The organism is Fulvimarina thalattae, assembly GCF_040239565.1.
Lineage (GTDB): Bacteria > Pseudomonadota > Alphaproteobacteria > Rhizobiales > Rhizobiaceae > Fulvimarina.
In genome coordinates, this window is sequence record NZ_JBEHWS010000008.1 from 111,220 (window position 1) to 167,215 (window position 55,996).

43 protein-coding genes, 1 tRNA gene and 1 riboswitch are annotated in these 55,996 nt (G+C 61.0%); of the genes, 18 read left to right on the forward strand and 26 right to left on the reverse strand.

Annotated features, from left to right (window positions below; all coding sequences use genetic code 11):
* Positions 1 to 135: 135 nt before the first annotated feature.
* The 4 genes from ABRA89_RS12340 to ABRA89_RS12355 form a co-directional block, all read right to left on the reverse strand.
* Complete coding sequence (locus ABRA89_RS12340) at positions 136 to 753, reverse strand: response regulator transcription factor (protein ID WP_349941782.1); 618 nt, start codon at positions 751 to 753, stop codon at positions 136 to 138.
* Between the two features lie 122 nt (positions 754 to 875).
* Positions 876 to 3,668: a phosphoenolpyruvate carboxylase gene (locus ABRA89_RS12345; protein WP_349941783.1), complete on the reverse strand. Its 2,793-nt coding sequence runs from the start codon at positions 3,666 to 3,668 to the stop codon at positions 876 to 878.
* A 243-nt stretch (positions 3,669 to 3,911) separates the two neighbouring features.
* Positions 3,912 to 5,027, reverse strand: a complete 1,116-nt coding sequence (ald, locus tag ABRA89_RS12350) for an alanine dehydrogenase (RefSeq protein WP_349941784.1) — start codon at positions 5,025 to 5,027, stop codon at positions 3,912 to 3,914.
* Positions 5,028 to 5,132: 105 nt separating this feature from the next.
* Positions 5,133 to 6,530, reverse strand: a complete 1,398-nt coding sequence (locus tag ABRA89_RS12355; RefSeq protein ID WP_349941785.1) for a phospholipase D-like domain-containing protein — start codon at positions 6,528 to 6,530, stop codon at positions 5,133 to 5,135.
* Between the two features lie 550 nt (positions 6,531 to 7,080).
* Between ABRA89_RS12355 and ABRA89_RS12360 the strand changes: the two genes are divergently transcribed.
* Positions 7,081 to 7,986: an extracellular catalytic domain type 1 short-chain-length polyhydroxyalkanoate depolymerase gene (locus tag ABRA89_RS12360; protein ID WP_349941786.1), complete on the forward strand. Its 906-nt coding sequence runs from the start codon at positions 7,081 to 7,083 to the stop codon at positions 7,984 to 7,986.
* Between the two features lie 87 nt (positions 7,987 to 8,073).
* Here ABRA89_RS12360 and ABRA89_RS12365 read toward each other — a convergent pair whose 3' ends face one another.
* Together ABRA89_RS12365 and ABRA89_RS12370 are read right to left on the reverse strand one after the other, a co-directional pair.
* Positions 8,074 to 8,310, reverse strand: coding sequence for a DUF6894 family protein (locus ABRA89_RS12365; RefSeq protein WP_349941787.1), 237 nt, complete (start codon positions 8,308 to 8,310; stop codon positions 8,074 to 8,076).
* 84 nt (positions 8,311 to 8,394) lie between these two features.
* The gene (locus tag ABRA89_RS12370) at positions 8,395 to 9,147 is read right to left on the reverse strand and encodes a Crp/Fnr family transcriptional regulator (protein WP_349941788.1); all 753 of its coding nucleotides are present in this window, start codon (positions 9,145 to 9,147) and stop codon (positions 8,395 to 8,397) included.
* Between the two features lie 153 nt (positions 9,148 to 9,300).
* Here ABRA89_RS12370 and ABRA89_RS12375 point away from each other — a divergent pair, with 153 nt between their 5' ends.
* Positions 9,301 to 9,540, forward strand: coding sequence for a hypothetical protein (locus tag ABRA89_RS12375; protein ID WP_349941789.1), 240 nt, complete (start codon positions 9,301 to 9,303; stop codon positions 9,538 to 9,540).
* A gap of 548 nt (positions 9,541 to 10,088) precedes the next feature.
* Here ABRA89_RS12375 and ABRA89_RS12380 read toward each other — a convergent pair.
* The 8 genes from ABRA89_RS12380 to ABRA89_RS12415 form a co-directional block, all read right to left on the reverse strand.
* A complete protein-coding gene (locus ABRA89_RS12380) occupies positions 10,089 to 11,120 on the reverse strand; it encodes an AI-2E family transporter (protein WP_349941790.1) in 1,032 nt (343 codons plus the stop codon).
* Positions 11,121 to 11,352: 232 nt separating this feature from the next.
* Positions 11,353 to 13,041, reverse strand: a complete 1,689-nt coding sequence (lhpI, locus tag ABRA89_RS12385) for a cis-3-hydroxy-L-proline dehydratase (RefSeq protein ID WP_349941791.1) — start codon at positions 13,039 to 13,041, stop codon at positions 11,353 to 11,355.
* A complete protein-coding gene (locus tag ABRA89_RS12390) occupies positions 13,038 to 14,039 on the reverse strand; it encodes a 4-hydroxyproline epimerase (protein WP_349941792.1) in 1,002 nt (333 codons plus the stop codon). The genes lhpI and ABRA89_RS12390 overlap by 4 nt, the downstream gene beginning before the upstream one ends.
* A 2-nt stretch (positions 14,040 to 14,041) precedes the next feature.
* A complete protein-coding gene (locus ABRA89_RS12395; protein WP_349941793.1) occupies positions 14,042 to 15,289 on the reverse strand; it encodes an NAD(P)/FAD-dependent oxidoreductase in 1,248 nt (415 codons plus the stop codon).
* A 28-nt stretch (positions 15,290 to 15,317) separates the two neighbouring features.
* The gene (locus ABRA89_RS12400; RefSeq protein ID WP_349941794.1) at positions 15,318 to 16,283 is read right to left on the reverse strand and encodes a dihydrodipicolinate synthase family protein; all 966 of its coding nucleotides are present in this window, start codon (positions 16,281 to 16,283) and stop codon (positions 15,318 to 15,320) included.
* Positions 16,284 to 16,394: 111 nt separating this feature from the next.
* Positions 16,395 to 17,072 (reverse strand): GntR family transcriptional regulator, encoded by a 678-nt coding sequence (locus ABRA89_RS12405; protein WP_349941795.1) that lies wholly within the window; start codon positions 17,070 to 17,072, stop codon positions 16,395 to 16,397.
* Positions 17,073 to 17,214: 142 nt separating this feature from the next.
* Complete coding sequence (hglS, locus tag ABRA89_RS12410; RefSeq protein ID WP_349941796.1) at positions 17,215 to 18,621, reverse strand: 2-oxoadipate dioxygenase/decarboxylase HglS; 1,407 nt, start codon at positions 18,619 to 18,621, stop codon at positions 17,215 to 17,217.
* A 104-nt stretch (positions 18,622 to 18,725) separates the two neighbouring features.
* The gene (locus ABRA89_RS12415; protein WP_349941797.1) at positions 18,726 to 18,935 is read right to left on the reverse strand and encodes a hypothetical protein; all 210 of its coding nucleotides are present in this window, start codon (positions 18,933 to 18,935) and stop codon (positions 18,726 to 18,728) included.
* Positions 18,936 to 19,105: 170 nt separating this feature from the next.
* Between ABRA89_RS12415 and ruvB the strand changes: the two genes are divergently transcribed.
* Positions 19,106 to 20,152: a Holliday junction branch migration DNA helicase RuvB gene (gene ruvB / locus ABRA89_RS12420; protein WP_349941798.1), complete on the forward strand. Its 1,047-nt coding sequence runs from the start codon at positions 19,106 to 19,108 to the stop codon at positions 20,150 to 20,152.
* 13 nt (positions 20,153 to 20,165) lie between these two features.
* Here ruvB and ABRA89_RS12425 read toward each other — a convergent pair whose 3' ends face one another.
* The 4 genes from ABRA89_RS12425 to thiB all read right to left on the reverse strand — a co-directional run bounded on the left by ABRA89_RS12425 (position 20,166) and on the right by thiB (position 25,344).
* Positions 20,166 to 21,683 (reverse strand): M48 family metalloprotease, encoded by a 1,518-nt coding sequence (locus tag ABRA89_RS12425; protein WP_349941799.1) that lies wholly within the window; start codon positions 21,681 to 21,683, stop codon positions 20,166 to 20,168.
* 256 nt (positions 21,684 to 21,939) lie between these two features.
* Complete coding sequence (locus tag ABRA89_RS12430) at positions 21,940 to 22,695, reverse strand: thiamine ABC transporter ATP-binding protein (protein ID WP_349941800.1); 756 nt, start codon at positions 22,693 to 22,695, stop codon at positions 21,940 to 21,942.
* Positions 22,692 to 24,311, reverse strand: coding sequence for a thiamine/thiamine pyrophosphate ABC transporter permease (gene thiP / locus ABRA89_RS12435; protein WP_349941801.1), 1,620 nt, complete (start codon positions 24,309 to 24,311; stop codon positions 22,692 to 22,694). Before thiP ends, ABRA89_RS12430 begins: the two co-directional genes overlap by 4 nt.
* 28 nt (positions 24,312 to 24,339) lie before the next feature.
* Positions 24,340 to 25,344 (reverse strand): thiamine ABC transporter substrate binding subunit, encoded by a 1,005-nt coding sequence (gene thiB / locus ABRA89_RS12440; RefSeq protein ID WP_349941832.1) that lies wholly within the window; start codon positions 25,342 to 25,344, stop codon positions 24,340 to 24,342.
* Positions 25,345 to 25,426: 82 nt separating this feature from the next.
* Positions 25,427 to 25,535: riboswitch (TPP riboswitch) on the reverse strand.
* A gap of 136 nt (positions 25,536 to 25,671) precedes the next feature.
* Between thiB and ABRA89_RS12445 the strand changes: the two genes are divergently transcribed.
* The 4 genes from ABRA89_RS12445 (at position 25,672) to ABRA89_RS12460 (ending at position 29,090) form a co-directional block, all read left to right on the forward strand.
* Complete coding sequence (locus ABRA89_RS12445; protein WP_349941802.1) at positions 25,672 to 26,313, forward strand: thiamine diphosphokinase; 642 nt, start codon at positions 25,672 to 25,674, stop codon at positions 26,311 to 26,313.
* 158 nt (positions 26,314 to 26,471) lie between these two features.
* Positions 26,472 to 26,548: transfer RNA gene (locus tag ABRA89_RS12450), tRNA-Arg, on the forward strand.
* A 435-nt stretch (positions 26,549 to 26,983) separates the two neighbouring features.
* Positions 26,984 to 27,949 carry a hypothetical protein gene (locus ABRA89_RS12455; protein ID WP_349941803.1) on the forward strand — a complete coding sequence of 322 codons (966 nt, stop codon included), beginning with the start codon at positions 26,984 to 26,986 and terminating at the stop codon, positions 27,947 to 27,949.
* A gap of 19 nt (positions 27,950 to 27,968) precedes the next feature.
* Entirely contained in the window at positions 27,969 to 29,090 is a 1,122-nt protein-coding gene (locus tag ABRA89_RS12460) for a hypothetical protein (protein ID WP_349941804.1), read from the forward strand.
* Positions 29,091 to 29,412: 322 nt separating this feature from the next.
* Here ABRA89_RS12460 and ABRA89_RS12465 read toward each other — a convergent pair whose 3' ends face one another.
* Positions 29,413 to 29,757 carry a hypothetical protein gene (locus ABRA89_RS12465; RefSeq protein WP_349941805.1) on the reverse strand — a complete coding sequence of 115 codons (345 nt, stop codon included), beginning with the start codon at positions 29,755 to 29,757 and terminating at the stop codon, positions 29,413 to 29,415.
* Between the two features lie 170 nt (positions 29,758 to 29,927).
* On the opposite strand from ABRA89_RS12465, the gene ABRA89_RS12470 reads away from it, so the two are divergent.
* From ABRA89_RS12470 to ABRA89_RS12490, 5 genes are read left to right on the forward strand one after another with little or no spacing between them, the layout of a single operon-like run.
* Positions 29,928 to 31,778 carry a DNA cytosine methyltransferase gene (locus tag ABRA89_RS12470; RefSeq protein WP_349941806.1) on the forward strand — a complete coding sequence of 617 codons (1,851 nt, stop codon included), beginning with the start codon at positions 29,928 to 29,930 and terminating at the stop codon, positions 31,776 to 31,778.
* Positions 31,771 to 32,175, forward strand: coding sequence for a very short patch repair endonuclease (locus ABRA89_RS12475; RefSeq protein ID WP_349941807.1), 405 nt, complete (start codon positions 31,771 to 31,773; stop codon positions 32,173 to 32,175). Before ABRA89_RS12470 ends, ABRA89_RS12475 begins: the two co-directional genes overlap by 8 nt.
* 31 nt (positions 32,176 to 32,206) lie before the next feature.
* Positions 32,207 to 34,720 (forward strand): hypothetical protein, encoded by a 2,514-nt coding sequence (locus tag ABRA89_RS12480; protein WP_349941808.1) that lies wholly within the window; start codon positions 32,207 to 32,209, stop codon positions 34,718 to 34,720.
* Complete coding sequence (locus tag ABRA89_RS12485) at positions 34,720 to 36,891, forward strand: hypothetical protein (RefSeq protein WP_349941809.1); 2,172 nt, start codon at positions 34,720 to 34,722, stop codon at positions 36,889 to 36,891. Before ABRA89_RS12480 ends, ABRA89_RS12485 begins: the two co-directional genes overlap by 1 nt.
* Before the next feature lie 3 nt (positions 36,892 to 36,894).
* Positions 36,895 to 42,921, forward strand: a complete 6,027-nt coding sequence (locus ABRA89_RS12490; protein ID WP_349941810.1) for a DEAD/DEAH box helicase — start codon at positions 36,895 to 36,897, stop codon at positions 42,919 to 42,921.
* Between the two features lie 129 nt (positions 42,922 to 43,050).
* Here ABRA89_RS12490 and ABRA89_RS12495 read toward each other — a convergent pair whose 3' ends face one another.
* A complete protein-coding gene (locus ABRA89_RS12495; RefSeq protein ID WP_349941811.1) occupies positions 43,051 to 43,191 on the reverse strand; it encodes a hypothetical protein in 141 nt (46 codons plus the stop codon).
* On the opposite strand from ABRA89_RS12495, the gene ABRA89_RS12500 reads away from it, so the two are divergent.
* Positions 43,190 to 43,990 carry a metallophosphoesterase gene (locus ABRA89_RS12500; protein WP_349941812.1) on the forward strand — a complete coding sequence of 267 codons (801 nt, stop codon included), beginning with the start codon at positions 43,190 to 43,192 and terminating at the stop codon, positions 43,988 to 43,990. The genes ABRA89_RS12495 and ABRA89_RS12500 overlap by 2 nt on opposite strands.
* A 39-nt stretch (positions 43,991 to 44,029) precedes the next feature.
* Here ABRA89_RS12500 and ABRA89_RS12505 read toward each other — a convergent pair whose 3' ends face one another.
* Positions 44,030 to 44,392 (reverse strand): hypothetical protein, encoded by a 363-nt coding sequence (locus tag ABRA89_RS12505; protein ID WP_349941814.1) that lies wholly within the window; start codon positions 44,390 to 44,392, stop codon positions 44,030 to 44,032.
* 143 nt (positions 44,393 to 44,535) lie between these two features.
* On the opposite strand from ABRA89_RS12505, the gene ABRA89_RS12510 reads away from it, so the two are divergent.
* On the forward strand, positions 44,536 to 46,353 hold the full coding sequence (locus ABRA89_RS12510) for a DUF262 domain-containing protein (protein ID WP_349941815.1): 1,818 nt from the start codon (positions 44,536 to 44,538) through the stop codon (positions 46,351 to 46,353).
* A 517-nt stretch (positions 46,354 to 46,870) separates the two neighbouring features.
* Here the strand turns inward: ABRA89_RS12510 and ABRA89_RS12515 are convergent.
* The gene (locus tag ABRA89_RS12515) at positions 46,871 to 47,707 is read right to left on the reverse strand and encodes a helix-turn-helix transcriptional regulator (protein WP_349941816.1); all 837 of its coding nucleotides are present in this window, start codon (positions 47,705 to 47,707) and stop codon (positions 46,871 to 46,873) included.
* A gap of 97 nt (positions 47,708 to 47,804) precedes the next feature.
* Here ABRA89_RS12515 and ABRA89_RS12520 point away from each other — a divergent pair, with 97 nt between their 5' ends.
* Positions 47,805 to 48,704: an SDR family oxidoreductase gene (locus ABRA89_RS12520; protein WP_349941817.1), complete on the forward strand. Its 900-nt coding sequence runs from the start codon at positions 47,805 to 47,807 to the stop codon at positions 48,702 to 48,704.
* A 266-nt stretch (positions 48,705 to 48,970) separates the two neighbouring features.
* Here ABRA89_RS12520 and ABRA89_RS12525 read toward each other — a convergent pair whose 3' ends face one another.
* A complete protein-coding gene (locus ABRA89_RS12525) occupies positions 48,971 to 49,543 on the reverse strand; it encodes a flavodoxin family protein (protein WP_349941818.1) in 573 nt (190 codons plus the stop codon).
* A 138-nt stretch (positions 49,544 to 49,681) separates the two neighbouring features.
* Between ABRA89_RS12525 and ABRA89_RS12530 the strand changes: the two genes are divergently transcribed.
* Positions 49,682 to 50,605: a LysR family transcriptional regulator gene (locus tag ABRA89_RS12530; RefSeq protein ID WP_349941819.1), complete on the forward strand. Its 924-nt coding sequence runs from the start codon at positions 49,682 to 49,684 to the stop codon at positions 50,603 to 50,605.
* A 97-nt stretch (positions 50,606 to 50,702) separates the two neighbouring features.
* Here the strand turns inward: ABRA89_RS12530 and ABRA89_RS12535 are convergent, their stop codons facing one another.
* On the reverse strand, positions 50,703 to 50,885 hold the full coding sequence (locus ABRA89_RS12535; protein WP_349941820.1) for a CsbD family protein: 183 nt from the start codon (positions 50,883 to 50,885) through the stop codon (positions 50,703 to 50,705).
* A 466-nt stretch (positions 50,886 to 51,351) separates the two neighbouring features.
* Positions 51,352 to 51,765 (reverse strand): metallophosphoesterase, encoded by a 414-nt coding sequence (locus ABRA89_RS12540; protein WP_349941821.1) that lies wholly within the window; start codon positions 51,763 to 51,765, stop codon positions 51,352 to 51,354.
* Positions 51,766 to 52,029: 264 nt separating this feature from the next.
* Between ABRA89_RS12540 and ABRA89_RS12545 the strand changes: the two genes are divergently transcribed.
* Together ABRA89_RS12545 and ABRA89_RS12550 are read left to right on the forward strand one after the other, a co-directional pair.
* The gene (locus ABRA89_RS12545) at positions 52,030 to 52,563 is read left to right on the forward strand and encodes a hypothetical protein (RefSeq protein ID WP_349941822.1); all 534 of its coding nucleotides are present in this window, start codon (positions 52,030 to 52,032) and stop codon (positions 52,561 to 52,563) included.
* A 67-nt stretch (positions 52,564 to 52,630) separates the two neighbouring features.
* Positions 52,631 to 54,352: a GmrSD restriction endonuclease domain-containing protein gene (locus tag ABRA89_RS12550; RefSeq protein ID WP_349941833.1), complete on the forward strand. Its 1,722-nt coding sequence runs from the start codon at positions 52,631 to 52,633 to the stop codon at positions 54,350 to 54,352.
* 300 nt (positions 54,353 to 54,652) lie between these two features.
* Here the strand turns inward: ABRA89_RS12550 and ABRA89_RS12555 are convergent, their stop codons facing one another.
* A complete protein-coding gene (locus ABRA89_RS12555) occupies positions 54,653 to 55,672 on the reverse strand; it encodes an endonuclease/exonuclease/phosphatase family protein (RefSeq protein WP_349941823.1) in 1,020 nt (339 codons plus the stop codon).
* Positions 55,673 to 55,996: the final 324 nt, after the last annotated feature.

Below are 55,996 nucleotides of genomic sequence, written 5' to 3' on the forward strand. Positions count from 1 at the left end.
CCGGGTAGGAAAACCTACCCGAATGAGATGGCTCTTTTCTCTGTTCGACTTCCCGAGCGATCTCCGTGAAACCGTCGACAGGGCATAGGGTCGAGTCGATTTCTTTCGCGCCGCAGCAAACAGGCTCGCGCTCTATCAGCGTTGTTCGTTCAGCCAGACCGCGACGGCCATAGCCCGGTTCTGGACATCCAGCTTCTCGTAGAGATTCTTCAGGTAATATTTGACCGTGTTCTGCGAGATGCCTGTTCGGGCCGCGATCTGAACATTCGTCCAGCCAAGGGCGAGCATCGAAAGGAGCTCGCGCTCGCGTACGGTGAGCTTGGAGATAGCCGTGTCGTTGACGGAGGTCAGATCGAGGAACGGGATGCAGATACGCCCGTTCGCGACGGCAAGCAGCGTGTCGAACAGCACTTCCGGATCGTCGAACTGGTAGCAGAAGCCGTAGGTGCCGAGGCGGACGGCCTGGCGCAGAATCACCATGTCCTCTTCCGCCGAGAAGATGACGACGCGCGGCGGCTTTTCCTTCTCCTTCAGCTTGATGAGAAGCGAAGCGCCGTCCATGTCGGCAAGGGTCCAGCCGACGACGACGATGTCGAAATCGGGATCATCGGAGCGTCGGAGGATTTCCGCGCCACTTTCGGCGGTTCCGGTGAACGCAAATCGATCGTCCTTGCCGATCAGATGCTTGAGCGCTGATACGACGAGCGGATTGCGCTCCGCCAGCAGGACCCGGATCGGTTTTTCGGCAGCCATGTTCCTCCCATGCCGACTCTCCGGAGGTGCCAATCCGGAGCGTCGTATTTCGTTGGCAGTCTAGTGAAATTCCAAGCTGCAGGTAAAGCCCCGCGCGACCTGAAATCGATCGTTTCGGCACCTTATCCCGTCCAGCCGAGGCCGGCGGACGTGCAGTGGATCGAGAGGAGCAGCGCGTCGAGCGTGCGCGGATCGCTGTCCTTGACCTTGTCCGTCTTGCGCACGCGCGACAGGAGTTTGACCTGAAGATCGTGGACGCCGGTCAGCTGCGGGGCGACGCGATCGATCTGGCGCTTGTGGACGGGGAAGCGCTCGGACAGATCGTTGGCGCCCGTCACTGCGATCAGCATCTTCTTCGTCAGCTCATATTCGGCCTCGATCTTCTCGAAGATCGCATTGCGCACAGTCTCGTCCTCGACAAGGGCCACGTAGTCGCGGGCGATGTCGAGATTGCACTGGTAGTGCTGCTTCTCGACCTCGTCGACGATGAGGCGGAAGAGGCGCGAATTGCGGAACATGGACCTCAAGAGATTCATGCCGTTTTCGCCGCGAACCCGCACGAAGCTGTCGAAGGCCGTGCCGATGCCGTACCAGCCGGTCATCAGGTGGCGGTTCTGGCTCCAGGCGAAGACCCAGGGGATCGCGCGCAATTCCGAAAGATCCTTCGGACTGCCGCCGAAGCGGCGGGCCGGACGCGAGCCGATATTGAGGAGACCGAGTTCCTCCACGGGGCTTGCCTGATTGAAGTAATCGATGAAGCCCTCGGTGCCGATGAGATCGGCATAAGCCGTCTGGGAAAGGCCGGAGAGCGCCTCCATCGCCTCGTTGAACTCGGCGTTGGCCTTCAGTTCTCGTTCGTGCGGGCTCTTCAGCGTGTGGGCGAGAACGCTCGCGGTCAGGATTTCGAGGTTGTGGAGTGCCGTGCCCTTGTTGGCGAACTTCGAGGAGACGACCTCGCCCTGCTCGGTGAGGCGCAGGGCCCCGTCTACGGTCTCGGGTGGTTGGGCGGCGATCGCGCGGCCCGTCGGCGCGCCGCCGCGGCTGACCGAACCGCCGCGGCCGTGGAAGAAGGAGACCTTGACCCGGCGCTTGACGCCGATCTCGTGCAGCGTGCGCTGGGCCTTTGACAGCTCCCAGTTGGAGGTGAAGAAGCCGCCATCCTTGTTGGAGTCCGAATAGCCGAGCATCACCTCCTGACGGTCGCCGCATTCGCGCAAGGAGCGACGGATCGCAGGGATGGAGATCATCTCGTCGAGGATGTCCGGCGCGGCTCGCAGGTCGTCGATGGTTTCGAAGAGCGGAACGATGGCAAGTGTCGTCGCGGCGCTCGGATCGTCGCCGGCGGTGATGCCGCCCCAGCGCGCGAGCAGATGGCAGGCGATCATGTCCTCGGCCGATTCCGTCATCGACAGGATGAAGGCGCCGATCGAGCGGTTGTCCTTCGCCTTGGCCTCGCGCATCACCCGGAAAAGATTGACGGTTTCCTGTGCGTCGTCGGAGAGTTCGTGGCCCTTTATATCGGGCTTGGCGTCGCTTCTCAGCGCTTCGCGGAGGCGATCTCCCCAGCCTTCGCTGCCCTTTTCGATCTTCTTTTCATTTTCGACGCCGAGATTGAGGAGTTCGGCCACCACCTTGTTCACGATCGTCGCGTTCTGGCGAATATCGAGCGCGGCGGTGTGGAAGCCGAACGCTTCGAGCTGCCAGATGAGCGGGCGCACCAGCCGTTCGGCGACAGCGATGGCGCCGATCTCCACGAGGCCCTGATTGAGCGCCAGGAGCTCGCCGCGCATTTCGGCCGGGCTTCGATAGGATGTCGCGGCGCTTTCGCGCTTCTCGCCGTTCTCGTCGGCGAGGGTCGCCTTGAGGCGGGCCCGGATCGCGCAAACGAACTGGCGGAACGGCTCATTCGGGTTTCGATTGGCGATGCAGTCGCGTTCGCCGCTCAAGTCCATCGCGCTGTCGAGGGCCTCGCGGAAAGTCTCCGGGATGGTACAGACATTGGTCGAGACGCTGAGTTCGACGGCGAGGCGCTGGAGCGGCGCGATGTAGGATTCGAGTGCGGCGCGGCGGTATTCCTTGAGGGATGCATGCGTGAGATCGGCCGTGACGAAAGGGTTGCCGTCACGGTCACCGCCGATCCAGGTCGAAAAGCGCAAATTGGGCGAGACAGGAGCGGCGTTTTCCGGCGCATGGCGCCTGAGCGCGGCCGAGAGGACGTCGCCCAGCTTCGGCACGGTGTCGAACAGGATTTCGCGGAAGAAATGGAGGCCCCAGGCGACCTCCTGATCGACGGTGGGCTTCTCGAGGCGCAGTTCGCCGGTGAGCCAGAGAAGCTCGATCTCCCCGCGCAACCGGTCGATCAGCTCGTCGCGCTCGCGCGGCGACCAGCGCTGCTGCTCGGCCTCCGTCAGTGTGCGGTAGATGCGGCGGTGGATTTCGAGGACGGTGACTCGCTTGGTCTCGGTCGGGTGGGCCGTCATGGTGGGGCCGACGCGAAGTCCGCCGAGGATGCGTCGGATTTCTTCGCCGCTCTGGCCGTCTGCCATGCACTCGCCGACGACATTGGAGAAGGAACCGAGGATCGCGTCCGCGCTTCCCTTGCGCTCCACAGCGCGGCGGCGGCTGGTTGCGGTGTATTCCTCGGCGATCGCAAGGAGCTGGAACCAGGCGGCAATGGCCTGCAACCCGTCGAGCCAGAGGCTTTCGTCGAGGTCGCGCACAGACATCGAGCCGTTGACGACGCGGGCGAGGTCGGGATGGCGGCGCCGGACGACAGTGCTCAGCTGAGCGAGCAGAAGCCCGCGAATGCCCTGGCCGTTCGGCTCGAAGCCGGCGTCGGCCATGGCGCTCTCACGGGTTCTTGCGCGCTCGGCCGGAGCATCGTCGTGCTGGCTTTTCAGTTGAGCATTGCTCATGGCGGCTTCCTCCCGAATGGTCGAACCCGGCTGCCCTCCCGGCAATCGGATGCGGACGTTTTCCACATCGATAAATCGATTGAAAAAGCGCGTGGTGTTCAGTTTTGGAAGAAAGTGGCGTTTCCGCAAGGGAGGGCCGGGGTATCAACCACATGGCGGCTGGGTAGAAAATGTTCTCCGACCGGTTGATGGTGCCCAGCCGGCGCGATCACCCCTCAAGGACCGCGCCGAACGGGGTATTGCCTAGCCGGCAAGCGCTTTCGGCCCCTCTACGAAATCTGTCTTGAGGGAGTCGGCGACTGCCCGGTTGGTGATCTTGCCGCGATGGACGTTGAGGCCGGCCATCAGGTGCGGATCGGTCTTGAGCGCTTCGAGGCCATTATCGGCAAGCGCAAGGCCGAAGGGCAGTGTCGCGTTGTTGAGGGCGTAGGCCGAGGTGATCGGCACGGCGCCCGGCATGTTCGCGACGCAGTAGTGAACGACGCCCTCGATCTCGAAGGTCGGCTCGGCGTGGGTGGTGGCCTTCGAGGTCTCGAAGCAGCCGCCCTGATCGATCGCGACATCGACGAGAACCGAGCCGGTTTTCATGGAGGAAAGCATGTCCCGGGTGACGAGCTTGGGTGCAGCCGCGCCGGGGATGAGAACCGCGCCGATGACCAGATCGGCCTCGAACACGCATTCGTCGATCGCGGTCGGGGTCGAGAAGCGAGTCATGACCCTGCCTTCGAAGAGATCGTCGAGTTCTCTGAGGCGCGGGATCGAGCGGTCGAGGATGGTGACTTCGGCGCCAAGGCCGATCGCCATCTTGGCCGCCTCCTTGCCGACGACACCCCCGCCGATAATCGCGACCTTGCCCGGCGCGACGCCCGGAACGCCGCCGAGCAGGATACCGCGCCCGCCATGGGCCTTTTCGAGCGCCCGCGCGCCGGCCTGCACCGAAAGACGCCCAGCGACCTCGGACATCGGTGCGAGGAGGGGCAGCCCGCCGCGCGGATCGGTGACCGTCTCGTAGGCGACGGCGGTGACGCCGGACCCGATGAGACCCTTGGTCTGTTCCGGATCGGGTGCCAGATGGAGATAGGTGTAGAGGATCTGGTTCTCGCGCAGCTGCGCCCATTCCTGCGGCTGCGGTTCCTTGACCTTCACCACCATGTCGGCGCCGGAGAAGACATCGGAAGCGCTGCCGACGATCTTTGCGCCGGCGGCTTCATAGTGCGCGTCAGGTGCATCGATGCCGCTGCCGGCTCCGGTCTCGATGATCACCTCGTGGCCGTGAGCGACATATTCGCGGACGGCGGCGGGCGTGAGGCCTACGCGATATTCGTGGTTCTTGATTTCCTTTGGGCAGCCGACGCGCATGCGAGGTTCTCCTGGCAAAACGAAAGGATAGGCCGGAATTGCGGCACCGTCGAATTGTCGCGCGGGTTCGCGGCGTCCAGAGGCGCGAGGAAACCGGTGTGTTCGTCAGAGGAGGGGGCCGACGAGCCGCGCCATGTTTTCCAGGAGACGCTCCCGCCGCCGCCGCGAACGCCATTCCTGAAGACCGAGACGATCGCTCTGGGCCATATAGCCCGCCTGAATGCGCTCGAGCATCGCATTCGCTTCCTCGCCGTGCAGGATCAGGCTGATTTCGGCATTGAGGGTGAAGGAGCGCACATCGGCATTGCTCGATCCGATGACGCCGACGCGCCCGTCGATCGAGACGTTCTTGGCGTGAAGCAGGCGATCGCGATAACGGTATATCGTGATGCCGGCGGACATCAGCTCGTCGTAATAGGAACGCTGGGCAAAACTGACGAGGCGCTGGTCGGCGATCCGCGAGACGATGAGGTCCACCGTCACGCCGCGCGCGACGGCGTTCTTGAGTGCGATCAACAGGGCCTCGTCCGGGATGAGATAGGGTGAGACGATGACCAGCCGCTCGCTGGCGCCATGGACCAGCTCCACCAGCAGGCGTTCGAATCCCGGGACGTCGAAGTCCGGGCCGCTGGGCATCGCCTGAAGCGCTGCATCGCCTGCGGCTTCGGGGATTTCGATGGGCTCGAGTTCCTGCCGGGTTTCCAGATACCAGTCGCTTGCGAAGACCGCTTCGAGCGCCGCGACGACCGGACCTTCGACGCGGGCCACCAGTTCGTCGTTGACGATGCCTGGCCGAAAATCGCGGTCGACGATATTCTGGGAGCCGATGAAGCCGACCGTTCCGTCGATGATGCAGAGCTTGCGGTGGTTGCGCAGATCGCCGCGCGCGCGGCGGAGGGCCGCGAGGCGCACGGGTAGGACGAGCCTCGCCTCGATCGAGCGAAATTCCAGCATCGCGATGGTACGCTCCGCCCAGGTGCGCGAGCCGAGTGCGTCCAGCATCACGCGGACTTTGACGCCGCGCTTTCTCGCGCGAGCAAGGGCTTCCGCGACGCTTTGGCCGGTGCGATCGTCGGCGAAGATATAGGTGAGGAGATGGACCGTTCGTTCGGCGCCGTCGATCTCGCGAATGAGGGCTTCGATCGTCCCGTCGTAATGGGTGTGGAAGTCGATGCGGTTTCCGCCGCTGACAGGAAATCCGCCGAGCTTTTCGGCAAGGCGTGAGATCGGCGTTCGGGTCGCGCCGCTTTTCCCCAACTCTGCGCCGATCGTGTTCCGCATGACCTCGGTCGCCGCAAAACGCTTGCGCCGCCAGGTCGGGAAACGGGCCCTGCCCAACAGGCGATAGGCGACGAGCGCCGGAATGGGCAGAAAGAGGACGAGCAGCAGCCAGGTTCGCGCGGCTTCCGGCGGGCGGCTCATGGGGATGACGACGATCATCACCAGCCGAACCGCCCATTCGCAGAGCAGATAGTAGAGGGCGAGGCTGGAGGCGTCGAACATCAGGCTGGTGCAGGCTTACGGTTGGAGACGGGCGGCCCCTACGAAATCGCGATCACGGGTGTAGCGCGCCACTGGGTTTGGCGAATTTGTCATTCGTTTTGGCAGTAAACTGAAATCCGAATTTAAACCTCATTCGGCATCACCTTGTCTTACCCATCAAACACCCTCGGCTATCTCGAAGAGCTTGGGACGAACATGACGGCTCACTGCAATACCGAGGAATGTCGGCACTGCCGAAAGAGTGTCCTTCAGTCGCTCATCTCGCACTTCGGGCGCGATCAGGTCTACGTCAATGAACCTCTGCTGGAGCGGTCGATGCGCTGCTCGAAATGCGGCGGGCGGAGGGTGAAGCTCTTTCTAGAGGCCAACACGGGCGGTGACGCCGCAGATTCGGCACCGAAAGAGCCCAAGCCGTTTGCCCACCTCCAGCCGAAGACAGACCGAACTTAAAAGGCCGTATTTGCGGTCCTTATTCGCTCGACGGGAACATTTGTCGAACCGGTGGGTTTTTGCAGAAGTCCAACACCGGGCTCACGCTAAAGGAGCCCGCATGCCGACATTTCCAAAAGCCAACGATCGTCTAACCATCCTAAGCGAGTTTGGAACTGACCCAGGATCTCTGCGGGCGGGCACCTATATTCCCAAGAATTTCCCGAACAACGGTCCGCTTGTCGTCGTGCTACACGGCAGCAGTCAGTCGGCGGAAAGCTATGACATTGGATCAGGCTGGTCTACACTTGCCGACGAATGCGGTATAGCGCTCCTTTTTCCGGAGCAAAGAAAGATCAACAATCCTCTCCGCAGCTTCAATTGGTACAAACTTGGCGATAGCTACCGCGACGGCGGCGAACCACTTTCTATTCGTCAAATGATCAGTCAGGTCGTGGATAATCACGCCATTGACCCCTCGCGCGTCTTTATCACGGGGATGTCCTCAGGCGGTGCCATGACGTCTGTAATGCTGGCGACGTATCCGGAAGTTTTCGCGGGAGGCGCAATTATCGGCGGGCTGCCCTACCGCACCGCGAACACTGTGGCGCAGGCGATCTTTCGCATGAGGGGTTATCAAGGTCCGTCGGACCGCAGCCTCGACGCGGCTGTGCGTAAAGCCTCGAAATTCAACGGTGTCTGGCCAACAATTTCGGTTTGGCATGGCAGAAGCGATACGACCGTCGACATTTCCAACGCTGATTCGATCGTCCGACAGTGGCAGAAAATTCACAAGGTCGAAGGGGCACCGTCTCGGGTGGAGGAGGTCGATGGTTGCCCTCGACAGATCTGGTGTGACGCGGGCGGGCGGGTGTTAATTGAGGAGTACATCATCCCAGGAATGGGTCACGGCACGCCGTTAAAAGCCATGGGAGACGATGGCCTCGGGCAAGAAGGCAAGTATATGCTAGAAGTTGGTATTTCCTCGACTCGCCGCATCGCAGATTTCTGGGGCCTCACACATTAGGTGACTATTTCCGGCTGTTTTCCATTAGCATTACACAAGAGAATAACGCTTAATTCTGCTTCAGGGTGGCAGCGGATCAATGCGCTTTTAGCGAATCCAATGCGAAATTAAAAGCAAGGTGGCTATGAACACATACGTTCCGCCTTTTTCCCGCACAAGCACCGATATCTCGTGTTGGTCGCCATCGGGAAGCACGTCGCCAGCCAATCCCGGCAATGTCTCGATTGCTTTTTTGCGGATGTCGGCATCTGAAACGCAAAAAACACCGACGCTATCGCGGCTGATCTTATCGTTATCTCTGACGTCAAAGAAATAAGTATTCATGATAGTTCCTGACTTGCGACAAATTAATAATAAAGCGCCTGTTTATAAATAAAACCATTATGCCGTAATGTTAGTGATCAAATGTTAATAAGCGGCCCTTTCGAGGAATACACGACTTGTTGCTTGAAGGCGCCTCAGATGGAGGTAATCGTCTTTAAACTCCGCAAATTCCATGAGCGCTTTTGGATTACAAACGGTCATCTGATTGCGCTTCCGCGTGATAAACCCCATTTCAGTGAGCTGCATCAGCACACGGTTCGCGTGAACAATCGTGACGCCGAGGGTTTCACCGATTTCGGATTGGGTGATGGGCAAATGAAAGCTGTTGTCTTCGACGAGGCCTACGCTTTGGAGCCGAACCATCAGCTCGCATAACAGGTGAGCAACTCGGCGGTCGGCGGGCCGGGCACCGAGGCCAACAATCCATTCCCGTAAAATCGCTTCGTCCACCAGCGTCGCCCACCATAGAGCACGGGTAATGCTGGGATAGTTTTCAGTCAGGTCGAGAACCGTCTCGTAGGGTATATAGGCGACGGTAGAGGGCCCTAACGTGGCAATGGAATGATCCATCTGCCCGAGAATTGCGATATGAAGGTCGCAAAAGTCACCTGGGATCAGATAAGCCATGATCTGGCGGTGCCCATCGGGCAGTAGTTTATACCGACAGGCAAAGCCACTCATCATGAGGTGGACATTTTTCGGGCTTTCGCCTTCTTTGATCAGATCCTGCTTCCGTGTGATCAACCGGCCCGACGAGCCGATCTCGTCAAGCATTCGTCGATCAGAATCAGTCAGATCGACAACCTGCTCCAGTTTTCTGACAAGAGGATTTTCCAAATTTAAAACTCCCGGAGACCGTCACGGATCAAAGGCAAAGAGATTTCACCTCATTGGTCCTGATGATACCACTAGAAATTCTGGAAATATAAAACCTAGGTTATAGATTGAAGGTAATTATTCGGACATTCTCTCTCCAAGCGGAGACTCACAATGTCGAATTCCATGCAATTCCTCGTAACCGAAGCCATCCGTCGCGTTCAATCAGCCGGCCTTGTTCTTTTGGTTGACGATGAAACGCGCCGGATCGCATGCGAACTGAATGAGAATGATGCTTCTCATCATCAGATGATCGCGACAATGCTTACGACCGCAGCCTGCCAAGAAGGGGTCGGCATGCGCTTGGAGCGCAACGTTTCCACACTCACGACATCCAGTCTGCCGGTGCGATAAATACGGCGCTCGTAAGACTGACCTGTCAGTGGCGCTAAACGATCCTGAATGAAACAGAATGCGGTGCTTCCGTTCCATATAATGCAGATTGGAAACAACATAACGCGCGCGCAACGAGGCGCAACTTGAATGTCCTAGAAAGTCGCAATCGAACTTCGCTTGATCCATAAATTCTAGGCATTTTGAGCCTACCGCCAGAAGATGCGCTAGTGGCGCAATTTGAGTTTGGTTCGGGACCGCCATTCAGCGCAGCTCAACACTGGTCTCAAAGCCGGCCTGTAAATCCTCAACGCCCGTGTTCCTAAGCTTATCATGCGTCTGCAGCGTCAGCGTAAAATGCGGTTTGTAAAGTGCCCGATCGCGATCGCGTATTGCCCAGGAGCGGCGCTCTTTCGCCAAACCGAGTGTCAAACCGCTCGACGACTTCCCCTGTCCGATCGCTCCCCAAACCCTTTATCTTTCGACGTTTTCGCGAAATCCCGTATATTTCCGCTTATTCCCGCCTGTCGCCATACCCAGTGTCAGACAACAGCGGGGCCGCGCGAAAATCATGACGACTTTACCCGATCCTCGCTTCCGCCCACGAAGACGGCAAACTTTTGGGTCGCCTGGAATTTCGAGCATATGATGACCAGCATCGCAGTCAGAGGAACCGCGAGGAGGCCGCCGGCCACACCCCAGAGCCAGCCCCAGAAGAGCAGCGACAGGATGATGGTGATCGGCGGCAGGGATACCCCCTTTGACTGGAGCATGGGATAGACGAAGTTGCTGATGACCAGCTGCAGGATGACGAAGCCGGTAAAGACGACAAGCGGCATCACCCATCCGCCATACTGGATGAAGGCATAGAGCGTCGGCGGCAGGATGCCGATAATATTGCCGATCACCGGAATGAAGTTGAGCAGGAAATTCAGGATACCCCAGATCACGGCGAGATCGAGCCCGAGCGCAAACGCCCACGCAAAGGATGCGACCCCGGTGATGAAGCTCGTCAGCGTCGTCATGGCGAGATAGCTGCGCAGGCTGTCGGCCATCTCAGTCACGGTCTGCGAGATCACGCGGTTGTCGCCGGTCTCGTATTCCTGCCGGAACTTGTAGGCGAGCTTCGGAACCTCCGGAAAGCCGAGGATCACGATGACTGAGACGACGCCCATATAGCTGAGAACGGTATAGATATCGCCAAGAATTGTGCGGCTCATCGCGAGCACCCGCTCGAACGAGCCGATCTCGTCGGGCAGGACCGGCAAGTTGTTCTCTCGCGCCCATTGGGAATAGTTCTCGAAAACCGCTTCGAATTCCTGCTGCCGTTCGACGAAGTTCTGCGCGACTTGCGTCAGGGCATAGAAGATGATGCCGAAGAAGAGGAGCAGGCCGAAGATGAGAACGACTACCGTTATGGCATAGCTCAGTGTGGGCGGGCCGAGGCGGTTGGCCCAACGCTTGATCGGCCAGGCCGAGGCTATGATGCAGAACGAGACGACGATGGGCATGAGAACGGGATAACCGATCTTCACCGCCGCGACCGTCAGAATGATCGCGATGATCACGAGCAGGCGGTTTCGCATCAGGTCGGGCTGCATCGGCTCTCCACGTCAAGCGTCTTCGCGCCCATCATGACGGCGCGTTGAAAAAACCGCCGAAGCCGGAGGCCGGTCTACGACCTTCCGAAGTTCGGACGGCCACGAAATCCTTGCCCTTCGTTATCCGCAACGGTTCGAAGCGCCGCTGGTTGCGGAGGGAATGGCGAACGTTCTTTCGCCGACGAAGATCTTTTTGCGGCATTGGCCGGCTGAGGACCGCGCGTGGTTGGTGTCAGGCCAACCAGCCTGGGAGCCCATGAGGGGCCCGGCCTGTGACCGCAGCCTCGACGCAGCCAGCGAGACTTGCGAGCCGCACTGCACAGCCCGAAAGAGCCGGTCCGTAATGGGCGTATTTGCCTGAATTGGTGACGACGGCCCTCGCGTCGACCGGAAACAGCGGCCGGACGATCGAGCACCAGCAGAGATCGGTATGAACCCGGACACCGGCCTGTTCGAGGCGGGCGAGAACGCCTTCTTGTTCCAGCTCCGTCTTCACGGCATGCCCGAGTGTGACGATCAGCACGACGCTTGCATGAATGCGCCGTCCATCGAGTGCTACGGCCAGCCGGCGGCATTCCTCAAGCGAGGCATGCGGGCTGCCGATCGCGACGAGATCGATCGCGTCCGGGCCGCTGTTCAGCTTGACCAACGCTTCGGCAAAGTCCGAGTGGCCGATCTTGTGATGGGGCACGTCTGCGACCTCGAAGTCCTCGGCCTCTGGCGTCACGCCGGCAATGTGCAGCATTGGGGCGGAAGACGTGGTTCCGAAGGCAGCGCAGAGCGTCTTCAGATCGTCCACGGTAGGCCCGCTCTGCTCGATCCCGCGGATAAGGGGAATGCGGTCCGGCGATTTGAGACCGGCGAGATAGCCGATGAGCGGCCAGATGAGGTCATCGGCGCCCTTGGGCAGATCGATGTCGACCACGGTCCCTGGTCGGCGGTTGTCGTCGAGATAGACGCCGGAAAGAGGCGCACGGCCGGTGATCGCAGTGCAGAGATCGAGGAAGTCGGGATGCTTTTCGGTGCGCGCGCCGAGCACGCTGTTGGCATAGATGACGGCGTTCGATTCCGACCAGGCGATATCTTCGCCGAAGCGCGGCGGGCCTTCGAGGAGGTAGGGCGAGCAGGTGAAGCTCGGCTGGCAGCCCAATTCGACATAGCAGTCCGCGAGGCGCTGGGCGGGTTTGCCGAAATCCGACGCGATGCCCTGCGTGCGCCAAGCCCCATGTTCGACTGAGATCGCGTTCATCGTCGTCGGGATTGAGACCCTTGCGCCAAGCCCCGCCATTCGCTCGGCGAAGGTGAGGTTGGCCGGGCTCGCATAGATGCAGCCGTCGATATGGGCGCGGGTGACGTCGAGGAGTTCGCTCGCGCCCTGTTGTCGGGCCATGGCGCAGATGATGCGCATGGCGATTTGCGCGGCCTCGCCCTGTTCGCCGCCGAGTGTGGCTCGGTCTTCGGTGGTCAGGGTGAGCGGTTCGTTTGACGACGGATCGAGCGGATGGGAGCTGCTGTCAAATGCGATCGCGTCGGGGGCGATCTGGATGGTGCTCGCGGCAGAGGCTGCTTCGTAAGCCTCCCGTCCGAGCCGCACGACCGGGATGATGACGCCAAACATCTCCGCCGCGACCAGTGCGCCAAGAGTGAGGACATCCTCCGGTCCCGCAAACACGAGTGCGGTCGGCGCCTTGCCGGCGAGGGCGAGATCGAGAAAGACGCCCGAGCCGGAACAGGAGCCCCGGCTCGTCGGCATGATTAGGACCTTTCCGCACACGGTCTCGCCGTTTTGCGGGTGGTGCACGTCAACAATTCGTCCGTCCATGGGATCGACGCCACCCCAGAAGCTCAAGGGCTCGTCGAGCGCGAGGACGTCGCCTTGACCGCGGCCGGCGAGAATGTTGCGGAAGGCGGTTCCGCTCACAGGACGCTGAAGCCGGCGGCGAACGGGTCGCGGTCGTCGATGAAGATCGTGTTGATTCCGGTCTGCCGCGCCCAGCCGGCTATGGAGGGGACGATCGCGGAATAGTCGCCGACGGTCGTCGCGGCCTCGACGCGTCCCCGGAAGAGCGAGCCGATGATCGACTCGTGCACGAAGTCGTCGCCGACCTTCAGCCTGCCCTTCGCCGCGAGCTGCGCCATGCGCGCCGAGGTGCCGGTGCCGCAGGGGGAGCGGTCGATCGCCTTGGCGCCGTAGAAAACCGCGTTGCGGGCATGGGCTTCGGGGTGTTTCGCTACGCCAGTCCAGAGAACATGGGTTAGACCGGCGATCTCCGGATGGAGCGGGTGGACGAACTCGTATTTCGCATTGAGCGCTTCCCGAAGGCGTGGCGACAGGGCGACCAGATCGCCGGCTGAGAAGTCGCTCATGTCGCGGAATGCCTTTTGCGGCTCGACGATGGCGTAGAAATTGCCGCCGTAGGCGACGTCGACGGCAAGCTCGCCGATACCCTCGACCTCGACGGTGAGGCCTTCGGAATGAAGAAAACCCGGCACATTTGTGAGCCGAACCTCCTCCACAAAACGGCCATCCTGGCGGTAGGCGATGTCGACCCGGCCGGCCGGTGTTTCGAGCGCGAGCTTGCCGGGCTCACGCGGACTGATCAGGCCGTTTTCCAGCGCCATGGTGACGGTGCCGATCGTGCCGTGGCCGCACATGGGGAGGCAGCCGGAGGTCTCGATATAGAGGACAGCGACGTCGCAATCTTCGCGCGTCGGCGGGTAGAGGATCGCGCCGGACATCATGTCGTGGCCGCGCGGCTCGAACATCAGGCCGGTGCGAATCCAGTCGTAGTCGCGGATGAAATGGGCGCGCTTTTCCAGCATGTTCGCGCCCTTGAGATGAGGACCGCCACCGACCACGAGCCGCACGGGATTGCCGCAAGTATGGCCGTCGAGACAGGAAAAGGTGTGGTTGGCCATGGTCAGAACCGTTGCGGTGAGAAGGGGGTAAGGTCGATCGGCGGAGCCTGGTCGGTCAAGAGGTCGGCGACGAGGCGCGCCGTGCCGGCCGACTGGGTGAGGCCGAGATGGCCGTGGCCGAAGGCGTAGAGGACGCGCGGCGTTGCGCGCGAGCGGCCGATCGCCGGCAGGCTGTCGGGGAGGGACGGGCGGAAGCCCATCCACTGGCGGCCGCCTTCGGTCTTCAGTTCGGGCAGAAAGCTTTTCGCCTTGTTCAGCATGGCGTCGGCGCGAGCGAAGTTCGGCGGGCGCTGGAGGCCGGCGAGTTCGACCGCGCCGCCGACGCGCACGCCGCTCGACAGATTGGAGATGACGAAGCCGTGGCCGCCGAAGGTGAGTTGCACGCGCAGATCAAAGGCACCAACCGGGAGGCTGGTGTTGTAGCCGCGCTCGGTTTCGAGCGGGATTTTCTCGCCAAGCGTTCTGGCGATCCGGTGCGAGAAGGCTCCCGCCGCGAGGACGACCTTGCCGGCTTCGAACGATTGGCCGGTGGCCGTGGTGATTTCGACCCGATCATCCGAGGGCCTGAGCGCAGTGATGTCGCTGCGTTCGATGCGTCCGCCACGGTCCTCGAAGCTCTTGGCGAGCGCGAGAACGTAGTCCTTCGGATCGGAGATCGAAAACCAGCCGGGAGTAAAAGTACCGCGCGTCAGCTTAGGCGAAAGACCGGGCTGGATCTCGGCCATTTCCCGCGCATCCATATGCCGGAATTCGATGCCGTGCTTTTCGCGTGCGGTCCAGCCGGGGAGGGATGCGCGGAACTCGGCCTCGCTTTCATAGAGTTCGAGATTGCCGTCCTTGCGCAGCATGTCGAGCGTGCCGCTCGCCTGCATGAAGGGTTCGAGTTCGTTCTTAGACAGCGCCATCTTCGCGGCCTGCGCCTTCGAGGCAGCGGCAAAGCTTGAAGGTAGGGCCGACAGGGCAAAGCGCAGCATCCACGGTGCGATCTGCAGCGCGTAAGCCGGCGGGATGCTCAAGGGGCCAAGCGGATCGACGAACCATTTGGGCGCCTTGCGGAAGATGCCCGGCGAGGCGAGCGGCAGAATATCGGTGAAGGCGAAGGCTCCGGCATTGCCGGCCGAAGCGCCGGCAGCCGGGCCCTCACGATCGAGAACAATCACCGAGAGCCCGCGCGCCTGGGCGGAGAGCGCTGCGGAGAGGCCGATGACGCCTGCTCCGATGATGGCCGCATCGGGTCGTGTGCCGGACATGGCAGGCCCTCCGCGCTCGTATCCGACTCTAAGCCGCGAGCGCCAGGGCTTCGACGCTGTTCGACAGCTTCCACTCGGCATACCAGCGCTGGAAAAGCGCGAACTGCGCCTCGGCAAAACCGCGCTGGCTCTCGCTCAGTTCGTCGGTCTCGTTGAAGTGGAGGCGGTATTCCTCCTCGCCCTTCAGGACGAGAAGATGCTTGAAGTAAAGGACGAGATCCGGCCCTTCGTCGAAGGAGGAAAGGACAGCGAGCGCGCGGTCCAGTTCCTCCGCTGCGCGCCGGGCCGCGACGTTGCCATTGGCGGCTTCCCGCGACAGGGCGCAGAGATGCAGTACCTCTTCCGGTAGCACATTGCCGATTCCGGTTATCGCGCCGGTGGCGCCGCAATTGACGTAGCCGTGGACCACTGCCGTATCGACACCGATCATCAGCGAGACGTCATCGTCGCGGCTGGTGATGGTTTCTGCGGCGTAGCGCAGGTCGTCGAAGCCGCCGAATTCCTTGAAGCCGCAGAGGTTCGGATGTTCGGCGCGCAGGGCGAAGAAGAGATCGGCCCTTGTCGCGAAGCCGTAATAGGGGCTGTTGTAGATGACGGCCGGCAGGCTCGGCGCAGCCGAGAGCACGGCCTTGAAATGCGCCTTCTGGGCCGCCGGCGCGGTACCGCGCGAAAGAACGCGCGGAATGACCATCAGGCCCTTGGCGCCGACCGTTTCGGCATGGGCTGCATGGGCCGCGGCGAGCTTCGTGTTCATTGCTCCAGTGCCGACGATGACCGGAATGCCGGCCTTGGCGAGGCGCTCGACGCCGTTCATCCGCTCTTCGTCGGTCAGCAGCGGCCAGTCGCCCATGGAGCCGCAATAGACGACGGCGGACATGCCGGCTTCGATCAGCTGGCCGGCCTTCTTCACCAGCGCTTCGTAGTCGGGTTTCCGATCAGCGGTGCAGGGCGTCATCAGGGCAGGAATGGTGCCGGAGAAAATGTCTGCTTTCATAGTTCGGACTTTCACGATCGAAGGACGGGAAACAGCAATTACAAGCGCTTGCTACTCTCATCTAACAAATTGTATAATCTTTGTCGACAGAATTGCCTGTTCAAACATTCGCTACAGCTCGATGGCGAGATCGGATCGTCGGGTCATCAGTTTTTGAATCTGCTCCACGATCTGTTCAGCATGGAGACCGCCCAGACGGTCGGCCTCTTCGAGATCGCGGGCCTCGATCGCCGCGATCATCGCTTCGTGCTCTTCAACGAAACGCTGAGGCAGACGGTCCTCGTAGGACCCGTAATAAACGCGCAGAATGCGGCGGCCGTCGTCCATGAGCTTGGTAAAGAGCGCGAGGAAATAAGCGTTGCGGGCGGCTTCCGCGATTGCGATGTGGAAAGCCTGATTGGTGGCGATCATCGCGAGCGCGTCTTCCTGCTCCACGGCCTGCCTGAATTCGGCTTGCCGCTCTCGGATCGCGCCGAGGTCTTCGGGCTCGTGGTGTTCGGCCGCGAGCCGTGTCGTCACCCGGTACATCAGGACGAGCGCGTCGAAGAAGCTTCGTAAGTTGAGCGTGTCGACACCGGAAACCATGGACGAGCGGTTCGGCAGCGTCTCCACCAGCCCGTCCGCCGCGAGCTTGACGAGCGCCTCCCGCACCGGGGTACGTGACACACCAAAGCGCTGGGCAAGCCGTACCTCGTCGATCGGACTGCCGGGCGGCAGAGCGAGTTCGAGGATCTCGTCGCGCAGGGTTTCGTAGACGTGCTTGGAACCAGAGCCGCGTTTGCGCTCCATGAGGGACCTCTCGATCGTCGGCGTGACGCCGGCCCCATGCGAAGCCAGTCAGGATATGTATTAGGCATCGCGATGCGCGGGGGAAGGTGGGCCGCGACAATTCCCGAGCTTGAAGAACGAAGGTTGCTTCCTTGCAGTTCGATCAGGCCGCGTCGGTGCGGGCGCTGCGCAGGGCCTGGCGCGTCGCCTCGATCGATCGCGCCTCGGCCTCGCTATAGAGTGCGAACTCATCGATCACCGACCGGCCGAGCGCGGCTTCGAACTCAGCTTTGTTGCCGCTGGCGCCGGCATTCGACTGCGCGTCCGTGCCGAGATTGGACTGGAAGATGCCGGCCGCCGAGACGGGCAGGAAATCCTCGTAGACGATCGGATCGGCGGTGACGTGACCCGTCGCGACGAGGGCGTCGAGATCGGTTTCGAAACCACCACTCCGGGCGGCGGTGAGGCCGGCTTCGGTGGGCGCGTAGCGAAAATAGCCGAGCTTTTCCCGGCGCATCGTCTCGTGATCGTCCGGAAAGCCGGAGAAGCTTTCAAGGAGGGCGGTCTCGTAGTCCTTCGCACCTTCTCCTTTCGCATCCACCATTGCCGCTGCGCGGGCTTCGGCGAGAAGCGTATCGTATCGCGCACGGCCCTCTGGCGTGAGAGCGGCGCCGCGCTGCTCGATCTCGCCGAAGCGCGCGGTGTGGCTTCCGGGCTCATGCCCTGTTTCGCTTAAGAAAAGGATTGGCTCTTCCAGTGCCTTGAAGCTGGTCTGTCGCAGGAGAAGCGGGCAGTCGCGCTGTGGCGGTCCCTCGATCACGGCCTTCGGGGCGATACCGCGCTCGGGCATACGGCGCTGCACGGTCTCGATGTCGAGGGTGCGCGGTGTCAGATGGTTGATGTGCGGGCCCTTGAAGCAGACGACGTCTGCAATGAGGCGGTGGATGTCGGCAAGACGTTGATAGGTCTCGCGCGAGACAGTCGCTTCGGAATGCCAGCGGAAGGTTTCCACCGCTTCGGCGACGAAATCCTTCGCTTCCGACGCGGTGAGGCCGCCCTTGTTTTCCGCCAGTTCGACGAGTTCGACGGCGCGCGGCGTGAAAATCGACCGGTTCGCCAGAATGGCGCTGGCCTCTTCGCGCAATGCCTCCTCCTCGATCAGATCGAGGCGCAGGAGCGAGGTAAAGACGCGGAACGGATTTCTCGCCAGTGCCGCGTCGTCTACAGGTCGGAAAGCGGTCGAATGAACCGGGATGCCTGCGACCGAGAGATCGTAATAGCCGACCGGATGCATGCCCATCACCGCAAAGAGCCGCGCCATGAAGGCGAGTTCTTCCGCCGTTCCAAGCCGGATCGCGCCGTGGCGCTCGTCGGACAGTCGATCAAGTTCGCCGGCCCGTTCGAGCTGGGCCTTCAGGTCCAGATCGGCGGCGAGTGCCTCGCCGTTCACCTCGGCGACAAGCTCCATGAGCGTGCCGTATTGCGGCACCTCCGTTCGGTACATTTCCGACATCGCGCCGGAAAAGGCGGCGCGGATGTCATCGGTCGGAACCAGCGGGGCGAGGGGCATTGCGTCGAACCTCTTTGTCGTGACCTGCCGATTATACTCGGCGGGTGGCTCGAGCCTCAAGCCGGCCCCTCGCGGTTCCAGCCGGTCTTCTGGGACCGAGCCGGTCAGCCCTGTGCGCCCTCGGGTGGCTTCTTGCCGGAGCGGATGGCGGCGGCGCGGTCGTCCTCGCTCATCTCCTCCCATTCCTGAACCTCTTTCGGGATGTCCTTGCCGATGAGGTCTTCGCCCAGTTCCTCCCCCTTGTAGCGCTTGTCGGTGCGCTGGATCGCGTTGCCGAAGCCGCCATAATTCGCGTTGGTGTCATTGTCGCCCATGAGATGTCTCCAGTTGCCTTTCTCTCCAAACGGTCGAGCCCGCCGAAAGATGCGAGGCGAGGGCAATGTTCCGAACGAAAAGCGAACGTTTTCGTTGAACCCGCCCCGCAAGGTCTCTATGCGAAAGATAGAATTCTGACTTCGCATCCGCCCTCTGGAGCGCCGAGACCATGAGCGACACTTCCCGTCTGATCGCGCCGGAAAAGCGTGGCGAGGACATCGACACGACGCTGCGCCCGCAGGCGCTCGACGAGTTCGTGGGCCAGGCGCAGGCGCGGGCCAATCTCAAGGTGTTCATCGGCGCGGCCAAGGCACGAGGGGAGGCGCTGGATCACGTGCTCTTCGTCGGCCCTCCGGGTCTCGGCAAGACGACGCTGGCTCAGATCATGGCGAAGGAACTGGGCGTCAATTTTCGCGCGACGTCCGGGCCGGTGATTGCCAAGGCCGGCGATCTCGCAGCACTCCTTACCAATCTCGAAGAACGCGACGTCCTTTTCATCGACGAAATCCACCGGCTGAATCCGGCGGTCGAGGAAATCCTCTATCCGGCTATGGAGGATTTCCAGCTCGATCTCATCATCGGAGAGGGACCGGCCGCGCGTTCGGTGAAGATCGACCTGTCGAAATTCACGCTGGTTGCGGCGACGACCCGTATCGGCCTATTGACGACGCCGTTGCGCGACCGCTTCGGCATCCCTGTCCGGCTGAATTTCTATACAGTGGCGGAGCTCGAACACATCGTGACCCGTGGCGCCCGGCTGATGGGGCTTGCCATGGACGAGGCGGGTGCACAGGAGATCGCGCGCCGCTCGCGTGGCACGCCGCGCATCGCGGGCCGGCTTCTGCGCCGTGTGCGCGATTTTGCGGAATTTGCCGGGGCTGAGATGGTCACCCGCAAGGTCGCCGACGAGGCGCTGTCGCGGCTGGAGGTCGACAGTCTCGGCCTCGACCAGCTCGACCGGCGTTATCTCGATCTGATCGCGATGAATTTCGGTGGAGGACCAGTGGGGATCGAGACGATCGCGGCGGCACTGTCCGAACCGCGCGATGCGATCGAGGATATCGTCGAGCCCTATCTCCTCCAGCAGGGCTTCATCCAGCGCACCCCGCGCGGCCGTCTGTTGACCCAGACCGCCTTCCGCCATCTCGGGCTTGCAGTCCCGGCCGGCTATCAGGGCGTCCAGTCCAGCCTGTTCGAGGAACCGGACGCGGAGTGATAGGTGGGCGGGCTTACTCCGCGACGATCTTGTAGCGCGCGCCCGGCTGAACTTGCCCCGACGCGCCGAGGCCGTTGAGCAGGCGGAACAGCGCGGCCGGCCGGTCGACGCCGACCATTCGGCTCGACAGGCTTTCGACCGTATCGCCGCCCGCTGCCGTGAGGACGCGAATGCGGAGCGGCTTCAGGGAATTGCGCTCGGCAGCCGAGAGCATCCGGAAGGACGAGGAGACGGAATTCGCAATTGAGGTGACGCGCGAGGAGTTTTCCGTCGGAACGGCCGTCAGGAAGCGATAGACCTGCTTTCCGACGCGAACCACCGTGACATCGAAAGCGTAGTCGCCGCCCGAGGCCCGCGCGGACACCGCTTCGAGCCCGCCGAGCTGTCGGCGCCGGATCGTCGACTTGTCGAGCCCGCCGACCCAGCCGCTTGCGATGTAATCTTCAAGCCGTGCCGAAGGCGATAGCGCCACGCCGTCGAACCGGATCGCTACATCGCCGGGTCCGGTCGCGAGGACGGCTTCCGACGTATTGTCGATGACGAAGTCCTGCGGCACGTCGAAGGCGATGCCGAGGCCTGGATGATAGAAGCTGCGGCCGCGGACATAGCCTTCGGAGGCGGAGTCGCCGAAGAGGATGCCGTCGATGCCGGTGAGATAGCGGTCGCGATCTGCCGAGCCGGTGCCGACCGGGCCCTGTTCGCTTGCATGGCGCTTGGCGAGATTGATGCGCTGGGGTGCCGACGGATGCGAGGCCAGGAAGTCGAGGCTCGGATTTTCCACCTGGAAGGCGTTACGGAAGCTCGTATAGGCGTCCATCGCCGCGAGGAAGCGGCCCGCCGCATAGGGATCGAAACCGGCGCGCGTGATGTGCTTGATGCCGAGATCGTCGGCCTGCAACTCCTGCTGGCGGGAGAACTGCGCGACACTTAGCTTGTTGCGGGCAAGCGCCATGCGGCCAGCCTGATCGCTCGCCAAAACCTCAGAGACGACGCGGCTCGCGATTTCAGCCTCACGCTCGCGCTGCTGGCGCTCGATACCGTGGTTGGCCGAAACGTGGGCCATCTCATGACCGATCACGGCGGCGACTTCCGCCGAATCATTGGCCAGCGCCAGAAGGCCGCGCGTGATGTAGACATAGCCGCCCGGCAGCGCGAAGGCGTTCACATTCGGCGAGTTGAGGACGGTAATATTGTAGGCGCGCTCCGAATCATCACTCGCGGCCTGCAGCCTGCCGACCACGCCGGCCAGCATTCGCTCGACTTTCGGATCGGAATAGGCGCCGCCATAGGCCGCCAAAATCTTCGGGTGCTGCGAGCGGCCGATGCGGGACTGCGGATCCTGGGCCTGGGCGGTCTCGAAAGTGACCGGCGAGCGCGATGCGGAATAGCCGGTCGTCAGATCGCTGCTGGAGAGGCCAAAGCCTTCCTCAAGGGTCGTGCAGGAGGCGGTCCCGAGCAGAAGCGTGGCGGTCGCAATAAGACCCAGCCGACGCAGAATCGAGCCACCAGCGTTGGACGCTTTTGCAATCATGCTATTCGAAATTCGCCTCAATCTCTTGCCGCAACGCAACGGGTGGCTGCTGCTCGAATTGGTCCGAGCCAACAATTCCCTTTATGCGTATGCGTCAGTTCCCCGCTAGAGTGAACGCGCAACAGAACGGTCCTCAACCGGCATCGCCCCCACGATGCGGCTATAATCGTCCTAGGTCGAGATTGAGGTTTCAATGCGGCGTCCGCTGTTCCCGCAAAGCGATTCGCCGTTGAGATCAGCATACGACATTCGAAGCTCAGGTCGTATCGAACCGGCTTGAATGTTCTTGAGACCCAAGATAGCGGCGCACGGCCTCCGGCGCATCGTCGCCCAGCATGGACTCGACCGGACCGACATGAGCGATGTGTCCGGCATCGAGAAAGGCGACGCGATTGGCGTAGCTGCGGGCGTCTTCGGGGTGATGGGTCACCATCAGGATCGTCAGCGGCGTTTCGGTGAATTCGCCGCGCAGCTGCCGCAGGGTCTTCATCATGTCGCGGCGCAGGGCGGGGCCGAGCGAGGCGAAGGGCTCATCCAACAGAAGCAGCGGCTGGCGGCGCAGAAAAGCCCGTGCGAGCGCCGCGCGCTGGCGTTCGCCGCCCGATAGTTCGTGCGGCTTCCGCCCGCCTTTGCCGGCGAGGCCCACGGCAGTGAGGCCTTCTTCAATCGCTTCGCGCTCCTCCGTCGTCACCCGGCGGTTCGGCGCGATGCCAAGAGCGATGTTCTGAAAGACCGTCAGATGCGGAAAGAGATTGTTGTCCTGAAAGACGATCGAGAGCGGTCGCTCCGACGGCCCCTTGCCGGCGACGTCGTCACCGGCGATCGAAAGGCCGCCGCTGGTCAGCGGCAGGAAGCCGGCGACCATGTCCATCAGGGTCGATTTGCCGGCGCCGCTCGGGCCTACGAGCGCGAGCCATTCGCCGGGGCTCAGCGCCAGATCGAGCGTGACCGACCAGTCGTCGCGCGCAAAAACCGCCCGATCGAGTTTGAGGGCTGGTTGTGGATCGCTCATTTCGCCTTCGCCTCGATCGCGCTCGTCCGCTCGGCGAACCAGATCAGCGCCAGACAGACGACGCCCAGAATGAGGGCAAGACCCGCCGCATCGTCGGTGCGATAGCTGCCCATGCGCTGATAGAGCAGATAGGGAAGGGTCGTGAATTCGCGATTGCCGAAAAGGGCGATCGCGCCGAGATCACCCAGCGAGATCGCGATGGCGAGTGCGAAGGCGAGGCCCGCCGGTCGCTTCAGCGCCAGCCAGTCGAGAAGGCGAAAACGGCGTAATCCGGTCATACCAAGGCTGTCGGCCAGCTTCTCGTCGCGCCGGTGGGCCGCCGCGAAGCTGGGCCCGAGGATGCGGACCGCGAAGGGCACCGCCATCGCCATATTGGTGAGGACGACGATGTAGGGCGCGGCGGAAAAGACGCTCGTCACCTCGCGCAGGCCGAGGAACCAGCCGGCCCCGACGACGACCGGCGGAACGACGAGGACGAGGCTCGCGGCAATTTCCAGCGCGCGGCGGGGGAGGGGTGTCGTCAGCGTCATGCGCCGCTCGGCGTTAGCGAGTGCTTCGACGCCGAGAAGGATCAGCACCGAGAGGAAAAGCGCGAGGACGCCGGAGATGAATGCGACCCAGAGGCTGGTGAAGAGCGCGTCGAGGACCGCCGCCTCCGTCAGCAGGCGTGCGAGATCGGCGGTGATGCCGGCAAGCACGATCGCGACGAAGGGCGAGAGGACGAAGAAGAGGCCGAGAATGAGAACGAGTGCATCATAGATTTGTCGGAGATGTCCCGCCCGGTCCCAGCGCGTCGCCCGTCCGCCGAGGCCGAACTGGCCGGCATCCGAGCCGCCAAGGCGGTTCGCGATCATCAGGATAATCGCCGTCAGAGCGATCTGGAGCAGCGAGAGAACGACCGCGCGGCCGGGATCGAAATCGTAGCGCAGCGTCTGGTAGATCGCGACCTCCAGCGTCGTCGCGCCGGGGCCGCCGCCGAGGACGAGAACGATGGTGAAGCTCGTCGCGCAAAGCATGAAGATGAGGCTTGCTGCCGCCGGCAGAACGGTGTGGATCGCCGGCCATTCGACTAGCCTAAACGTCGTCCAAGGCGAGAAGGAGAGCTGGCCGGCGAGCTTCCAGCTTTCCTTCGGTACGTCGTCGAGGGCTGCGATCATCAGCCGGGCCGCAAGCGGCAGGTTGAAGAAGACATGGGCGATCAGGATGCCGGAAAGGCCGTAGATCGAAAAGCGCGGCAGACCCAGAAACGCGCCGATGTCGGAGATTACGCCGTTTCGCCCCCAGACCGTGATGATCGCGAGCGCCCCGACGAGAACGGGCAGCGCCTGTGGCAGAAGGAAGATCCGTAGTACCACGCGCCTGCCGGGGAAGCGCGAGCGGTGCAACGCACTAGCCAGCGGGATCGCGCTCAGAACCGACAGCAGCGTCGAGAGCGCGGCCTGTTCCAGCGTGAAGAGCATGACGCCGCGCAGATAGGGATCGGTGAGGATTGCAAGGAACGGCAGATTCGCATCGGTGCCAACTGCCAGCACGACGAATCCGCCGGCCAGGAAGCCGGTGAGGAGCAGCGCGGCGGCCACCCCGAGGATCAGCCGGATCGTGCGGTCCCGTGCCATGCGCGTCGCGGTTTCCGTCCCGCGCCGATCAGCGGCCAAGCGCCTCCAGCCATTCCTGCGTCCAGGCCTGGCGGTTCTCCGCGACGGTATCGGGGTCGATATAAAGAGGGTTCTCAACCTCGATCAGCTTGCCGAACGCCTCCGGCAGTTCGATGCCTTCGATGACCGGATAGGCCCAGTTGCCGGTGGGGATCACCGATTGAAACTCCTCGGTGAGGATGAAGTCGAGGAATTCACGGGCAAGCTCCGGCGTGTCGGTGCTTTCCAGCATGCCGGCGACCTCGATCTGCAGATAAAGGCCTTCGGAGAATTCGGCGGCCTCGTATCGCTCGGTCTCCTCCTCGATCATGTGATAGGCGGGCGATGTGGAATAGCTGACGACGAGTGGCACTTCGCCCGACGTGAACAGGCCGTAGGCCTCCGACCAGCCGGGCGTGACCGTAAGAATGCGGTTCGACAGCTCTTCCCATTTTGCCTGTGCATTCTCGCCGTAGACCGCCTTCATCCAGAGCAGGAAGCCGAGGCCCGGCGTCGATGTGCGTGGGTCCTCGATGGCGATCTTCTGTTCCGGATCGCCGGTGACGAGTGCGTCTAAACTCTTCGGCCAGTCCCCGGCGGCCTCGGTGTCCACCATCACCGCGAGATAGGAATAATCGAAGGGCACGAATGTATCGTCGTCGTAATCGACTGGCAGCGAGAGCGGCGAGAGGTCTGTCTCGCTTCGGGCAAAGAGGCCGGTGGCCTTTGCCTCCGGCACGAGATCGGTTGTGAGGCCGATCACGGCATCGGCCGGCGAGGAGCTGCCTTCGAGCTTCAGCCGATTGAGGATCGCGACGCCGTCCGCGAGCCCCTCGAACTGGAGATCGCATTCGCAGGTCGCCTCGAAGGCCTCTTCGATCTTCGGGCCCGGCCCCCAGTCCGGCACGAAGCTTTCATAGGTGTAGACCGTAAGCACAGGTTTCTCGCCATCCTGCGCAAGAGCCGAAGGAGTATAGCCCGCCGCGAAAGCGATGGCGACCGAACCGGCCAGGATGGATGAAAACTTCAAATATGCCACTGTGGCCTCCCTCGACATCGTTTAGAAAGGAAGCTGGCGAGCCTTGGCTACGAAGAAACGTGGCCGGCGCCCTCATTCCCTCCGCCGGCATGACCCGGATCAGGTTCGACGGGTCGGCAGTTCGCCTCTCAGCCTGCGTCGGATACGCGGCACCCCGTGTGAGCTGCCGGGAACACTAAAGCGTTTTGGCTGGAAGGGAAGCGGCCCGAGCGGTCGACTTATAGTGAGTGTGCGTCTTCTGATCGTCGTTACGCCACATCGGTGCATCTTGGCCGAAGCCGCTGCTGCACCATTCTCACGCCGATGACGGAATTCGCAGTTCTTCTTGCCGGCGATATCGAGCCGACCGAGCGCCTGAAGGCGCGCCTTGCGGCCTGCCGCATCATCGCGGCAGATGCCGGGATCGCCCACGCCAACGCCCTCGGCCTCAAGCCGGAACTCTGGCTCGGAGACTTCGATTCGGCCGAAACCTCGCTCAAAACCACAAGCGCGATCGAAACACTGTCCTACCCGACTGGTAAGGACAAGACCGACGGCGAGCTCGCCATCGAGGCCGCGATCGAGCGGGGCGCGACCAGCATGATTGTTGCCGGCGCGCTCGGCGGCCCGCGCAGCGACCACGCCTTCTCCAACCTCGTTTTGGCTCTGCGATACGCCGAACAGGGCCTTTCGATCGAGCTCGACGACGGCCGCGAGCGCGGCTGGCCGCTCCAGCCCGGCAAGCGGTTGGAGATCGATCTCAAGCCCGGAACCCAGTTCTCGATCCTGAAATTCTCGGACATCACCGGCCTGACGATCACCGGCGCCGTCTATCCGCTCGACGATGTGGAAGTGCCGTTCACCTCGATCCTCACCCAGTCCAACGAGGCGACCGGCCCGATCTCCGTCGTTATCGGAAGAGGAACGGCGCTGCTTCTCGCCCAGACGGACCCGGCGGCGCATTGAAGAAAGGACGGATCGTGCGGGTCCACTGGTTCTGCCCCGCCAGCGCTTATACCCGCTTATTCGCCACCGCGCTTTGCCAGTAGACAGGGTTTGCCGTTGAAAAGCGCTCCACGACAGGTTTCGCGCCGCTGCACTTTATCCTATAAGCTCCCTCGCGTGGTCCCGTAGCTCAGCAGGATAGAGCATCAGATTCCTAATCTGAGGGTCACAGGTTCGAATCCTGTCGGGATCACCAAATCTGGCGCGACGCATAATCTGCAACATAACCGCTATAGCCTGTAACTTTTCCTCGTTTCAGGCTGGAATCAAGCCCTTTCGGCGATTTCGCAAAATTCATGGTTAATTCTCGAATCAACCCAAGGCTGTATTCAGCTTAGGCCGTTTTGGGCCACCTTCGGTCGGCGTTCGGACTGATTCGCGATCGGTCCGGCTTTGCTTGACCCTAGCCGGTAGGCCTCTCGTTTTGCGGGTGCAGGGGAACTTGTGTGTCAGTCCCTCGCGAATTCACCAGCGACACCCCCCGAAATCAAAGCGCTTTCCGCATGACCACCGCATGCCATCCGCGAAGCGTGATAAAAACATTTCACGCCATATTGCCAAAACGGAAGCGCAGCGCTATCTCAGAACAGGAAAACGTGAATATGTGATATCACGAGGGTACGGAAACGATATGCAGCGCGACGAGCCTGGAGAATATTTCGGAACCGAATTCGGTAACGGACGCGATTACGAACCGCATGACATCGCAGAGCTTGTGCTCGGGTGCGGACGTTTCCTCGCCGAGATCGGAGGCGACGAAGCCGCCAATCGCGGAATGACCGCCTACCTCAATACTCTAGGAGAGCGGCTCGACAACGAGGAGACCTGGGCAGAGGACTTCGACGTCTCCATGCCCATGAACTGGCCGATGGGGCAGGTCTTCATGGCGCTCAACGCCTATGCGCATCGGGGGCTTGCTACCGGCCCCTCGTCGACGCCGGAAGAACATGAAGAGTTTCTCCGGGAGACGCTCGAGGCAGCGACCGGTTTCGTCGCACGTGCGCCGCTCGCTGCTTGGGGCCTTGCCGACACCGATCTTGAAAACACGCTGACGCTCGCGAAAGCTCGATGGGCATTGGATCACGACGAGCCGGTCGAACCAATTGCCCTCGCGATCTTCGGAGGTGTCTCCGAAGGACGACTACGCAATCTCATGTCGGGCGCGAATCGCGCGATGACACCGGTCGAAGGCAAGGTGCCGGCCAAGGAGGCGCTCGAATGGCTCAAGGGCCGCGAGAGCTTCCATCCGTCGACCTGGCGAACGCAGGGGTCCTACTGGCCGCACATCTCGAAACCGGTCGAGGAGATCGTGGAGGATCTGGTCTGGTTCGTGCCGCAGGCGCAGGACGGCACGATCTTCCATCCGGGACTGACCAGGAACGGCGAATTCTCGGTCGGCGCGAAGGGCGGAGAGAAGCGCTTCTCCGAATACGAAGCCGCGCTCGATCATTTGCAGAAGCTTGCCTATCCCGCGTGGCGACGACCCAACCCACGGGGCAACTGGGGCATCGTGCGGGCCGTCTCATGGCTCCGGATGACACAGCGGGAAATGAACGAACACGTCGAGCGCTTCCGCTCCTCGCAACCCGGCAACTGAAACCCAGAAAGGAATTTCCATGACGATGTCGTCGCTTCCGGCGCACGGCCGGATCTCGTGTGCCCGCTGTTTCGGTGGCTGTGCCGAATGGGGTCATACCTCGATCGAAGAAAACGGGTGGGTCCTCGAGAACAATCCCATGGCCTGGGGAGCGTCCGATCCGGAAATTCTCGTGCTCGGATTTTCGAAGGGGGTCCGCCAGTCCGGCCCCTTCCTCTCGAAGCCTTTCGAGACAATCGCCTTCGCCGGAATGCGCGATCGGCTCGCCGAGTGCCTCGACAGCCTCGGAGTGCTGCCGATGGACCGGTCCTTCAACGATCTTTTCCAGAAGGACGAACCCGACTTCGCCTTCGGGTCGCTGATCCGTTGCTCGATCGCCCATGTTCCGGCCGGATCCGACAAGGCATCCAAGTCCGGCGAGATCATCAATGCTCTCTCGCGTCGGCGGGACGGCACCGATTGGGCTGGCAACTGCATCGATCAGTTTCTGAGCGATCTCCCTTCGCGGCTTCGCCTCGTCGTCCTGATGTCGAACGACGACGACTACGTCGAGGCCTGCTTCGACCGTATCGCCCGCGTTCGACCTGGCCTGAAGCGCTTGAGCGAGGTCGCCTACTCGGATGACCGTGTTACGTTCGTCCACATCGCGCATTGCTCCGGTACGTCCATCAGCCATCAGCAGAAATGGCTTGCGAGAGCGGAGGGGAGGCAGGGCGACAAGGCGCGATTGGCGGATGAGGCGGTTCGCGGAGCAGGCTACGAACCGAAAGTGAGGAACCTTCGGTCGGCAACCCCATCCGAACCTGAAATCCGCCGGCTGACGCCAAGCCGCGTCGACAAAGATGCTCCGCTCAATCCCCCCCAAGCGTCCGTTCCGACTGGCCAGATGATGCGGAACGGCACTCAGGTTCCGAAAGCAAAGGACGGGACCTTGTTCCTACCCGAAACCAGGCGCGGTGGCGGCTACCAGATCGGTGCGAAGGGAAGCGAGGTCTGCGTCCAGTCCTACTACGAGGCGCTCGACCTACTGCGGAAGATGGATGCTCCGCGTTGGCGTCGACCGAACGCGAAGGGCAATTGGGGAATTGTTGTAGGCGTGGAATGGGTCTGGCTGGACGCCTGCGAGGACGAGGTGGCCTGACGAGACGGAATCCCGGCTCGCGGGGTTACAGCGGGTGGCGGCGGGGAAGACCGTGGCATTTCGTGTTGCAGACTTCCCGGCGACTTCGGTCGCCGGGCTTTTCGGGCAACCAACACTGCAGTCAGTTTCTCCAACCCTCGCTTCGCACCTTCAACGCCTCTTCACGGTCCAGCACGTTCTGAAAGAGACGCCATTCGTCGCCATTGCTGGCATCAAGGAATTGCCGTTCCGATTTCACAATGCCCTTGATCCAGTCGTCTTAGATGTCACGAGAGAGCCGCGGCCTCATGTATGTCGCGCGCTAACAACGATAGCCTGCCTTTCACAGTGCAGGTCGCGTTTCAGAGAAGTCTTCGTCCAAAGATATTTCTGAACGATTGCCGGTCATTCCGGGATCTTCAGGGGCCCACGCGCGACCGTTGTAGCTGATGCGAGCGACGGTCTCGTCGCTCTCGCGTAGTCGAACCTCCCCTCCGCTCCAGTTCCCACCGCCGAGGTCGTTCTCGGCGATGTACGAACCGCAGATCCGTGAAGCTTCCCGCAACGTGGCCGCCTTCACCCAGAATCCGCTCCGCGTCTCCGGCAGGGGCTCGTCCGGATCCTCTTCGAAATCCGGGTTTCCGCAGTTGGCAAGGAAGACCCTGAACCGTTTCTCGTCGCTGGACATTCTTTCGCTCTCCCCGGAAGTTCGCTTCGCAAAAAGAATGGCCCCTCGAGCCGCAAGTCTCGACCCCGGTTTTAACCTTGCTTATCGACAAGGCTTTATCGCCTAGAGATTTCCGGGCAGTTTCGTCTATGTTCGGACTATGATTCGATGTCTGAGGTAGCAAGGGTCTTATGCAGGCGATCGATCTCTATTCCGGTTGCGGCGGCATGTCCGCCGGCGCCCAGATGGCCATACCCGGTCTCGAGATCAGATGGGCTCTCGACATCGACCGCTATGCGACGGCAACCTTCAAGAAGCGGCATCCGAAGGCGATCGTGGAGACGCGCAACGTTGCCGAGGTGTCGGCCGCCAGCATAATCGAAACCGCGAAACTGACCGCTATCGACTGGTTCTTCGCCGGGCCGACCTGTCAGGCCGTCAGTACCATGGGGATCTTCCACGAAGGCGATCCGCGCAATGCGCTGTTCGTTCATTTCGCCCGACTGCTCGACGGTTTCATCGAGCGGGGCGTCAAGCCGAAGAACATCCTGCTCGAGAACGTTCCCGGCATCGTCTACGGGAATAATCTCGCGATCGTGCGCGAACTCTTCCAGTTCCTTTCGAAGCGCGGCTACAACGTCGCCGCCGACGTCGTCTGCTTCGCCGACTACGGACTGCCCCAACTGCGCAATCGCTTCATCCTGATCGCGACCGTTACCGACGATCCGATCACGTTCCCTGCTCCGACCTTTTCGAACGAGGAGAGTTCCGGTCTTCCGCCCTACAGGACCGTGAAGGACGCGCTCTCGGACCTCTACGGTCGAAATCCCACCGACGATCCACGCGACTCCCTGACCTATCCGTCGCCGGCCGCCAACGATTACCAGGCGGAGTTGCGCGACAGGAAGAGGAAGCTGCGGAACCACCTCTGTTCGCAGATCACGCCGTTAAACGTCGCCCGGATCGCAACGGTGCCGCAGGGTGGAAGCTGGAAGGATATTCCGGCGGACCTACTTCCCGAGCGTTTCCAGAGAGTCCGGATGACGGACTACGCGACGCTGTACGGCCGCCTGCACGAAGAGGCTCCGGCCTATACGATCTCCGCCGGCTTCGCGAACATCACCTCCGGATGCTTTACGCACCCGCTCCGCGATGGTTCTCTCAGCGTCCGGGAGGGTGCGAGGCTTCAGGGCTTCCCGGACGACTTCGTCTTCCACGGGCCCCGGACCGCACAGTACCGCCAGGTCGGGAATGCCGTCCCTCCATACGGCTTCGCGGCCATCGTCCGGCACCTGATCGGGGGATCCGAAGGCAGGACCCCGAGACTGACGATCGACACCATCAACGAGAACCGGAGGTTTCCGAAAGCCGTCCGCCGCTTTACCGGACGAAGGACCGAATCCGAACTCGGCAAGAACGGCTACGGCGGCGGTACCTACTGGCCGAAGGGGTGGGGTCCCGAGATCGAACGGGAGATCGTTTCGAAGAACGGCCACCGGCGAGACGCGACGATCCCGTTGCGCTACGCACGTTCGGAGCGGAGAGCGGCTCGCGACAGCGTCGCACTGGCTCCCCTCGAGAAGCTCTTCCGAGACGATACGCACGACAACGCGTCGTTCGCGGACATCCTCTCACGATCCGACACCCGGACCTCGTTTTCCGTTCCCATCGTGAAGAGCGCGACGAAGAAGATCGATCCTCTCGACGTCGCGATCACCAGGCTGCTTTCGGCGATGTCCGAAGCCGGCGGACGCTACCGGATCGACGTACCGTTCGGCTATGTCAGAAATCGCGTGGTCCTGATCGCCAACCTATTCGGAGAGAGATCGATCGCCGACGCTCCGGTATCGGTGTCAACCGACGACGAAGACCAGACGATCGATCTGACGTTCGAGGTCCGCCCCTTGGTCGCCATGACGCTCTCTTTCGATGGGCATTCCGGGGGCGAGGACTATTCCTCCTGCCTGACCGTGACCGGCATCCGGATCATCTCGCCGACGGCTCCGAAGGCGCTCGCAGACCGACACCGGAACGTTGGCTGAGCCGCCCGTCGATCCATTCCGCAGCGAACTCATGCGTCGGGTCCGAAGGAAGGACACGACGCCCGAACTCGCGGTAAGGCGCGCCCTTACCGCTCTTGGAGTGCGCTATCGGCTACAGGCGAAGGATCTTTCCGGAAGGCCCGACATCGTGAACCGGAAGAGGAAGCTGGCGATCTTCGTCCATGGATGCTTCTGGCATCGACACCCAGGCTGCCGCCTCGCCTCGACGCCAAAGACACGGACCGAATTCTGGGAAGCGAAATTCGCACGGAACGTCGAACGTGATCGCAAAGCGATTGAGAATCTGAAGGCGGATGGCTGGAAGGTCATCGTCGTATGGGAATGCGAAACCAGAAATCAGGATGGGCTCGAAAAGCTATTGAACGAATCAATCTGAGGTAGGAGCATATCGCCCCAGAGGATAGTAGATGCTCAACGACTTCGAAAGCTGGTGTCTCGACCGCTTCTTCCTGAGTCCGGGAAGTCGTGGACCCATTGTGCGGATAGAGGTTTCGGATGCCGATCTCGCCGAACGCTTCGGGTTCGAAGACGGGCATGCGATCTCGTCCGCGTTCCGTCGCCAATTGCCGAGCGTATCCAAGGTCACGAAGATCCTCTCTGGTGCTCATCCGATCCCTTACGACTTCGAGCCTTCCAGTCGACCGGGTGAAAAGCCTCTACGTGTACCGCGTTTCATCCCGCTTTTGGTGTATCTATGCTGGATCCAGGCGACAGGGTATCGAGAGCGTGGGGAACGCGACATCAGACTGTTGATCGAGAACCATTTCGGACAGCCGATTAAAGTTCTGACGGAACTGCCCAAGCTCTGGAACTTGCTCGCCGACTACCTATCCAGAAAGTACGACATCGAGTTGCGTCTCCCTGAAGGAGGGTTTCGCTACGTCGGCGAAACCGTAGCGTTGCCATTCCCAACTTGGCGCCATCTAACCAAGCTGCGTAAGCTGCGCAATCGGATCGAGAAGAACTCGGCTAAAGACAAATCGCGAAAGGAGCCGTTACTCGATCGGCATGCCGTGATGTCGGCGTTCTCAACGAACAGAGAAATAGCCGACTTCTGTAGTTCGCAATATGGACACGGCCTTCGTGACGCATTCAATGAATGGCGAAGATCCGTATCGATCAACGGCCTCGATTTACACGACCTTGCGTTCGATCGAGCTTGGGTTCGCGTCGTCGGAGAAAAGCGACCGATCGCCAATCTGGAATTTACCATCGACGACTTCGGTCAGGCTCAGTTCTTCGTGGTCCATCCCGGGCAATCGAGAGAACGTATTTCCTCTCCGATAGAGGGACGCGACCATTTCGCGAAATGGCTGAAGAGTGCGCTGGAAAAGGGTGCCGTATACCTCGATCCGCTCGGCTTCGGGCGCTGGGCAACGTCCGAGAAATGCCAGTCTCGCTACGCTCTCTTCGATCGCCGGCAGGAGAGGCTGAGCCGGAAGCTGACGATCGAATCGAGTCAGATCGCGGAAGGCTGGTGGCTCGCGGAAACCGAACTCGAAGTTCCGGGGCATGAAGGCAGCACCGAGCCGAACTTTCGGATGAAGAATGCGATTCGCGTCGGCGGATCATGCCTCGGCATGTGGCCGATGGCGCCTAGCTTCGAATTCTCGGGTGCCGTGAAACCTACAGCGCTCCACCACGGCAAGATTCACGAGATGTCCACGCGCGGAAACGTTGCATTTCTGCCTGAGGCGATAGGGCCCGGAAAGGTCTCGATCGTACTCGGCGAAACTCGACGTTCGCTGAATCTGGTTCAATTGGCGGAAGAGCACCAGTCCGGTCAGATCAGGCATCTGTCCCAAGACGTCGCGATATCGGAAGATGGCGACCTTCTGGATACCTGCCCAGCCAATTCCGAGTCGGCCCGAGAACTAGGTACGGCGTATAATCCGCATCGGAAGCTGATCGCACTCGGGGAGGCCCTCTATGCCCGCGGGCGCCGCGGCTTGACGATGTCGGACTTCATCGATCTCTGCGACCGTGCCCGAGACGGGGAAGTCGAGCCTTCTCCTTTCGACATCGCGCGAGCATTCGTGGATGCCGGATGGTTCGAGCCTGCCTCGAACAGACGATATCCGGGACGCCTTTTTTTCCTGAGGCCGCTACGCCTCCGATCCGTGTCGATCGAAGGCAACCGATGGCACATGCTCGATGGCCCGACACCATTGCGGACCTACCAACGCCTGATCACGTGCGCGAAGGAATGCGGGCTGCGCACGAAGGAGATCGGTGGAGTCGGGAACTGGTCACTTCCAAAACTTCTGATCGAAGTGTCGCCGAAAATAGACCAGCGTCTGCGGGAATGTCTCGCGATCGAAGACATCGGACTTCCGAACATCTCTCGGACTTCGGCGGCAGCCTGGAGCACGCCGTTGTCGATCGAGGATCGAGACGAACCGAGTACGTGGAGACCCGAAAAGGGGTACTTCGATCCCAAGCCGTCGAGTGAGCCGATCAGGCTGGAGCGCCACGAATACTCGCAGGACGAGAGAGCGCCCGTCTACGCGGTTCGTACCGCGTCTTCCGTCGAGACATTCCATTCGCCCACCCTAGCCCTGCTCCGCTATCGGGATCTCGGCGCTTCGAGGCCCTACGAAGCGACGGATACGCGAATCGTCCGTCGAGGAGGGCGCCTCGACTATCTTCCGGCCGCTTGGGGGAGATGGCTGGGAAACACCCATCTCCGAAATGCTGGACCCGTCAAGACGACGAATGGCTTCTCCTACGCGTATCCGGCCGACAGACTGAGCCTCGAAATCGTCAACTCTCTCTGTCGCCTAGTCGAAGTGCCCGTGGAAAATATCCTGCCGCAATGGGCTCTCTCTTACGCGACGTCGAGAATCCACGGGGACCGACCGGTCTACGTAGCCGGTCGCCTCATCACTCGAAGGAACTCTTACCGGATGGCCTCATGCTGATGTCCGCGATCACGAAGCAATCTCCAATCGTGAGGGTCCGGTCTCGAAGGTCCGACGGACAGATCACGGTCGAGCCGATCAATCACACGGCTCGCAGCATCGCAGATCGAAAGCCCTTCAACGTCGTCTCCAGCAAGATGGTTTTCGCAGAACAAGGTTCGATCTGGGCTCTCTCGGGGCTTTCGGAAAAGTCGACGGGAACGGGTCTCTCGAGACAGTCTAGAAGTCCGATCCCGCCGCTCGTCGGATCGAAGAAGAACGACAGCGCGTATTTCTCGTTCGAGAACGACAGCGAGCCTTCGCCCCTGCCGCCTGCCTGGAAGACGGAACTGGGCATTGCCGACGACTGGCGAAGAGCCGACGACGCCCACCGTCTCTGGGTCGTCTGGCAACCGGAAGCGCAGTCGCGCCATGAGTTGCTCGAGTCCCTGAAGAAGGGGCAGGTCAAGTGTGGACCGGACATCGTCCCCGACGCGATCCTGATCGATGGTGACACGTACTGCCTTCGGGAGAACTACACCGTACGCGACGGCCGTATCTTGCTCTCGAAATCGGTCGACATAGCCAACGTCGAATTGGTCGAGATGGAACTTGGCATCGCGCTGGTCAGGATCGAGAAGGAACGAGCCCTCCTCTTCGCCGAAAGACCCGAGATACTGGGACGAGTAGTGGAAGATATTCGAGACGATGCCACGATCATCGCTTCCACGACCGCGCTCTTCGATCGGATGAGGAGAGCGTTCGAGAGAGCGCAGGCGCCTACCGCCCGTCTAGAAGAGATACGCGACGTCGTCCTCCAAGATATCGAATCGGTCGCCGGAGATCGCGACGAACGCGACTTTCGCCGTCTTCTCGACGCTCTTGCGAAACGCGACCGTCTAATCGATCTCTTTCCGAAAGTCGTCCGCAATGTTCCCCGCTATTCCAGCGAGATAGACGACCTCGTCGAGGCCGAGAAGAGCAAGAGAGTCGCCGAGGTCGAAGCGACGATCGATGAACTCGCAGCCGAACGGATGGCTGAGGTCGAAGTCGTTGAACGCGACCTTGCCGCTAAACGCAAGCTGATCGAGGAGGCGACCGCTCGTCTGGAAGATCGAGTTCTGGCCGTGCGCGAAGTCGAGTCCAGCCTCGACGGGAAGATCGAGAGCGCTCTGAATAGGCTGTACGGCATATCCCCTTCGGATTTCCAATCCCTGATCGGAGACGCGCGAAAGAATGCCGAACTGGTCGAGACGCTGGCGAAGACCATCGATGCGTCCAACGCCGATCGCAGTGAGGTCGCTACGTTCGATCCGACCGAACTTTTGCGGAACAGCGAGTTCATTCGCTCACTCGCTCACGAGGTCTCCGGCGAGATCCGGTCGGACGCTCGTCTGAATGGCCCGGTAGACGAGACTGCCGCCGCTCGCACAGCGTCTATCGAGATGGTCTCGTCGAAGATCGGGATCGGATCTGCCGCCCTGGCTTCGATGTTCGGTTTTGCAGTCTGCGGAAGACTGCCCCTGTTCGTGGGGCCGAAGGCGATGGAGGTCGCGGACGCATTTTCGAACCTGGTCGGTGGCCCAAACTACTTCGTCCAGTTCTGCAATCCCACCATCGTTTCGTTCGAGGACCTCTTCTCCGGATCGACCGTCCGAAAGACACCGTTCGCTTCGGCCGTAGAGGTGGCGATCGCGAATCCCGATCGCATCATTCCGACCGTTCTGGCCAACCTGGATCTCGCGCCATTCGGCTTCTGGATCGACGGTATCTTGGATAGACGCTCTTCTCGCGCTCTTCCTCCGAATCTGGTCGTCTCTGCGACTGTGACCGGCGAGGATGGCCAGGCATCTTTGTCTGCGCTGCGCGGCACTGTGAGATACGAGGCCGAAGGCATCACACGTCCGCTGTCGACCAAGGAGCGTCGCGACCTGAGGGGCTGGACCTATCCCCGGGGAGAAAGCGCTGCGGATGTCGCGGAGATCCTTGCCGGCATCGATACGGAGATTCTCACACCCGGCTTGCGGCAGATAATGGGGCAAGTCGCGAAAGCTGCGTCCTGGGCGGGAGACGTCGAAGCCGACGAAATCGCTTCGTCGATACAGACGAGCATTCCGTGGCTTCTACAGGTGGCTGGCCAGACGCCACCGCAGGACAAATGGCTGATCACTCTTACGGACGGAAGGAAATAGTCGATGTTCGACCCGATCGGCGGTTTCGAGAGATCGAAGCAGTTCTTCATCTCCTATCTCGACACGGCATTCCGGATCGATGATCGGGAGATGGCCGAACGCAGACGATCGCTCCTCATGGAGGACGGAAATCTGGCGCTCGATCCGATCTTCGAGGTTGTCCGGCGATACCGACAGTCGGATTTCGGTCTGGAGGAACTGTTAGGAGGCAAAGGCGAGTCGGTCCTACCGAAGTTCACGCCCGAACAACGTCGAGCATTTGTCGAGCTTGCCCTCAGCGGTCTCTTCGACCGGGCCGAAGGCGCCGAACTGAAGGGACGTTATCGCCCCTATACGCATCAGATCGAGATGCTGAGCAAGGGCGTGCAGGATGGCATGCCCGGAATCGTCACCTCCGGAACGGGATCCGGCAAGACGGAGTCCTTCATGCTTCCGATCATCGCTTCGATCGCGAGAGAAGCGACTCTCTGGCCTGCTCCGAAAGGCGAACTGTCTCCCGCCTGGTTCGAGAAGGGATCCAGGAGGCATTTCAAGTTCCAGCGCGCCAACGAGCATCCGGAGCGCCCGAAGGCGGTCAGGGCGCTGATCCTGTACCCGATGAACGCGCTGGTCGAAGACCAGATGACCCGCCTTCGCAAGACGCTCGACTCCGAAGAAGCGCGGGACGTCATGGACAGGAGATTCTCGGGGAACAGGATATTCTTCGGTCGCTACACCGGAAAGACCCCCGTAACGGGTTTTCACCGGCATCCGCGCTTGGCGGAAGACGGCGGCTGGAAGAAGCAGAACAAGCGGCGCAGAGATCAACTTCGACAGGACATGCAGCTTCTAGACGACATCCGTCGTCAGGTCGGTGCTTCCGACGAAAAGCGGCTGGCAGAAGATAAGGGAGCGGAAAGGCATCGCTTTCTGTTTGCCGATCCGCGAGGTTCGGAAACAGTCTCCCGGTGGGACATGCAGGAAACTCCGCCCGATATCCTCGTCACGAACCAAGCAATTCTGAATGCGATGCTGGTCCGCGAGGTGGACAGCCCCATCATCGACAAGACGCGGAAATGGATCGTCGAAAACAAGGATGCGCGTTTTTTCCTCGTCATGGACGAACTCCATCTGGTTCGAGGAAGCGGAGGGGCGGAAGTAGCGGGCCTCCTGCGAATTCTCCTGCATCGTCTCGGCCTCGATCTTCCCGAACATCGCCACAAGCTTCGCGTTCTGGCGTCGAGCGCATCCCTCCCGGTCGATGACGAAGAGGACGCGACGGCGAGCCTCGACTACCTCTTCGACATGTTTGGTGCCGCCGGTACCTTCCGGGAAAACGAGGACACGGCTGCCGACATCGCCGCCTGCTGGAAGGCCGCAGTGGTGCCTGGTGTGCAGGAGCCGCTGCAGGATCCGAAGAAGATCGCCGACGTCAAGTTGTTAGAGGCACTCGGAAGCAGACTTGATCTGGGGACTACCACGCCGGAACGCATAACTACCTTTCGGAACAGCCTCGGCGATGCCGTACTGGCGCTGACGGGAAGAACGAAGCTTTCGAAGGAGGCATTCGAAGAGGCGGTCGGTATCGCGGCCTATGCGATCGCAGCAGCCCTCGGCAAGTCCGATGGCAAGACCGGCCCCGGACATTCGAGAACGCTTTCGGAGCGGATTTTCGGCGAAGAGAACGAAATGGCCTTCAGAGGCCTCACGGTCGTTCGCGCAGTTCCCGACCTGCCCTACGGTCTTCTGGACGAAAGCTTCATACCGTCCAGAAAGGCGGTCGAAACGCTTCCGAGCTTCCGGATCCACTGTTTCTTTCGAAACATAGAAGGCCTCTTCGCGTCCATCATGCCGACAGGCGACGGGTACTCCTGGGGCCTTCCGAGCATCGAAAGAGGCGAAGCGTTCGACGCGACTATCGAAGGCGAGAGACCGCGTCGACGCTTCGAGCTTTTGTACTGCGAAGCCTGCGGCGATCTCGTCGTCGGGGGGCGCAGGGGCGGAGGCACGAACGGTACGGCAACTTCGCTGCTTCCCGCCCCGCAGGACCTGGAAAGACTACCCGAAAGCCCCACTACGGGCCGTTTCGAAGACGCGACATACAAAGAGTTCGCTCTCTTCTGGCCCGGCACGAAGGTCCCGGTCGCAGGGGAAGACCCGCACTACTCCTGGATCGAAGGGCATCTGGACCCCGCTACGGGCATAGTCCGGAGCGGCTCTTCGGAAGGTAGCGTGTCCGGCCGGCTGCTCATGCGGAACGAGACCGAAGACAAACACGGAAGAAAGGCCGACGGCGTTGCCAGCGCGGTACCATACTGCTGCCCGCGCTGCGGCACCGACTACTATCAACGCTTCCGTGCGAAGAACAGCATCCGACGAGAGGGAAGGCTGTCGCCTATCCGAAGCTTCCGAACCGGTTTCGGCAAGACCTCGCAGCTTCTCGCCACGGAACTCGTCGCGTACCTGAAGGCGCAGGGAGGAGACGGAAAGCTCGTAGCCTTCTCTGATAGCCGACGAGACGCGGCTACCCTCGCCTTGGACGTCGAGGTCCAGCACCAACGCGACCTTCGTCGTGAGCTTCTAGTCGTCGCGGCGAACGACAAGAAGCTCACGGAGGTCGCGACGCCGGCAGAGGAAGCGGAATACGAGGTCGTCAAGGCGAAAATCGCCGAACTTCTGGAGGAGGACGAGACCGACACTCCGGAATGGACACAAGCGCAGAAGCGGCTGAAAACTCTTAAGGGCCTGATCTCGGGGCAGAAGCATCCTCCGTCCTTTCCTCTGCAGCAGATCCTCGAGTTCTCTAGAGGCCACGACGAGAAGGAACTGACGGTTCGACCAGTCTTGCGTGACATGATCGCGATCGGCGCCAACCCGAAGGAAGGCGCGGACACGCCGAAGAACAAGCTGGGCGGCAAGTCCTGGAACGAACATTTCGTCGAGACGGAAAACGGTTTTGCATGGATCGATCGCTACGATCTCGATGAACACGACAAGACCGAACGAGCGAGAAAGGAACTGCACAAGGACCAGAGGATCGAAGCAGCCGATCTCCTGTTCAGTCGCACCTATTTCGCACTCGAGGAGACGGGCCTCGGGTATCCCAGTTTCGTCGGGCGCAAAGCCTACGGCGAAGAGGACCAGAAGCGCGACGCATGGTTACGTATCTTCGCAGACGCCTATCGCGTGATACCGAACCGATACACGCGAGAAGAACAGGGAAAAGCTTCCTACACGCCATGGAACGATGCTGCGGACGCCATGGGACGAAGACAGGAATCGAGGGTTTCGAAGATTCTACGTCGGATATTCAAGGACGACGCGGCAAAGGAACTGGACGGTTTCCTGACCTGGTTACGGGAGCATGACCAACCGACGACGGAGGGACGCATAGACGTCACGAGCCTAAGCTTCAGAACCGTGGAGCCCTCCGATCCATTCTGGCGTTGCACGAACTGCTCGCGCGTCCATCTTCATCGAGGACTGGGCGCTTGTACGCGTTGTGGTGAGCCAATGGACGAAACACCGTCGGGCGACGTAGAGTCTCTCCGCTCCGACAACTTCCTGGGCCGCCGCGTCGTTCGGGCTTTGGAGGGCGATCGTCCGTTCAGGTTACGATGCGAGGAACTGACCGGCCAGACCGGAGATCCGAGCGACCGGCTTCAGAGGTTCAAGGGGATCTTCGTTCAGGAAGATGGCGAGAAGGACGACGTTTTCGATCTGCGCAGCAGGTCCCGTGAGATCGATCTCATTTCCGTCACCACCACCATGGAAGTCGGTGTCGACATCGGCGCTCTTCAGGCGGTCTACCAGGCGAACATGCCGCCGCAGCGCTTCAACTATCAGCAGCGCGTCGGTCGAGCCGGCCGAAGAGGTCAAGCGTTCTCCTCGGTCGTCACCATTTGCCGAAGCCGCAGCCACGATATCCATTACTTCCGCAATCCGATCGCGATCACCGGCGATGCACCGCCACCGCCGTTCCTCACAAAAGGTCTGACCGACATTCCGTCGCGCCTGCTTCGCAAGTTCTGGCTCGTCGCGGCTTTCGAACTGCTACGCAGAGAGAGTGGCGGATCGTGGGAAGGTGACAGAGCCATTCCTCCCGACATCCATGGCGAGTTCGTCACCTGCCGCGAATGGTTTGCACCGAAATCGAACTGGCCAGAGCGGCTCGCGCATGCCCTGGAGCGAACGGACGGCTATCGTCTCGCATATGCGGAGACGTTGGCTCGGGCTGCGAACATCGATCGCGACGAGCTTCTGGCGGGTGTGACTACGGAAAGACTTCTGCGGGAAATCGAGGGACTTCGTGAAGAATATTCCGGCCAACTCGCGACTGCGGAAGACGAGGATGCCGGAGAGGACGACACCGTCGCCGCGAATACGACCAACGACGGCGGCGCTTCGCTCGGTCTCGCGTCGGCACTCGCCGAGAGCGGCCTTCTACCTCTCTACGGAATGCCGACACGAACCCGGAATCTCTACACCGGCCATTCGATGAAGCACACGGCTTCCGGCCGAAAACCAGTGTGGGACACCATCGATCGCGATCAGGATATGGCGATCTTCGAATTCGCACCCGGATCCGTGATTCCGAAAGACAAGGAGAGGCATCTCTGCGTCGGCTTCACTGGGCCTCTCCCTCAGCCGAACGAACGCGAGATGACTTTAGAGCCGCATCAGCACTGGGCTCGAGACCATTTCTTCCTTTCCTTTTGTCCGGCCTGCGGAAACTGGGAGAAGAGCGTCGGGCCTGTTCCGATCGAAGAATGCGGGACATGCGGTTCCGAACTCGATCCAGCCAGGTCCCGCGAGTGCTTCTCTCCCGGTGCCTACAGAACCGACTTCAATCCGCGTACGGAGGACCTGGTTTCCAAGGGGCGACGTATTCTGACACTCGCCAACATCGGCAAACCTACGGAGACGACCAAGAACGGGAATATCGAGATCCGTTTCGCCGAGCACGCCAAGATCCATCTCGTGAATCCTGGAGAAGATACCGAAGATGGCGAACCGAAAGGGTTCGTCGTGCAGGAGACGACGGACAAGAAGGCCGCCAAATGGTACCAGAAGACCGACACGGGAAATAAATTCTATAAGAACATCCTGACGGATCAGGCGATCCGTCCCGAAACCCTGCTGGAAAGCGAACAGAAGGGCGAGGACGACAGGTGGGGTGTCCTCGACGAGCATGAGCCGTGGCACGGTTGGCTCTCGTCGTCGAAGGTCACGAACTCGTTGCAAATCTCGACGTCCACATTCTCGCCGAAGCTACGTATTGCCGATCTTGAGGCCTCCGACGTCTTTCGTCGTACGGATCAGAGCAAGACCAGCGTACGCGCCGCTGCCATCTCGGCCACGCAGATGCTGATACAGCGTGCCGCTCTCGAACTCGACGTGGCTCCCGAAGAATTCGAGAGTCTGGCCCCTCGTGTCGTCGAGGAAGACGACGGGAAGCGCACGATCTTTCTTCAAATCGCGGACACGTTGACGAACGGCTCTGGATTCTGCCGACATCTCCAGAAGGGCGGACGTCGCTCGATCGACAACATCATCGAGAGCATACTCACAGACGACACGAAGTGGCCGCTGAACGCCTTCACGCAGGCCGACCACGCCTCCAAGTGTTCTATGTCGTGCTACCGATGCCTGCAGCGGTACAACAATCGGAACATGCACGGTCTTCTGGACTGGCGGTTGGGTCTTTCGTATCTGCGAGCACTGCAAGACCCCACGTTCCAGTGCGGATTGGAGGATGGCGAGTTCGATGCCTATCCCGAATTGCGGGACTGGCGAGCGCATGCAAACCAGCACGTAAGCGAGGCGAAAAGTTTCGTACCGGAGTGCAGGGACGGCAAGCTCGGGCGTCTCGATCTGCCTGCATTCACGATCGATGCCGAAAGGAAGAAGTGGGCTGTGATCATTCATCCTCTATGGAAGCACGAGGGCCTCAGAGAGGATCTCGGACTCGCGCCGGGTGTTGTGCTGATCGATACGTTCGAGCTTGCAAGACGCCCGCTCTGGGCAATCAAGAATTCGACCATCGGCTGAACAACGGAAATTGTCTTCGTTCGGTGCATTCCGCCCGGCAGATCACCCACCGAGGTTTTCACTCGTTCACGATATGCACGAGTGAAAACTGGAACTGTGGGACGAGCGATGCTACGTGAGAAAGATGACCTACGCATCGAGAATGATCGTGACGAAGAAGGAGACGCGCCGGCTGGAACGCCGGTAGCGATCGTCTTCACTCGCCCGCACGCCGGGCCGATCTTTCTTCGCCGGACGCCTGGTCCGGCCGTTTCCGAGGTCATGCGTCATGTGTCCGACGCGCTTTCTCATCCTGTCCGATCTCCATCAGAACGATGGCGGCCGCCCGTTCGACCCGGCGACGGAGATCACCGCGCCATTCGACGTCGCGATCGTCGCCGGCGACTGCGCGGGGCGCCTGACGTCGTCGATCGCGTGGCTCGCCGATCGCTTCGCCGGCAGCCCGGTCGTCTACGTGCCCGGCAATCACGACTGGTACCGCGACGGATCGCCCTTCGGCTTCACTGTCGAGGACGAGCTTGCCGCTGGCCGGGATCTCGCCGCACGGCGCGGGGTCACGCTCCTGTCCGACGACGTCGCGCATTTCGGCGACGTCCGGATCCTCGGCGCGACCCTGTGGACGGATCTCCGGTCACGGCACCACGCGAGCCGGCGCCACGCGTTCGCGGACGCGAACCGATGGATGAACGATTATCACTTCATCCATCGCAATTCGTCGACGCGGCGGTCGCGGCGGATCACGCCTGACGAGACCCTGGCCTGGCACCGGGCGTCGATGCGATTCCTCGGTGACGCTTTCGCCGACGGCGGCGACCCCGCCCGGACGATCGTCGTCACGCACCACGCGCCCAGTCCGCGTTCGTTGTCGATCCCGGACGACAAGCTGAACCATTGCTATGCAAGCGATCTCGGATCCGAGATCGCGGCCTGGCGCCCGGCGCTATGGGTTCATGGCCACATTCATGCGGCTTCGGGCTATCGGATCGGCGCGACGCGGATAGTCGCGAACCCGCTCGGTCGCGTTGAAGAGCGGTCCGGCTTCGACCCGAACCTCACATTGCGTCTTTGAAAGATCGGGCCATAGTCTGACCCGATCTTTCGGCGTCGATCAAAGAGCCGAATTCTCTGACAGCATGTCTTCGAGACGTGCATTCTCGTGAACGAGCCGCTTCGGCCGCTCCCCCTCGCACATCCAGCCGTTAGCGGTGTCGAACCTCTTTCTTGCTGCGTCGAAGGCTTGAAACAAGAAGCTTTTGCGGGCGCCAGGACTTGCTGCCGAGAGATTCTCAAGCTTGCGGTCGAGCTGCGCGATGATCTTGCCGTTGAAATCGGCGCGGTCGCCCGCGTCTGCAATGGATATTTCCAGATAAGTCATTGAATTTATTTCAGTTATGTAGGCTTGCGTGCCTGCGGGCGGAATGCCCGCACTCTTATTTAGAAGAACGCGAATTTCAGGAATCGGGAGCCTCATGAGAAGAGGAACCTGCGCTGATAGGGCTGGCCCCCGCTGGTAGTGGACGTCAGGGCGGACAAGCGTATCTTCGATGCGCAGAATGAATAGGCCGCGATCGTCGAAGGTCGGAGTGGCTATTGATGACCAGGCGAGGAGATCGCATGATCGAGAACGGGCAGATGACACTGCGGACCCTCCTCCTGCAGGGCAAATTCGTCATCCCTCAGTACCAGCGCGCATACGCATGGGAAGATGAGCCGCACCTCACGAACTTTCTGGACGACATCGATCAGCACGTCCCGCTGTTCCGGCAAGATCGCCGATACTTCCTCGGAACCTTTCTTCTGACAGGCGATGCCTCGAACAGCGGTTCCACTTCCGAAAACGTCTACGCGATTGTCGATGGCCAGCAACGAATGACGACGAGCGTCATCCTCGTCGCCAGCGCTCTGCGGACACTCAAAGCGAAGAATCACGCATCCCCTCCCGATCTGCACGACATTTTCGTCGGTCCACGGGCCGGAAGGCGGCTGCAGACAATCAGCGAGGACGACGGCTTCTTCGACGAGTACGTCCTCGGAGACGGCTTTCCGTCCGACAGCGCCATCGACACTCCTTCGAAGAGAAGATTGATCGAGGCACGAACGTTCTTCGACAAGAGGATGGATAGCGAGGATCCGAAGGAAATTCTGACGGAACTCGATGTCCTCGCCAACGCCAACGTGCTGGCCTACGCCGTCGACACCGCGGCCGAAGCGACGCAGATCTTCGAGTTCCAGAACGATCGGGGAAAGAGACTGACCGATCTCGAAAGCCTCAAAAGCTTTCTGATGCACAGCCTCTATCTGCACGGCGGCGACCCGCGGATCACCGAAGGATACCTGAAACGGGTCCAGACGAATTTCGCCGAACTCTATCGGGCTGCGGAGAGGATCGCTGGCGAACCGATGTGCCCTGATGAGGACGCCGTGCTCGGCTTCCATTTCGTGGCAAACGAGCCCTATGAGCGCATACGCCGCAATGATAGCGATCTCGAAGGTTGGCGACATCCCAAGGCTTTGGTCCGCCTGATCCTCGAGACGGAAAAGCTTCGAACTGCCCGAAAGCCGGAATTCGCGGATCGTGCACAATGGACACTCGATTTCACGTCACGCCTTCGAAGCACTTTCCAGACGGTGCATAAGATCCTGCTCGCCAGGGATCGATACCCGGATTTGGCCGGTCTGTTCGTCCTCGAACGCGTGGCAACGTTCTGGCCTTTGCTCCTCAAGTGCTGGACACTCGATGAGAGCGAAGGGAAGGAAGGGTTCGTTCGTACATGTCGCGCCATGAACAGGTTCGCGTTCCGGTCCGCCGTAGGAAATGGCCGATCGGATATGGGCGTGGAGGAACTCAGGCGAGCAGCAAACTGGTTTGCAGGCGACTTCGACGGAATGGTCGCGCTCCTCGAAGACATGAGTGGTGAAGGTCGGTGGGGTCTGGCCAACCGTGCCGTCCAAGGTCTCGACACCCCGCACTTCTACGGCGTTCGCGCGCCGGCACGCTATCTTCTCTGGCGGTACGAGAACCACCTGCGAGGTAGAGGAGGACGTAATGCCCAGCCTCCCATGCCGTGGAGGGAGATGATCGAGAAGCGAGGCACTCGTCTGCAACTGACGTTGGATCACATCATACCGCAGAACCCGTCCGATATGGACGAGCAGGCGATACTCGCCCGCAAGGTTTCATGGGCAGAAGGCGAAGAGGCGAAGACCTTCGAACAGCATATTCTGCACCGTTTGGGCAATCTCGTTCTGGACACGAGAGCAGGCAACGCCTCCAAGGGGTGCCGACCATTCGATACCCAGCAGTACGCCTTCCTGCAGTCGCAGCATGAGCTTCGGGATTTCGCGACGGGGACGGAAGAAAGACCGGTATGGGATGAAGTCGCTATCAAGAGACGGCACGTCGTTCTCAGCGATTTCGCGATGACGATTTAGGCATGCTCAGTTGGCGTCGCTTCACTATGAAAGCGTCGCCATCGGTTTCATGCAAGCTCGTCGGAGCCAGCCTTCGTTGACCCAGTGCGGACGATCGTAGTCATGCACTACGGGCCAGTCCGCCACCGTTGTCGATCTCGAACGACAGGCTGAATCATTGCTGAGCAAGCGACCACAAGTCCGAGATCGCGTCGCGGAGCCCAGCGCTATGGGACCACGGCCATATCCAAATGGTCGCGGACTATCGGATCGATGCGACACGGATCGTCGCGAACCCGCTCGGTCGCGCCGAAGAGCGGTCCGGCTTCGATCCGAACACTGTCGTCCGCGTCGGCTGACACGTCCCGAAAACGTAGGGCCTGCCGAGAACGACGGGCCCTACGAGGATGGTTCGAGGTCGGCATGGGATCAGGGCGTTCGATCCTTGACGGCATCCTTGACCTTGCCGGCGTCGTTCTCGGTCTCGAGATAAGTGCGGAATGTCAAAGGCGGGCCGGGCGCCGCCGTTCCGACCCGATCAATCGGTTCTGTTCTCCATAAGGGCGCTCAGTCGCTCGGCATCAGCAGACGAGGCGGGGCTGTAGACGATCATCCCGAGTTCGGGCCGCCCTTCGACCGCGAAGGATGAAAATTCCATGTTGAGTGTCCCCGCTTCGGGGTGCCTGATGCATTTCACGCCCTCGCCGTGGGCGACCACGTTATTGTCCTGCCACAGGGCTTCGAAGTCCGGGCTCGCGCGGCAGAGTTCGTCGACGAGCGCCGCGACGGCCTCGCTCTCGCTTGCTCCCGCTCGGGCCACATCCGCGCGGAAGGCACCCACGACGAAACGGGCGACGCCTTCCCAATCCTCCTGCTTCGCGCGAACGCGATCATTCCCGAACATGAGGCGAAGAATGTTGCGCTGCTTCGGGATCAGCTTGGAATAGTCGGTCAGCAATGCGGCGGCCGCCCGGTTCCAGGCCACCACGTCCCATATCGCTGTCTTGATGATGGCGGGGCTGAGCGGCATGGCGTCGAGCACGCGCTGAAGACGCGGGGTCACGCCTTCGACCGGTCTGTAGCGCACCTCGGGCGGATGGCCACGACCCAGCATGTAGAGATGCTCGCGTTCGGGCTCCGTCAGCATCAGCCCCTTGGCGATCCGGTCGAGAACGTCCGCCGAAGGCGCACCGCCGCGGCCCTGTTCAAGCCAGGTGTACCACGTCGGGCTGATGTTCGATCGAGCCGCGACTTCCTCGCGGCGCAGCCCCGGTGTCCGGCGGCGACCGCCGTCGAAGCCGAACGAGGCCGGATCCAGTCGGCTCCGGCGATCGCGCAGATATTTTCCGAGTTGATTGGGCGCATCTGCGGTCATGGCCGATCCTGTTGCAATTCATACCCTGATAAAGTCACCACTTTAACAGGGTAACGATACGCGCAAATTCGGGCTCTCTTCAATGTGAGGATATCCAGTGCGTATTTTTCTGACTGGCGCGACCGGCTTCATCGGCTCAAAAATCCTGCCTGAACTGCTCGCCGCGGGACACGGTGTCATCGGCAATACCCGGTCCGATGCCGGTGCCCGCCGACTCCGGGAGGTCGGCGCCGACGTCCATCGCGGCGATCTCGAGGATCCGGCAGGACTGGTGAAGGGTGCGGAGAATGCCGACGCCGTGATCCATACGGCGTTCGATCACGACTTCTCCCGATACGCGGAGAACTGCGAGAAGGATGCCCGCGTGATCACGGCGTTCGGCGACGTGCTCGCGGGTTCGGACCGACCGCTCATCATCACTTCGGCAGTCGGAATCGGCAGCCCCGGTCCGGGAGGGTTCGCGCGCGAAGACATTCTCGACCGCGGTCACCCCATGCCTCGTATCGCGAGCGAACTCGCCGGCCTTGCGGCCGGTGACCGTGGGGTTTCCGTAGGTGTGGTGCGGTTGTCGCAGATCCACGATCCGGTCAAGCAGGGGCTCGTTTCGCCCTTGGTCGATCTCGCGCGGGAGAAAGGCGTGTCGACATATGTGGGGGAAGGACGTAACCGCTGGTGCGCTGCGGCCGTCGAAGACGTCGCCCGCCTCTATGTGCTCGCTCTGGAGCGGCACGAGGCCGGTGCCTGCTGGCACGCGGTGGCCGAAGAGGCGATTGCGATGCTCTCGATTGCGGAGGCAATCGGTGCCGGGCTGAACGTTCCCACGGCCTCCGTGACTGAGAGCCAAGCCAAGGAGCATTTCGGATGGATGGCAGGCTTTGCCGCGCTCGATATGCCAGCTTCGAGCGTGATGACGCGCGACCGGCTCGGTTGGGTGCCGTCAGGTCCGACGCTCCTGGAAGACCTCGCTCGGATGGAGTACGCGGCCAACGAGCACTGACCGACGGATCACCCAAGAGTATCCTCAAGCAACGAGTCGGGACAGGGCGCTGCCGGAAAGGAGGCCGGTCATCGACCAACCAGACCTGCGGGGACAGACCCATCAAGCGGTCGACACATGTATCCGCCTCCGTGGCATTAATCGACTGCGCGCCGATGATCATGACCGGACGGAGAGCAGGTCCGACGTTTCGGGCGCCATTCGAAGCGGCCGCCTCACAGCCGTCGCTTCGAACCGAAACCGTCGGCAATGCCCCTCGTTTCGGGCTACGCTACCTTGTCGAAGCCCGCGAGGATCGACCCTACGCGCACCCCGTAGCGACGTGCGGTTTCAAGATCGCCTTCGGACATTTCATCGGGCGAAGCATCGGCGTCGGATTGCGCCATCGGCGCGATGGACGACCCCATCCTGTTCAGGTCGTCCCGTTTGGAGGCTTTCTTGTTCGAAGGCTTCACCGCAAGGCTGATCCACAGCCCGCCATGCTGGCCGGCGAGCAGGACGAAATACTGCAGCGTGTTGAGTTTGTCGCCATTTATGCTGGCACTGTTGGTGAAGCCGGCGAAGAACTTGTCCTTCCAGCGATCCTCGTACCAGAGCTTCGACGTCGCGTCGGCGAACTTCTTAAACTGCCAGGACGGACCGCCCATGTATGTGGGCGAGCCGAAGATGATGGCATTCGCGCCGTCGAGTGTTTCCCAATCCCTGTCGGTTATGTTTCCTTCATCGTCGATCGCGATCAACGCTGCCTCGGCACCTTCAGCCACGGCTTCCGCCATGCGCTTCGTATGGCCGTAGCCCGAATGATAGATGACCACTGCTCCTGCGTTCTGACTGCTCATTCTTCTTCCTCAAGGGTCGATGTCGCGTGTGGTGACGACGGTTCGTCCCTTTCGAGGTATTGCGATCGGCGAGTGTCATAAAGACAATCGTCCAGAACTCATTGTGCGGTTTGGGGTGCCCAATTGGATAACAGAATTATGCGGAACCTCGAGCCTGTGCTCATCTTCACGAAGGTCGCGGAGATGGGCAGTTTCACGCAGGCGGCCGACAGTCTCGGTATCAGGAAGGGTCGCGCTTCGGCAGCGGTCCGCGCATTGGAGGAGGTGGTGGGCGTTCGTCTGCTGCATCGGACGACGCGCAGTGTCCGTCTTACGGAGGACGGGCGTACCTTCCATGCCCGAGCCAGCGACCTGCTTGCCGAGGTCGACGATCTGCAGACCATGTTCGCCGGGGAGCGCGTCGGCTTACGTGGACGTCTTCGTGTGGATCTGCCGACCGAACTAGCCCGCACGACCATCGTCCCGGCCTTGCCGGCATTCATGGCGACGTATCCGGAACTCGAAGTGGAACTATCGAGTACCGATCGTCAGGTCGATCTCGTGCAGGAGGGCTTCGACTGCGTGCTTCGGATCGGCCCAGTGGGCAACGAGACCCTGATCGCCAGGCCGCTTGGCCAGCTTAAAATGGTGAATGCCGCAAGCCCGCAATATCTCGCGCGATACGGAGTACCGCGAACCCTCGACGATCTGCGCGAACAATCCCACCGAATGGTCCACTACAGTCACAGCCTAGGCAGCAGACTCCACGGATGGGAATACCCGGTCGGCGATTCGGGAAACTACGAGACGCTCGCGCTCCCTGGCACGCTGCACGTCAACAGCGTGCAGACCTACGAAGCGGCCGGCATAGCCGGGCTCGGCCTGATTCAGGCAGCCTTTTCCGGCATCCGGACGCATCTGGAGAGCGGAGCGCTCGTCGAGGTGTTGCCGGACTTCCGTCCCGAGCCTCTCGGTGTCGCGCTTGTCGTCGCACATCGAAGGAACATGTCGCGCCGCGTCCGCGCATTCATGACGTGGATCGCGGATGTTTTGGCACCGTTCATGGAACCGCCCGCCCGATGACGAATGCAAAATTTCAGTTCGTTCGAGCGCCAACGACAAACGAAGGGCCCGCCGAGAACGACGAGCCCTTCCAGTATGGATCGACAACGGCGTCGGATCAGGACGTCTGATCCTTGACTGCATCCTTGACCTTGCCGGCGTTCTTCTCGGTCTTGCCTTCGGTAGCCTGGGCCTTGCCCTTGGCTTCCATCTCGCGGTTGTCGACCGCGTGGCCGGCGGCCTCGCGGGCCTTGCCAGCCGCCTCCTTCGCCGTACCCTTGGCTTCGTGCTTGTCGACCATGATGAGATCTCCTTCCTGCCCGATGCTCGGGCGTATAGAAGATCAACGCGGTCGGCGATGGCGACGTTCCTGCCCGGACGGAAAAGGACGGCCTCCGGCGTGACGGTCACCCGTCTCGTCCACTCTTCTATGGATCAGGCTACCTGGTTTCATCATCACCGACCGTCGGTTGTCGGGATTCGATAGAAGTTTTAGCGAGATAGCAGGCCCTACCTTCGCGCTAGCCATCCGATCGGTTTCGAACATACCTCATTCCCTGCCGCCTTCGGATCTTGCCAGAATCTTCGCCGGACTTCCGCAGGCATACCTCGCCCTCAGCGCGGAACTGACGATCGTCTCCACCAGCGATCTCTACCTTCGGACGACCGACCGGACCCGCGAAAACATCGTCGGGCGGCACATCCTCTGAGCCTTTCCTGAGGATCTCGACGAAGCAGGAACGGTCGAGCAGGGGCCGCTCGAGGTCTCACTCCGCCACGTTCTTGCGACGCGCAGATTCCACTAGATGAATGTCGTTCAGTACGACATTCCGCGGCCGCCCAAACAAAGCGAAGTCTGTCCAGAAGCATGCGCCGACGAAACGGACCCCTGCGACCTCGGCAATATCGTCTTCGAGGGAAATCACATTGCGCGAGCACGCCGCCGCTATCCGTCCTTCTGTGATTGCAGTTGGAACGGCATGACCGACGAATTCGTGATTTCCCGCGAAGAGGACGACTGGCTGATCGAATGTGCGTTCGGCATAGGCGACGGCTTCGGCAGGGCCGCCGGCGATATCGCCGGCCAGCACGACGACGTCATGCTCCGGCACATTTGAGGGCGACCAACGCGAACGGGCGTCCTCCTGATGAAGGTCGGACAGGATCCAAAGACGGACCATAGTTAAGCTCGAACTATGGGAGGAATGCAGCCGCTGGAACGCGGCATGAGGAAACTGCTGTCAGGTTTTCGACTTCCGCACCGATCGTTCAAATGGGGTTCGTTTCGTCATCATACGGCAACTGTACCTCACGAAGGCTTAGCGACAAAACAGGCACGGGACGTCCAGCAGCCAGTGCATCGCCTAAAACTCTAACGAGCCCCGGAAGGGAGCAGCAATGCGAGCGTGGGAGGATGCACGGAGTGAATATCGATGGAGCATCCGATGGCCAATCACTTCTCTCCGACTGCTGTCGACAAAGCGATCGCGCGCTTGCCGCGCCTTTCAACGAAAGACGTTCAGCTGATGCGCGGGCGTGGCGAGGACAAAGGCCTCACCGACCTTGTCGAAGCCTGCGACGCCGAACTGGAGAAGCGTCCAATCGAGTATGATGACGATACTGCCGCGGCTATGATCGCCGCGGAGAAAACGGTCGCAGAATTCGACCTCGCCAAGGCGACGATGTATGCATTTTCTGAGTTCAGGCAGGCCTCGGCTGAAGAGCGGCGGATATTGGGCTGGATCGGAGCTAATCCCGGCGGATCATATGCGGACGCACTGAAGTCCTATGGAAAGGGCGATCTCGCGCTCGCAATCGGGCATCTCGTCTACGATCGCTATGGCTGCTTTCGTCGCTTCGTGGAAGGTCACGAGGATCAGTCCTCGGTTCTGATCGAAAAGGTGAGGGGAGATGGAAGCGTTCGGTACACCATCCGTCCCGAAGTTCTACCTGTCTTCAAGGAACTGGCCCTCATTTGACCTCCGCCATGTTTCGTGCTGCCCATGCGCGTGTTTTGGGTGGGAACGAAACCAACGGGAGGCAGGTATGGAAGCACGAAATCGGACAATCGAGGAATGGTTCTCGTGGATCCGTGATGGAAACGTCGTGCTGCCGCGCTTCCAACGCTTCGAAGCCTGGGGCTACTCTCAAGTCGAAGGAATTCTCGAAAATATCATCCGCAAGCCTTCACTACCCGTTGGTGCCCTTCTTACTCTGGAGGTCGGCGACACACCGCCATTCCTGGCGCGACCGATTTCCGGTGCGCCGGAGCCGAAGGAAACGCCTCGGTACCATTTGCTCGACGGTCAGCAGAGACTGACCGCTCTCTGGCGGAGCCTGACGGGTGGATACACGGACGTGACGTTCTTCGTTGATGCCAGTGATGGTCCGGAACCGAAGATCACTGCCGTCCGTCGATACGAGAAGAACGGGAAGCTATATCCGCAATGGTGCGAGGACGCCTCTGAAGTTTGGAAGAAGAAACTGCTTCCTGTCTCCCTGCTGGCGCCAGACGAGAGAACAAGACAGGATCTCAGCGCATGGACGGGGAATGCGGCCGCCGGCGATTTCGACATCGCTCTACGAATTACCGAGATAGCCGGCGAACTGAGGAAGCGGATCGCGGCGTTCTCGATCCCGTTCCTCTCACTTCCTGCCGGGACAGATCGAGACGCGGCGCTCGACGTCTTTATCAAGATGAACACACAGAACACAGCGCTGTCTGCGTTCGACATCGTGGTTGCGCAGGTGGAGTCGGCGATCGACGAGTCCCTGCATGAGAAGGTCGAAGGCCTCCGAGCAGCAGTTCCCCAAGTAGCGTCTTTCGGCGATCCTGGTGAAATCGCAATGCAAGTCGGGGCCGTTCTTTCAGGTAAAGCTCCGACTCGGGCATCCTTCCTCTCCGCTGACTTCGGCAGATCACTGATCGAGCGGTGGGACTTGGTCGAGAAGGGCCTAGAGCGAGCGATCGGCTTCCTCATGGAGGAGAAGATCTTCAACGGCGCTACGCTGCCAGGGGATCCTCTTCTCACGCTGCTTGCGGCCTATTGGGCGACCGCGCCCGAAGGTGGAGATAAGGAAGGGCAAGCTCGACGACTTGCACGTCGCATGCTCTGGATTGGAGCCTTTTCAAGCCGGTACGACAAGACCTCCGCGACCCGCACTGAACTGGACTATCGAGAACTGACGATGTTTCGAGATACCGGGTCCGGCCATCCCGTACTGTTAGACAACCGGGACAATCCCCTGCCGGATGTCGAGACGCTGCGAACCGGTGGTTGGCCGAAAACGAAAGACAAGCTCGGTCGTGCGATACTGGCAGCCAGCCTTCGGGTCGGCGGTTTGGATTTTGCGGACGGTGCGCCCGTTGCCCCATCGAACCTTGCGAGGCGAGAATACCACCATTTGTTTCCGAAGGCGCTCGTTGATGGTCAGTATCCCAAGCGGGTCGTTTTCAGCGCGTTGAACTGCGCTCTCATTTCCTGGCGAACGAACCGCAATATCGCAGCCCGCCCGCCGTCAGTGTACATCGCCGACCGGGCTGATGAAATCGCTATCGACCGAACTGAGGTTGATCGCAGATTGATGTCGCACGCGATCCCTGTCGATGCTCTGCGCACCGACAAATTCGACGTTTTCCTGGACGAAAGAGCGAAACTCGTTCACCACATCATGATGCGTCTTTGTGCGGGTTACGATGTTCATGTCGGAGATGTCGAAACGTTTCTCTCCGAGCGCCAGGACAATGCAATGCCTGCCGAAGCTTAAGAGTGCCCTCAAGGCAGTCGTCTGAGAGGCCGGCTCGCAGGGCGCCCCAAGCGGACATCCGGCGTCGGCCGATTTACGGGCCCAGATATCGAGATGCGGTATCTGGTTGATGTGCATATCCAGTTCGCCGCGTGATCTCCTTCCGAACCTCGTACCAGAAGCGTCCGTTCTGCGGATCGGCCCTGTCTCGTTCACGCGCTTCGAGCCAAGCGGTCGAAGGCTCCCTCGTTTCGAGAAGCTCCGAGACCGCAGACCCGATTCGTTCACGCTGCTCGCGCCTCGAGCGGAGCCAGCCTCTGATCACTGGGCACTCTTCGTGAATGTGGTCACGATTGGATAATGGTCTGAACCGTAGGTTTCTTCGATCTTCTCTGGAGACGAGAATGATGATGCATTTTCGTTCGGGACGACGACATGGTCAATCGCGTTGTCAGCGAAGGCAGTGTCTTCGTAAGTCCTTCCGAGATCTTTCGTCAGAACAGTCCACTCCCGATTTCCAGCAAGTCCATTGGTCAGGATCGCGAACGTGTCGTCGTAGCCATCTCCGCTGCATGCTCCGTTCGGAAGAGGTTCCTTCTCGCAGGTGATGCCCTGCAGAGGGCAGTCGGCTTCCAAATCTGTGCCGACAAGTTCGGCTTCGAATGATGTATTGAAGTCTCCGGCTATGACTGGAGTTCTGTCCCCCGGAACTTCGTCCGTCACCGAGGCGATTGCTGCAATGACACGCTCTCTCTTTTCGGCGTTTTCGATCGCGCTTTCCGAGGCGCCCGGCGGGGTGCCTTCTAGAGCGCGACGTAACGCTTCCGGCACCGTAACTCCCGCAGACCGAGTGTTGTCGATCGCTTCGGACACGCTGCTGCAATAGTCGTTCCGGTTCGATTTCAAGTGGACCGGCAGAATGGTCAGCCCGTTCGCGAGATCGACACGGAGAGTTCCGCGATCGTATCGACCCAAAGGCGACAAGGGTGCCAGACCGGCATCGGGAAGTTTCTTTTCAGATACCTTAGCTTGGTCGTCACCGAGTACGTGCGGCCCCCGCTCGGGTGAAGCATCGTACTCAATAACACGCTCAATCGGGATTTTCGAAACGACTGCAACCTCCAGGCCGAAGAACACGACTGGGTGTGCAGTCGAGAAGTCGGAGATTGCGGCATGGCTTTCGTTCCAACCGAGATATTCGACGATGCGCTCGAGTTCCTCCTTGCCTGCGACCTCGACCAACACAAGGACGTCAGGATTTAGCTCCGAGGAAAGTTTAGCGAAATCTGCGCGACGTTGTTCGAGGCGCTCATAAAGAGCCGCTTCCGCATTCCAGGTCACGATCGTAATACTATCATTCTGAGCACTTGCGGCGGTCCATGAACAGGCCAAGCATGACGTTAGCAGCAGACTTTCGATCGTTCGAAGCATTTGGACACCTCGAAGAACCTCCCCTTTGATCGTGATTTATGATTTCCTTGGCCTGATCGAGATCGGGAGGATGGGATGCGTGGTCATCCTGGGTTTTGGGATGTCGACGAGCGGTATGGCCGCCTGAGCGAGGCCGGCGATCCGCTCGAGAAGCTGAACGCGCTCGTTCCGTGGGAGGTCTTCAGGAAGCCACTTTCCAAGGCGCTGAAGCGCTCGGACGGCGCGAAGGGCGGC

What these genes read in the sequence shown, in the direction of transcription:
- ABRA89_RS12340 (WP_349941782.1), bottom strand. Translation starts at nt 753, where the DNA reads ATGGCTGCCGAAAAACCGATCCGGGTCCTGCTGGCGGAGCGCAATCCG.
- ABRA89_RS12345 (WP_349941783.1), bottom strand. Translation starts at nt 3,668, where the DNA reads ATGAGCAATGCTCAACTGAAAAGCCAGCACGACGATGCTCCGGCCGAG.
- ald (WP_349941784.1), bottom strand. Translation starts at nt 5,027, where the DNA reads ATGCGCGTCGGCTGCCCAAAGGAAATCAAGAACCACGAATATCGCGTA.
- ABRA89_RS12355 (WP_349941785.1), bottom strand. Translation starts at nt 6,530, where the DNA reads ATGTTCGACGCCTCCAGCCTCGCCCTCTACTATCTGCTCTGCGAATGG.
- ABRA89_RS12360 (WP_349941786.1), top strand. Translation starts at nt 7,081, where the DNA reads ATGCCGACATTTCCAAAAGCCAACGATCGTCTAACCATCCTAAGCGAG.
- ABRA89_RS12365 (WP_349941787.1), bottom strand. Translation starts at nt 8,310, where the DNA reads ATGAATACTTATTTCTTTGACGTCAGAGATAACGATAAGATCAGCCGC.
- ABRA89_RS12375 (WP_349941789.1), top strand. Translation starts at nt 9,301, where the DNA reads ATGTCGAATTCCATGCAATTCCTCGTAACCGAAGCCATCCGTCGCGTT.
- ABRA89_RS12380 (WP_349941790.1), bottom strand. Translation starts at nt 11,120, where the DNA reads ATGCAGCCCGACCTGATGCGAAACCGCCTGCTCGTGATCATCGCGATC.
- ABRA89_RS12390 (WP_349941792.1), bottom strand. Translation starts at nt 14,039, where the DNA reads ATGGCCAACCACACCTTTTCCTGTCTCGACGGCCATACTTGCGGCAAT.
- ABRA89_RS12395 (WP_349941793.1), bottom strand. Translation starts at nt 15,289, where the DNA reads ATGTCCGGCACACGACCCGATGCGGCCATCATCGGAGCAGGCGTCATC.
- ABRA89_RS12400 (WP_349941794.1), bottom strand. Translation starts at nt 16,283, where the DNA reads ATGAAAGCAGACATTTTCTCCGGCACCATTCCTGCCCTGATGACGCCC.
- ABRA89_RS12405 (WP_349941795.1), bottom strand. Translation starts at nt 17,072, where the DNA reads ATGGAGCGCAAACGCGGCTCTGGTTCCAAGCACGTCTACGAAACCCTG.
- hglS (WP_349941796.1), bottom strand. Translation starts at nt 18,621, where the DNA reads ATGCCCCTCGCCCCGCTGGTTCCGACCGATGACATCCGCGCCGCCTTT.
- ABRA89_RS12415 (WP_349941797.1), bottom strand. Translation starts at nt 18,935, where the DNA reads ATGGGCGACAATGACACCAACGCGAATTATGGCGGCTTCGGCAACGCG.
- ruvB (WP_349941798.1), top strand. Translation starts at nt 19,106, where the DNA reads ATGAGCGACACTTCCCGTCTGATCGCGCCGGAAAAGCGTGGCGAGGAC.
- ABRA89_RS12425 (WP_349941799.1), bottom strand. Translation starts at nt 21,683, where the DNA reads ATGATTGCAAAAGCGTCCAACGCTGGTGGCTCGATTCTGCGTCGGCTG.
- ABRA89_RS12430 (WP_349941800.1), bottom strand. Translation starts at nt 22,695, where the DNA reads ATGAGCGATCCACAACCAGCCCTCAAACTCGATCGGGCGGTTTTTGCG.
- thiP (WP_349941801.1), bottom strand. Translation starts at nt 24,311, where the DNA reads ATGGCACGGGACCGCACGATCCGGCTGATCCTCGGGGTGGCCGCCGCG.
- ABRA89_RS12445 (WP_349941802.1), top strand. Translation starts at nt 25,672, where the DNA reads ATGACGGAATTCGCAGTTCTTCTTGCCGGCGATATCGAGCCGACCGAG.
- ABRA89_RS12455 (WP_349941803.1), top strand. Translation starts at nt 26,984, where the DNA reads ATGCAGCGCGACGAGCCTGGAGAATATTTCGGAACCGAATTCGGTAAC.
- ABRA89_RS12460 (WP_349941804.1), top strand. Translation starts at nt 27,969, where the DNA reads ATGACGATGTCGTCGCTTCCGGCGCACGGCCGGATCTCGTGTGCCCGC.
- ABRA89_RS12465 (WP_349941805.1), bottom strand. Translation starts at nt 29,757, where the DNA reads ATGTCCAGCGACGAGAAACGGTTCAGGGTCTTCCTTGCCAACTGCGGA.
- ABRA89_RS12470 (WP_349941806.1), top strand. Translation starts at nt 29,928, where the DNA reads ATGCAGGCGATCGATCTCTATTCCGGTTGCGGCGGCATGTCCGCCGGC.
- ABRA89_RS12480 (WP_349941808.1), top strand. Translation starts at nt 32,207, where the DNA reads ATGCTCAACGACTTCGAAAGCTGGTGTCTCGACCGCTTCTTCCTGAGT.
- ABRA89_RS12485 (WP_349941809.1), top strand. Translation starts at nt 34,720, where the DNA reads ATGTCCGCGATCACGAAGCAATCTCCAATCGTGAGGGTCCGGTCTCGA.
- ABRA89_RS12490 (WP_349941810.1), top strand. Translation starts at nt 36,895, where the DNA reads ATGTTCGACCCGATCGGCGGTTTCGAGAGATCGAAGCAGTTCTTCATC.
- ABRA89_RS12500 (WP_349941812.1), top strand. Translation starts at nt 43,190, where the DNA reads ATGTGTCCGACGCGCTTTCTCATCCTGTCCGATCTCCATCAGAACGAT.
- ABRA89_RS12495 (WP_349941811.1), bottom strand. Translation starts at nt 43,191, where the DNA reads ATGACGCATGACCTCGGAAACGGCCGGACCAGGCGTCCGGCGAAGAAA.
- ABRA89_RS12505 (WP_349941814.1), bottom strand. Translation starts at nt 44,392, where the DNA reads ATGAGGCTCCCGATTCCTGAAATTCGCGTTCTTCTAAATAAGAGTGCG.
- ABRA89_RS12510 (WP_349941815.1), top strand. Translation starts at nt 44,536, where the DNA reads ATGATCGAGAACGGGCAGATGACACTGCGGACCCTCCTCCTGCAGGGC.
- ABRA89_RS12515 (WP_349941816.1), bottom strand. Translation starts at nt 47,707, where the DNA reads ATGACCGCAGATGCGCCCAATCAACTCGGAAAATATCTGCGCGATCGC.
- ABRA89_RS12525 (WP_349941818.1), bottom strand. Translation starts at nt 49,543, where the DNA reads ATGAGCAGTCAGAACGCAGGAGCAGTGGTCATCTATCATTCGGGCTAC.
- ABRA89_RS12530 (WP_349941819.1), top strand. Translation starts at nt 49,682, where the DNA reads ATGCGGAACCTCGAGCCTGTGCTCATCTTCACGAAGGTCGCGGAGATG.
- ABRA89_RS12535 (WP_349941820.1), bottom strand. Translation starts at nt 50,885, where the DNA reads ATGGTCGACAAGCACGAAGCCAAGGGTACGGCGAAGGAGGCGGCTGGC.
- ABRA89_RS12540 (WP_349941821.1), bottom strand. Translation starts at nt 51,765, where the DNA reads ATGGTCCGTCTTTGGATCCTGTCCGACCTTCATCAGGAGGACGCCCGT.
- ABRA89_RS12545 (WP_349941822.1), top strand. Translation starts at nt 52,030, where the DNA reads ATGGCCAATCACTTCTCTCCGACTGCTGTCGACAAAGCGATCGCGCGC.
- ABRA89_RS12550 (WP_349941833.1), top strand. Translation starts at nt 52,631, where the DNA reads ATGGAAGCACGAAATCGGACAATCGAGGAATGGTTCTCGTGGATCCGT.